Raw genomic sequence first — 57,671 nt, forward strand, 5'->3', positions numbered from 1 at the left:
CCTGAAAAGCATTACCAGCATGTGACACTTGAAACTTATCAGGCTACAGAAGATTGGAAAGAACGCTTAAGAATGTTGAAAGCTTTTCCAACACCAACAGAACAAGATTTCCCGTTATTAGGAGATGCTGTTAGTGAAGAAGAGAAAACACCTTTAAGACGTGAGGCTATCGTCTTACTTGGCATGGTAGAAGATACGGCTGTACTGCCATATCTATTCAAGGGTTTACACGATAAGAGCCCCGCAGTAAGACGAACTGCAGGTGACTGTTTAAGTGATTTAGGATTTAAACAAGCCTTACCCGAGATGGAAAAAGCATTAGACGACCCACAAAAAATTGTTAGATGGCGAGCAGCAATGTTCATCTTTGATGAAGGTGGCAAAGAGCAATTAGAATCTCTACATGCACATGTGAACGATCCAGCATATGAAGTAAAACTTCAAATCGAAATGGCGATTGAAAGAATTGAAAATGGGGATCAAGCTCTAGGCTCAGTTTGGAAGCAAATTGCTAACAGAAATAAAGTATAATTGTTAGAATATTTATTATAAGATTTTAAGGAGTGTTTGAAATGAATGCATATGAAGCATATATGAACGAACTGGCTACACAAATGCGTAGCGAATTAACTGGGCGTGATTTTGAAAGTTTAGAAACTTCAGATGATGTGACAAACTATATGAACAACGTTTCACCAGACGACACTACATTCGTTGTAATCAATTCAACGTGTGGATGTGCAGCTGGTTTAGCTAGACCAGCTGCTGTAACCGTTGTAGAGCAAAATGAACAAAAACCAACAAATAAAGTAACTGTTTTTGCTGGTCAAGATAAAGAAGCTACTGAGACGATGCGAAATTACATTCAACAAGTACCATCAAGCCCATCGTATGCATTGTTTAAAGGACAAGAACTGAAACACTTTATTCCTCGTGAACACATTGAAGGTAGAGATATTCAAGATATATGCATGGATATCAAAGATGCCTTTGATGAGCACTGTTAAAGTAGCCAAAATATATTTTATCTTAAGTAAGTTAACTAATATAAATGCGAAGCGGTAAAATAATTTTATACAGTTTCAAATAAACACTAATAAAACAAATTGAAATGCCAACTTACTACATATCTATTTTCAATCTTGAGATATGTCTAAGTTGGCATTTATTTTTAAAAAATAATGCGACTTTTATAACGTTTACACTGAAATGTTGTATAATTTACCTAACATGCAATATTTTTACACAATCTTTTTTACACAATCTATAGTAAATTCTTTTATTTGTTGCTAATATCCAATAAGATTAAATAAAAATATAATTGAAAGGAGTGTGCTATTATGCTAAATAGTTTTGATCAATCTTACCATAATATGTGCGAAGAAATTCTTGAGATAGGAAAGCAAAAAAATGATCGTACAAATACAGGTACAATTTCTAAATTTGGACATCAACTCAGATTTGATTTATCAAAAGGGTTTCCTTTACTAACAACAAAAAAAGTTTCATTCAAATTAATAGCTACTGAATTATTGTGGTTTATTAAAGGGGATACAAACATCAAATATTTACTTCAATACAACAATAATATTTGGAATGAATGGGCTTTCGAAAATTACGTGAATTCATCAGATTATCACGGACCAGACATGACCAATTTTGGCCATAAAGCACAAACTGACGAAGCTTTTAATGCAATTTATAAAGAAGAAATGCAGAAATTCAAGCAACAAATTTTAAATGATAATGATTTCGCCTCAAAATACGGGGATTTAGGTAATGTTTATGGTAAACAATGGCGTGATTGGGAAGATAAACAAGGTAATCATTTCGATCAGTTAAAAACAGTAATTGATCAAATTAAAAATAACCCTAATTCTCGTAGGCATATTATTTCTGCATGGAATCCGACTGAAATTGATACAATGGCTTTGCCGCCATGTCATACAATGTTCCAATTTTATGTTCAAGACGGAAAATTGAGTTGTCAATTATATCAGAGAAGTGCGGATATATTCTTAGGTGTGCCATTTAACATTGCTAGTTATAGTTTGTTAACTCACTTAATAGCTAAAGAATGTGGTTTAGAAGTGGGCGAATTTGTGCATACTTTTGGTGATGCCCATATTTACTCAAATCATATCGATGCAATAGAAACACAATTATCACGTGAAAGTTTCGATCCACCTAAACTTAAAATTAATTCTGACGCTTCAATTTTTGATATAGATTATGAAGATTTAGAAATTGTAGATTATGAATCTCACCCTGCTATTAAAGCACCGATTGCAGTTTAAAAATAAGCTATTATTTAAATTAATAAACCTTTTACTATATAATTAAAACCACGAAATTTATAGATGCTTATTTATAATTTCACTATTAGGAGGAAAATTATGACACTATCAATACTAGTAGCTCATGACCAACAGCGTGTCATCGGGGTAAATAATCAATTACCTTGGCACTTACCTAGTGATTTGAAACATGTAAAAGCTTTAACCACGGGCAATACGCTAGTCATGGGCCGTGCAACATTCGATTCTATTGGGAAGCCGCTTCCTAATAGACGTAATGTTGTTTTAACAAGGAATAAATCATTCCATCATGAAGGTGTAGATGTCATACATTCAATGGAAGATATTTATAACTTACCAGGGCATGTATTCATTTTTGGTGGTCAATCTCTTTTTGAAGAAATGATTGATAAAGTTGATGATATGTATATCACTGTGATAGAGGATAAATATAATGGCGATACATTTTTCCCGCCATATACTTTTAAAGATTGGGAAGTTGAATCATCTGTTAAGGGGAAAATTGATGAAAAGAACACAATTCCTCACACTTTTTTACACTTGACGCGTAAGGAAACTTCATAGGAGGAAATTATGATGAAAAAGAAAATTGTAACCGATTCAACATCTGATTTATCACACGCGTATTTGTCTGATAATGATATACATGTGATACCACTTAATTTAACAATCAATGGCGAAGCCTATGTAGACCAAGTAGATATTTCATCTGAAGCATATATTCAAAAAATGCAAGAAGATGCAGATGTTAAAACAAGCCAACCAGCAATTGGTAAATTTATTGAAATGTACGATGAACTAGGTGCAGATGGTTCAGAGATTATAAGTATTCACATGACTTCAGGTTTAAGTGGCACATACCAAACAGCGCTACAAGCAAGTCAAATGAGTGATAGTAAAGTAACAGTAATTGATTCTAAATCAATTTCTTTCGGGTTAGGCTATCAAGTACAGCATATTGTAGACTGGAGTAATGAGGGATACGACACTGCAGATATCGTCTCTAAAATTACTGAATTACAAAAAAATATAAAACTATATGTTGTAATTGGTCAATTGAACCAACTAATTAAAGGTGGACGTATTAGTAAAACTAAAGGTTTGATAGGTAATATGATGAAAATTAAACCAATTGGTACGCTTGAAGATGGCAAAATCGAATTAATACACAATTCGAGAACTCAAAATGCAAGTGTACAATTTTTAAAGAAAGAGATTAGCGCATTTATAGGCGATAGAAATATAAAATCTATAGGAATTGCGCATGCAAATATTATTGAATTTGTAGATAAAGTAAAAAAACATTTTTCAGAAGAATTCAACTTTACACAGTTCGACACAAACGTAACAACACCTGTAATTAGTACGCATACAGGTCAAGGTGCGATTGGTCTAGTCGTGTTAAGATCATAAGAACTGTTAAGAAGCCGCTATAAATATACTTAATGTAATATGTCTTAATTAATAAATAAACAATTTTATAGCGAATCTCTTAAAATAATGGTAACTTTATGACAAAATAGATTTAGGAGGTATATTATGGCTTTTGCAACATTAGCTGGAGGTTGTTTTTGGTGTTTAGTTAAACCATTCACTTCATACCCAGGCATCGAGAGTGTTGTTTCTGGATACAGTGGTGGTCATACTGATAATCCTACTTATGAAAGTGTAAGTACTAATCAAACGGGTCATGTAGAAGCAGTTCAAATCACCTATAATCCGGAAATTACTTCCTTCGAAAATATATTAGATGTTTATTTTAAAACTTTTGATCCAACAGACAATGGCGGTCAATTCTTTGATCGTGGCGAACATTATGAGCCGGCAATTTTTTATCATGATGAAACGCAAAAAAAAGCTGCTGAAGCAAAGATACAACAATTAAACGAACAAGCTATATTTGATAAGCCTGTTATCACGCCCATTAAACCATATAAAAACTTTTATCCTGCTGAATATTATCATCAAGATTATTACAAAAAGAACCCGCTTCATTATGAACAGTATCAACGTGGTTCAGGACGCAAAGGTTTTATAGAAAAGCATTGGGGGAAACAAAATGATTAAAAAGAATAAGAATGATTTAAACGAAATGGAGTACTTAGTTACACAAGAAAATGGTACAGAACCTCCATTTCAAAATGAATATTGGAATCACTTTGATAAAGGTATCTATGTTGATAAAATTTCTGGAAAGCCATTATTCACTTCAGAAGAAAAATTTGAGTCAGATTGTGGTTGGCCAAGTTTTTCAAAAGCAATTGATAATGAAGAAATTATTGAACTTGTAGATAAAACATTCGGTATGGTAAGAACAGAAGTACGTTCAGAAGATGCCAATAGCCATTTGGGCCATGTTTTTAACGACGGACCAAAAGAAAGTGGTGGTTTGAGATATTGCATTAACTCTGCTGCAGTACAATTCATACCATACGACAAGCTAGAAGAACTAGGTTATGCAGATTTAATACCACATTTTGAAAAATAAGGAGCGAACAAGATATGTTTAAAAAATTATTCGGTAAAGGTAAAGAAGTAAATAAAGATAGCGCTATTTATGCACCACTTTCTGGAGAATATGTAAAAATTGAAGACATACCAGATCCAGTCTTCGCCCAAAAAATGATGGGTGAAGGTTTTGGCATTAATCCGTCGATTGGTGAAGTCGTTTCACCAATCGACGGTAAGGTAGACAATGTTTTCCCGACAAAACATGCTATTGGCCTAAAAGCTGATAACGGCTTAGAATTACTTGTTCATATTGGTTTAGATACTGTTCAATTAGACGGTCAAGGTTTCGATATTCTTGTCGAAAGTGGCGATACTGTAAACGTTGGAGATCCACTCCTTAAATTTGACTTAGACTACATCAAAGAACATGCTAAGTCTGTAATTTCTCCAATCATTATTACAAATTCTGATAATACATCTTCAATTTCTGTTTCTGATGTAACTACAGTTACAAAAGGTGAAACTAAAATCGTTGATGTAACAATGAACTAATGAAAGACCATTCATTTTATCAATTTGCACTTACGGCACGAGGCCGTAGAGATGCAAAAGGCGAATTAGCAGAAGAAATTTTTGATGACTTATCTTTCCCAAGACAAGAAAAAGATTTTCATATACTTTCTGAATATATCGAAACTCGAGGAGACTATACAGTTTCACTAGCCGTATTCGATGATTTATATGAAGAATATACAGAGTGGCTAAAATTTTAATACTTAAATAATTGAGGAGATATAGTAAAATATATTAAAATATTTAAGTATCATTTACAGGGCTGGGATTAAACTAAATGGTTCAATCCCAGCTAATTTTATTTTTACATATGTATTGGAAGTGATTAAATGTCAGATCATAAAGACATGAACGAGCAAAATATTGACGCTAGCGGAGATAAAGAGCACCAATCTTATCCAAAAACCTTTAAATTCAAACGCAGTTATTTCATTTTACTATTATTAGCTACCATGATGATTACAGTAGTAATTACTGTTTTTGCTACAATAGGAATAAGTAATTGGAAAAGCGGCTTAACAAGTAACCAAAGGCAAGAAGTACAAAAAATAGAAGAAGTATATAAAACTTTAAACAATGAATACTACAAAGACACAAATCCAGAAAAACTCTCTTCTGCAGCAATTGATGGTATGGTAAAAGATTTAGGTGATCCTTATTCAGATTACATGACTAAAGATGAAACAAAATCCTTTAATGAAGATGTTTCTGGTGATTTTGTTGGTATAGGAGCAGAAATGCAAAAAAAAGGTGATAAAATTGAGATTACAAGTCCAATGAAACAATCACCAGCAGAAAAAGCAGGTATACAACCAAAAGACATCGTTAAAAAAGTTAATGGTAAATCTATAAAAGGACAGCCTTTAGAAGCTATTGTAAAAAAAGTGAGAGGTAAACAAGGTACAGAAGTTACTTTAACGATTGAACGAGCTAATCAAACTCATGATATTACAATTAAACGTGATAAAATCCATGTAAAAAGTGTTGAATATAAAAAACATAAAAATGTGGGCGTCTTTACAATTAATAAATTTCAAAATAGTACTTCTGGCGAACTCAAATCAGCATTGATTAAAGCACACGAAGATGGTGTACGTAAAATCGTTTTAGATTTACGTAATAATCCTGGTGGCCTTTTAGATGAAGCTGTAAAAATGGCTAATATTTTTATAGATAAAGGAAAACCTGTAGTTCAACTTGAGAAAGGTAAACACAAAGAAGAAATACAAACATCAAATGACGCATTAAAAGAAGCAAAAGATATGGATGTATCTATTTTAGTTAATAAAGGATCAGCAAGCGCATCAGAAGTTTTTACCGGGGCTATGAAAGACTATGGTAAGGCAAAAGTATATGGCTCTAAAACATTTGGTAAAGGCATTGTTCAAACAACACACGAATTTGATGACGGCTCTTTATTAAAATTCACTAATATGAAATGGTTAACACCAAAATCTCATTATATCCATGGCAAAGGGATTAAACCTGATACTAAAATAAGCGAACCAGCATATCAATCTTTAAATGTAATCCCTAATGATAAAACATATAAGTTGGGTGATAATGACAAAAATGTTAAAACAATAAAAATAGGTTTAACTGCATTAGGTCATAAGACGTCAAATGAATCCAAAGAATTTGATAGTTCATTAGAGACTGCCATTAAGTCATTCCAAAAAGAAAACGACTTAAAAGTAGATGGCACTTTTAATAAAGAAACAAATGCGAAGTTCACACAACAATTAGTAAATAAAGCTAATAAAGAAGACACTGTACTCAATAAACTTTTAAAAATAATAAATTAAAATTAGTGAGGTATAAGTTTCATGATTAGAATTGCTAACAAAAATGATTTGTTAAGTATATTAAATATTGTTGAAGAAGCTAAAGCGACGATGCAACAAGATAACAATAACCAATGGGATGAGCATTATCCATTAGGAGAACATTTCGAGAGAGATATAGAGAAAGAATCTCTCTTTGTACTAGAAGAAAATGATAAAATTTATGCGTTTATTGTTATCGACCAAGAACAAGCAGAGTGGTATGATAATTTAGAATGGCCTGTTAATAGACAAGGTGCATATGTCATTCATAGACTTGCCGGTTCAGCAAGCTATAAAGGGGCTGCAACACAATTATTTGATTTCGCAGTTAATCTTGCACTTGATCATGACATTCATGTGATATTGACAGATACTTTTGCACTAAATAAGCGTGCGCAAGCTCTATTTAGTAAGTTTGAATTTAATAAAGTAGGCGAAGTAGAGATTGATTATCATCCTTTTAATAAAGGGGAACCATTTTATGCCTATTATAAAAAATTAGAAGAATAGAGGTAATAATATGACGAAAATCGCATTTACCGGTGGAGGCACAGTTGGCCATGTATCAGTTAATTTAAGTTTAATTCCTACTGCACTCGAAGAAGGTTACGAAGCTTTTTACATCGGTTCAAAAAATGGTATTGAACGTGAAATGATCGAATCTCAATTACCTTCTATCAAATATCATTCAATATCTAGCGGTAAATTGAGACGGTATGTATCATGGGATAATATCAAAGACGTTTTTAAAGTTTTAAAAGGTATTTTAGATGCAAGACGTGTATTAAAAAAGGAAAAACCTGATTTATTATTTTCCAAAGGTGGTTTTGTTTCTGTACCTGTAGTTATGGCTGCTAAATCATTAAAGATTCCTACTATTATACATGAATCTGATTTAACACCAGGCCTAGCAAATAAAATTTCACTCAAATTTGCTAAAAAGATTTATACGACATTTGAGGATACCTTGCAATTTTTACCTAAAGAAAAAGCGGATTTTGTAGGGGCAACTGTCCGAGAAGATCTTAAAACTGGTGACAAAATGAGAGGTTATCAACTCACAGAGTTTAATGATAACAAAAAAGTGCTATTAGTCATGGGAGGCAGTTTAGGAAGTAAAAAGCTTAATAGTATCATCAGAGAAAATCTTGATGCATTGCAGACATCATATCAGATTATTCATTTAACAGGTAAAGGCCTAATCGATGAACAATATACGAATGAAAAAGATTATATTCAATTTGACTTTGTTAAAGATGATTTAACCGATTTACTTGCTATTACTGACACAGTAATTAGTCGTGCAGGTTCAAATGCAATTTATGAATTCTTAGCGCTTCGTATACCGATGCTTCTAATACCATTAGGACTCGACCAATCCCGAGGCGATCAAATTGATAACGCTAAGAACTTTGAAGCTAAAGGTTTTGGTAAAACGATCCCTGAAGATGCTTTAACAGAACAAAAATTAATAGATCAATTAAATGATATTGAAACGAATCGTGATACAATAATTAATCAAATGCAAACGTATAAAGAAAGCTTCACACGACAAGATTTATTTAGAAAAATAATTAAAGACGCATTAAATTAATAAGGAGGTTATGCAATGAGTCGTTGGAAAAGAATATCTTTACTCATCATTTTCACGTTAATATTTGGCATCATTGCATTCTTCCACGAATCTAGGCTAGGTAAGTGGATTGATAACGAAGTCTATGAGTTTATATATTCTTCCGAAAGTTTTATCACTACAACTATTTTCCTTGGGGTGACTAAAATTGGAGAAGTTTGGGCAATGGTTTGTTTATCGCTTTTATTAATAGCTTATTTAATGTTAAAGCGCTTAAATATTGAAGCACTATTTTTTGCAATTGCTATGGGATTATCAAGTACACTAAATCCACTATTAAAAAATATCTTTGATAGAGAACGTCCAACATTACTTAGACTCATAGATATCTCAGGTTTCAGCTTTCCAAGTGGTCATGCAATGGGCTCTGCAGCATTTTTTGGTAGCACCATGTACATTGCCAATCGAGCAATGAAAGGAAAATCAAAAGCATTCATGATTGGTTTATCTGCTTTATTTATTATTATGATTTCAACATCGCGCGTGTATCTTGGCGTGCATTATCCTACCGATATTATTGCAGGTATTATCGGAGGTGCATTCTGCGTAATTCTATCAACATTAATATTACGCCACAAGTTACAAATTTAATTCTTTTCAATTCAATGCTCTCCTAAAAGTTCATACTTTGCGAGAGCATTTTTGTATTAACTTAATAGAGCAACAACTTAAATGAAATTATAAACTGATAGATTATTAACATAAAAAAGGCAGCTAAATGATAATTAAATCATCTTACTGCCTTTTTATGTGTCAAAATTTATTATAAAAACCGATTTTACAAAGTAAAACCGGTTTTTATATTCACGTTGTCTCGCAACGTTAGTCTTTTACGGGCATATAAAAGGGGATATTTTTGAAAATGATCAATCCAATTAAGAACGAAATATGTGTGGGGGGGAATGTCTTAAGTTTGGAATTGATAATCATTTTCAATTACATTATACAACAATGAGAATGATTGTCAATTAAATTTTCTAAATTTTTTCATTTCATAAGAAAACTCTATAAACTTGCATTAATCACATTAATTCATCATGTCTTTTAATATATAATTATTTTTAGTAATGACTTTCTACAATGCGCTATTTCATTTAATATATAACTTGAGGTGTTACTTATGACAAAAATTTTAATAGTGGAAGATGAACAAAATCTTGCTCGTTTTATTGAACTTGAACTCGAGCATGAAAATTATGAGGTCGACATTGAATATGATGGACAACCTGGTCTAGATAAAGCGTTAACTAATGATTATGATTTAATCCTCTTAGACTTAATGCTACCAAATATAAACGGCCTAGAAATATGTAGACAAATTCGCCAACAACAAACTACGCCAATTATCATTATTACAGCAAAAAGCGATACATATGATAAAGTAGCTGGATTAGATTACGGTGCAGATGATTATATTGTAAAACCATTTGATATAGAAGAATTATTGGCTAGAATTCGCGCTATGTTACGACGCCAGCCACAAAAAAATGTGATTAATATTAAAGGTATTATCATTGATAAAGATGCATTTAAGGTAACTGTCGATGGACATCCTTTAGATTTAACTAAAACAGAGTATGATTTATTATATCTATTAGCAGATAATAAAAATCATGTATTACAAAGAGAACAAATTATCACGGATGTATGGGGATATGACACAGAAGTAGAAACAAACGTCGTTGATGTTTATATCCGCTATTTAAGAAATAAACTTAAACCATTTGGCAAAGATAAATGTATAGAAACTGTTCGTGGCGTTGGGTATGTGATTAGACAATGAAGCAACGTAAATTAAAAACTAAATGGATGATGATTACTACAACCATTACATTTTTAACTATATTCGTATTTAGTCTAATTATTATATTCTTTTTAAGTAGCTCTCTCAGACATAATGAATTAAGTGAAGCTAATCGTAGTTCTAAAGACATTGTCCAATTATTTGAATCTAAAAACATTGATCATATAACGCCATTGGACTTAAATGCTTCATTAGGAAATTTTCAAAAAGTGATTCTCTTTGATAATAATGAAAAAAAATTAATCGAAACCTCAAATGACAATTCAATTACATACTCACCTGAAGTAGTGCCTAAAGATAGGAATAATATCGTGATTAAAAAACATCACAACACTGATTATTTAATCATAACGGACTATATAGATTCACCAAAATTCAAAGGTTACAGTGTGATTATACATTCCTTAGAAGATTATAATGCACTCGTTAACTCTCTTTACTTTATCGCATTAATATTTGGGGTAATTGCAACGTTTATTACAGCAATTATTAGTTATTTCTTTTCATCACAAATTACAAAACCTTTAATATTAATGTCTAACAAAATGCAACAAATACGTCGAGATGGTTTCCAAGAAAAAGTTGAGCTCTCTACAAATTACGAAGAAACGGATAACTTAATCGCTACGTTCAATGAAATGATGTTTCAGTTAGAAGAATCTTTTAATCAACAAAGACAGTTCGTCGAAGATGCTTCACATGAACTTCGAACGCCTTTACAAATTATACAAGGCCATTTGAATTTGATTAATAGATGGGGCAAAAAAGATGCAGCTGTTTTAGAGGAATCTTTAGATATCTCGTTAGAGGAAATGTCTAGAATTACAAAATTGGTAGAAGAATTATTATTACTTACGAAAGAAAATAATAACAGTCGTGATGGAAATATTGAAAATGTAGAAATCAATGCAGAAATTACGTCACGAATTAAATCCTTAAAGCAACTTCACGAAGACTATACTTTTGAATTTGACGCGTTTCCTAAGCCACTAAATATAAAAATCGATCGCTATCAATTAGAACAAGTCTTGATTATTTTTATTGATAACGCTATGAAATATGACCAAGTTAACAAACATATTCGTATTCAGACAAAGTTAAGAAATAAACAAACATCTATAGAAATTACAGATCATGGTGTTGGCATTCCCAAGGAAGACATTGAATTCATCTTTGATAGATTCTACAGAGTAGATAAATCACGTTCACGTAAACTAGGCGGTAATGGACTGGGTCTATCAATCGCCAAAAAAATAATAGAGTTAAATCATGGTAAGATCCAAGTAGATAGTGTGGTAGGTCAATATACAACTTTTAAAATCACATTTTAATAATGCTTTAATTAACTTTCAAATCATAGTACGAGACAAAATCATCTGCATTATAATTTAAAAATATCTTCAGTGTGAGTTAATTTTAATCAATTGTTGTTCGAAAAATGTACAAGTGACACTCCTTATAGCAAATAAAGTACACTTAAAACGAACTTTTTCACCATTATAATTACTTACTGGCGGTGAGAAAGAAATCTTATTATTATAAATAGATTTCTTTCTCACCTCTTTTTTCGTATAAGTAAGTTATTGGTACTTTAATTTGTATATATTTAATGCTATTATTGATTTGTAAGCGTTTCAACTATTTTGTGGAGGGTGTAATATGAGCAACGAAAGTCAGGTTTCCGAGGCACCTGTAAATTTCGGAGCAAATCTTGGATATGTTTTAGATTTATATGATATATATCTAAATGATCCTAGTGCAGTTCCTGAAGATTTGCAAGTCCTTTTTAGTACAATTAAAAACGGTGAAGCAAACATCACAACAAATAATGAAGGTCAGAGCAACATAACTAAAGGGGATAGCACAATCAAACGTGTTATGCGCCTTATAGATAATATTCGTCAATATGGGCATTTATTGGCAGATATTTATCCAGTAAATAGACCAAAAAGAGAAAATGTTCCCAAGTTAACAATCGAAGATTTTAATTTGGATAAGGAAACACTTGAATCTATTTCAGCCGGTATTGTTTCTGACCATTTTAAAGACATTTATGATAATGCATACGAAGCAATTGTGCGTATGGAAAAACGTTACAAAGGTCCAATTGCCTTTGAATATACCCACATTAATAACAACAGAGAACGTGTGTGGTTAAAACGTAGAATTGAAACTCCATATAAAGCAACATTAAATGATAATCAAAAAATTGAACTATTTAAAAACTTAGCCCACGTTGAAGGTTTTGAAAAGTATTTACACAAAAATTTTGTTGGAGCTAAACGTTTCTCCATCGAAGGTGTTGATACTCTTGTACCTATGCTACAACAAACAATGAGAATTGCTAGCGACGAAGGCATCCAAAATATCCAAATAGGTATGGCTCATCGTGGTAGATTAAATGTTTTAACACATGTTTTAGAAAAACCATATGAAATGATGATTTCTGAATTTATGCACACAGATCCTATGAAATTCTTACCTGAAGATGGCAGCTTAGAATTAACATCGGGTTGGTCTGGTGACGTTAAGTATCATCTTGGTGGGGTGAAAACAACTCAATCATATGGTATTAAGCAAAAGATTTCCTTGGCTAACAATCCAAGTCATTTAGAAATCGTATCACCAGTAGTCCTTGGTAAAACACGTGCTAATCAAGATACAACAGATAAACCAGGCTCAGTAACTACCGAATTCATAAAATCTATGCCTATATTAATTCATGGTGACGCCGCTTATCCTGGGCAAGGTATTAATTTTGAAGCTATGAACTTAGGTAATTTAGATGGATATTCAACAGGTGGTTCACTTCACATTATTACAAATAACCGTATTGGCTTTACAACCGAACCGCAAGATGGACGTTCTACAACATATTCCTCAGATGTTGCAAAAGGATATGACGTTCCAATCATGCATGTAAATGCTGATAATGTTGAGGCGACAATTGAAGCAATTGAAATTGCTATGGCGTTCAGAAAAGAATTCCATAAAGATGTAGTCATCGATTTAGTTGGTTATCGTCGCTACGGACATAATGAAATGGATGAACCATCAATTACAAACCCACTACCATATCATGAAATACGTAAACATGAGTCAGTTGAAATCTTATATGGTAAACAACTTGTCAGTGATAATATCATTTCAGAAGATGAAATGAATAATATTATTGATGAAGTTCAAAAAACTTTAAGAGCTGCTCATGACAAAATTGATAAAAACGACAAAATGGACAACCCAGAAATGCAAAGACCTGAAAGTTTAGCAGAACCAATACAAAATGACAACTCGGAGTTAAGCTTTGAGCAATTAAAAGAAATTAATGATGCAATGCTTACTTATCCATCGAATTTCAATGTATTGAAAAAACTAAATAAAGTACTAGAGAAACGTAAAGAGCCATTTGAAAGTGAAGATGGATTAGTTGACTGGGCTCAAGCAGAACAATTAGCTTTTGCAACTATTACTCAAAATGGAACACCTATACGTTTAACTGGTCAAGATAGTGAACGTGGTACATTCAGTCACCGTCACGCTGTATTACACGATCCAGATACTGGCGAACAGTATGTGCCATTACACAACGTGCCTGATCAAAAAGCAACGTTTGAAGTGCATAACTCTCCATTGTCAGAAGCCGCTGTTGTAGGTTTTGAATATGGCTATAATGTACAAAACAAATCATGTATGACTATTTGGGAAGCACAATATGGGGACTTTTCAAACATGGCTCAAATGATTTTTGACAACTTCTTATTTAGTTCACGCGCTAAATGGGGAGAACGTTCAGGACTGACTTTATTCTTGCCACATTCATTTGAAGGACAAGGCCCAGAACACTCATCTGCACGTTTAGAAAGATTTTTACAATTAGCTGGTGAAAATAATTCAACTATCGTTAATTTATCTAGTTCAAGTAACTATTTCCATTTATTACGTGCTCAGGCGGCTAACCTTGGTACACAGTCTATGAGACCATTAGTAGTTATGTCACCGAAGAGTTTATTACGTAATAAGACTGTTGCAGATCCTATCAGTAAATTCACTTCCGGTAAATTCGAACCAATTTTACCAGAAGATCACGATAAAGCATCAGTGAAAAAAGTTATTTTAGCATCAGGTAAAATGTTCATTGATTTAAAAGAGTATTTGGCTAAAAATCCAAATGATTCAATTTTAATCGTAGCAGTAGAAAGACTTTATCCTTTCCCTGCTGATGAAATTAATGCATTATTAAACGAATTACCTAATTTAGAAAATGTAGCTTGGGTACAAGAAGAACCTAAGAACCAAGGTGCATGGTCATTCGTCTATCCTTATCTAAAAGAATTAACAACTGATAAATACGATTTAAGTTATCACGGTCGTATCCAACGTTCAGCTCCTGCTGAAGGTGATGGTGAAATTCACAAACTCGTACAAAATATGATAATCGAACAAAGTACAAACATTAACTAGGGGGAAGTTAAGCATGCCAGAGGTAAAAGTTCCAGAATTAGCAGAATCCATAACAGAAGGTACCATTGCAGAATGGTTAAAACAAGTAGGTGATAGCGTAGATAAAGGTGAAGCTATTGTTGAATTAGAGACAGATAAAGTTAACGTTGAAGTTGTTTCAGAAGAAGCAGGTGTGCTTCAAGAATTATTGGCTGACGAAGGCGACACAGTAGAAGTTGGTCAAGCCATTGCAGTAGTTGGAGAAGGCAGTGGTAATAATACTTCTGAGTCACCAGCGAAACAAGAAGATACAAAAGCAACTGACAATTCAAATAACGAACAACAATCTTCTGAATCAACAGAAAGCAAACCAGAAGCGTCATCACAAGATAACGGCCAACGAGTAAATGCTACACCATCTGCTCGTAAATACGCTCGTGAAAAAGGTATTGACTTATCTGAAGTATCACCATCTTCTAACGATGTAGTGAGAAAATCTCATGTTGATCAAAGTCAAAAACAATCAAGCACTCAACAATCACAACCAGCTGCTAAAGAAGAAACTAAAAAACCAGCACAACAAAACCCATCAAAACCAGTTATTAGAGAAAAAATGTCTCGTCGTAAGAAAACAGCTGCCAAAAAATTATTAGAAGTATCTAATAATACAGCTATGTTAACTACTTTCAACGAAATCGATATGACAAATGTTATGGACTTACGTAAACGTAAGAAAGAACAATTCATCAAGGATCATGATGGTACGAAACTTGGTTTCATGTCATTCTTTACAAAAGCAGCTGTAGCAGCATTGAAAAAATATCCAGAAGTAAATGCTGAAATTGATGGCGATGACATGATAACTAAACAATATTATGATATCGGTGTTGCAGTTTCTACAGAAGACGGTTTACTTGTACCTTTTGTTAGAGATTGCGATAAGAAAAACTTTGCTGAAATAGAAGACGAAATTGGTAATTTAGCTAAAAAAGCGCGTGACAAAAAACTTGGATTAGATGATATGGTTAACGGATCATTTACAATCACAAATGGCGGCATCTTTGGTTCAATGATGTCTACACCTATCATTAACGGTAGTCAAGCTGCGATTTTAGGTATGCACTCAATTATCACTCGTCCAATTGCTATCGATGCAGATACAATTGAAAACCGTCCAATGATGTACATCGCTTTAAGCTATGACCACAGAATCATTGATGGTAAAGAAGCTGTAGGTTTCTTAAAAACAATTAAAGAATTAATTGAAAATCCAGAAGACTTACTATTAGAATCTTAATCCACAACACAAAATAGTTTACTAACCCTTATACAACGGCGTTTAGCGTCGTTGTATTTTTATGTATTTATATATAATTTAAAAAGCACCTAATAAAAAACTATCAAAATTACATAGTGTCATGTATTAAAAAAGCATAGAAAACAAAAGGAAGTGTCATATAAGCATAATTTTCAAATTAATGGGGGACAAAGCCAGAATTTCTATTGTTAAGCTAAATACACCTTTAAAATGCAAATTTTAATTACATAACACTTAGGAATTTAAAAAACACACTTTCGCAATGATAAAATATGCACAATATAAAATTGTTATTATAAAGTGTGAAGTATAAATTTAAAAACATTAGTAAAAAGGAATGATTTTATGACTTTTAAAAACGCATTGAGATTCGGTATCATTATGTCATTAGTCATGTGCACAGCATTTTATATTATCTCACCACCTGAACACATATTAGGAAAAACAGTTTATTCTTTAATTACTACTTGCATCGGTTTATTACTAGCTTATTTTATACTAGGCAAAGAAAACATGAAAAGAAAATAAGGTTATAAACTTATGAATTTAATAAATAATATCTATAATGATATAGATATTAAACTATGTTGATGATACTCTGAATAAGTTAATAAATTAAATCCAACACCTATTAATAAAGCGTGAAATATTCAGGAATAGTTATAGTAATTATTCATATAAAACATTATTAATCAATACAAATCGCTATAGGAAAGTTGTATTATGCATTAAATTGTCAAACAGGAAAGAAGGGATAAAAACTATGTATCATCATCAAATCAATTATATAACACCTATAGAGCGTGATTTCACGCTAATTTTCAAACTAAATTCTGATTTAATTAATCAGCTAATGAAACGAGGAATACATCACTATGACGATATTAGCAGTTAGTATTTTCGTTATTACCTTAATTTTTGTTATTTGGCAACCAAGAGGTTTAGACATAGGTGTATCCGCATCTATTGGTGCAATTTTAGCAATAGTAACTGGTGTCGTTAGCTATGCTGATATATTAGAAGTTACAGGAATCGTTTGGAATGCAACCTTAACATTCGTCGCTATTATACTAATTTCACTAATTCTAGATGAAATAGGATTCTTTGAATGGTCTGCTATAAAAATGGTTAAAGCTTCTCATGGCAATGGATTAAAAATGTTCATCTATATCATGATATTAGGAGCAATTGTTGCAGCATTCTTCGCAAATGATGGAGCTGCACTTATATTAACTCCTATAGTTCTCGCTATGGTACGTCATTTAGGTTTCAACAAGAAAGTAATTTTTCCATTTGTTATTGCAAGTGGCTTCATTGCTGATACAACTTCTTTACCGCTTGTTGTGAGTAATTTGGTCAATATCGTTTCTGCTGACTTTTTCAACATCGGGTTTTTAGAGTATTTTTTAAGAATGTTTATCCCAAACATTTTCTCATTAGTGGCTAGCATAGCAGTACTATGGTTATATTTTAAAAGTTCTATACCAACTAAATTTAATTCCGATAATATAAAGGATCCATCTACAGTAATTAAGGATAGACGCCTTTTCAAACTTTCATGGATTGTCCTCGCTATTTTAGTTATAGGCTATTTAATCAGCGAATTTATCGCCATACCAGTATCGGTTATTGCTGGTCTTGTAGCATTGATATTTGTTATTCTTGCTCAAAAATCAAGTGCCGTACATACGAAAAAAGTAATAAAAGAAGCCCCTTGGAACATCGTCATATTCTCTATAGGAATGTATCTTGTTGTCTTTGGCTTAAAAAATGTAGGTATCACATTAATACTTGCTGACATTTTGACGCACATTTCAAATTATGGCTTGTTTAGTAGTATTATGGGAATGGGTTTTATAGCAGCTATACTATCTTCGATTATGAATAATTTGCCTACCGTTTTAATAGACGCAATTGCTATCAGTCAATCTAGTGCTACTAATATAATTCAAGAAGGTATGGTTTACGCTAATGTAATAGGCTCAGATTTAGGACCTAAAATAACACCAATTGGGTCGTTAGCTACATTATTATGGCTTCATGTACTCACAAACAAAGGTGTGAAAATATCATGGGGGACTTACTTTAAAACAGGTATTATAATTACTTTACCTGTACTATTCTTTACACTTGTAGGTTTGTACCTAACTTACCTTATATTCTAATAAAAAATAGCGCCTACGCAAATTTATGCGTAGGCGCTATTTTTAATAATGAATAATCATATTCATTCTCATCGTCGTCTCATGCTCGTTTAAATATTTATGAAACGTGTTCCCATTAAACTTTAGCGATTCATCTTTTTTCACAACAACGCGTTCGTCACCTAATATAAGCGTCAATGTACCATCAAATACAGTAATGTATTCACTTGCACTAGAGCCACGCGGTTCTCCATTCATGGTGCCTCCAGGCTCTATTACAACCATATGGCTTTCAAATTTTTTAGCAATATCAAATTTGAAGTAAGGATAAACGCTATATTTATGCTCAGATGATGATAAAGGTTGTATGTCTTGAATCGTAATTTTTTTAGCGAATTCCTCATTGTCTTGTGTCAATTCGGCAAAAGACACTTTTAAACCTTCAGCAATTTTCCACAATGTAGTAATAGATGGTACCGACTCTTTGCGTTCAATTTGTCCTAACATTGTTTTACTTACCTCTGTAAGAACCGATAAATACTCTAATGAATAACCATTTTGTTTTCTATATAATTTTAGATTTTCTGCAATAATATCATTAATTTCTTTCATCTAAAAACACCTCATTATACAATATAACGTACAAAAAGAACGATATAAAGTAATACGCTATAACGTTTTTATAAGCGTTATAGCGTATTACTAGGTGGGGTAGGGGGAGTGGATTGTGTATAAACCCCTTATCAACAACGTTCATAGGGTTCGTTAAATAAATTCATCTGATCATATATTCACTCTAACAACATTAAATCATAATAATATTTATTATTTATAGATTTCAACAATTACACATTCAAGCAAAATATATTATTATATTTAATTAACCATTAGCTAAATGTTGTTGATAATAACTTTTAGGACTACACCCGTATATTGTTTTAAAACGTCTATAAAAATTCGAGTAATCACTAAAACCACATAATACTGCTACTTGCTGTGGGCTTTCTCCTTTTTTTAACATTCTTTGTGCATTTTGTAGCCTTATTTGTAATAAATAGCGGTAAGGAGGATATCCTACTATTCTTGTAAAATGCTGTGTTATTTTATATCGACTAACATAGAATTTCTTTTCCAAATCTTCTAAAGATATTTGATCAGCATAGTGTAATTCCATATAATCTAGGACTTGTCTAACTAACTGCATTTGTGGATCGTCCTCTACCTTTACTTCAGCATTTTCTATGGAAACTCTGTTTAGTAGAATGAAAAATTGAGTCAACATAGATTCTTCAGCTAGTTTTTTGCCGTATTTATTATTTTCTTGCTCATTCAAAAGGCCTTGTAATAAATAATAAAGCTCACGTTTTTGTACCTCTGTTAGTTGTAGTGAGTGCTTAAAATTAGGTGATTTGGTATCAAAACATTGCATTAAATTACACTCAGGAGTGGAAAGCGACTCTAATAGCTGTCCATCAAATCTCAGACCAATTCTTTCAGCATGTCCATCCATTTGTTCATTTAGCTGATGAAATTCGTACGGCGTAATTACCAACATAGAACCCACGTCTAATTGAAATTGCTCTCCCTCAATTGTGTACAGCATATTTCCAGATAATGAAAAGAAAATTTCATAATGATCATGATAATGTAGCTCGTTACCAAAGTGGCCATCACTAATTTTATGCCATACTGCATATTCTCCCTCGAACGGTAGTGAAATAGTATCAAATTTCAGTTTAAATGTTTCATCGTCTAACATCGATATGCCTCCCACTCAAAATACAATCTTTTTATCTTTTTTTACAATGTTTAAAATTTTCTAATAATTTATACTCACATTATAGCACTTAAAGTTGATTATTATGAAAGGATGATTTATATGGTTAAACCACAAATTGGTGTACAAATGATGATGTTAAAGCAAAAAGTGGAAAAAGATGGAATCTACAATGTATTGCGAACGATTCATGATCTTGGGTACCAAGCTGTAGAAGTCTCACAAATTGAAATGACTCCTCATAACATTTCTGAAATGCAAAAAGCCATCAAAGATTTTGATATGAATATTGCTGCTATGTCATGTGGAGTAGAAGATATTTCAATTAATCAAAAATATCCTGGTGATACTTTACAAAATGATTTTGAAAAGATTGTTGCAGATTGTAAGGCTGTTGACTGCAATATATTAAGAATTGGTATGTTGCCGATGAATTACATGGGCTCAAAGGAGCGCACACTTAACTTTGCAAAAATTTGCGATGACTATGCACAACGATTAAAAGCAGAAGGCATTGATTTATATTACCACGCACACAATCTTGAATTTGTTCGCTATGATGGGCAATTTATGCTTGATTTAATGCGTGATAATACAGAAAATCTAGGGTTTGAATTAGATGTGCACTGGATATGGAGAGCCGGCCTTAACCCTATAGACGTTATACCAAATTATGCGCAACGTATTCGTGCAATTCATTTAAAAGATTTTCGTGTAGGCGAAATAGACATGGATCAATATCCTGGTGAAGGTCACGAGAAAATATACTATATGCTACATATGATTACGCAATTTGCAGAACTAGGTGAAGGCACTTTACCTTTAAAAGATATTATTGAGGTTGGGTTAGAAAGTGGTAGTGAATACTTCTTCGTCGAGCAAGATGAATTATATGGTGCCGATCCTTATGATTGTTTAGTTACAAGTCGAGATCATTTATTAGAATTAGGTTATAAACATTGGTTTTAATATCTGATTACAATTATAGACAAAGTGGATATTTCACAAATTCACGACCAAAAATATGTAAGCGATTACAATAATAAGTATTATTCTTTTAGAAATTGGAGGTAAATTCATGTTAAATAACATTGCTATATCAGGTTTTTCTGATGAAATATCATCAGATTTAGACACACAATTACAAAAGGTATCAGAATTAGGTATGCATTACATTTCATTACGTGGCATTGACGATGAAAATATAGGTGATTATACAGTCGAGAAAATAAAAAAAAATGTTATTCCAAAATTAAAAGAATGGAATATCTCAGTTTCTTCTATTGGCTCTCCGATTGGTAAAATATATATTCAAGATGAAGAAGCGTTTGAAAAACAATTAAAAGTCTTAAAAAACATGTGTCAAATCGCAAATGCATTGTCTTGTAAGTATATTAGAATTTTCAGTTTCTATATACCTAAAGAGCAAAATTTTGATGATTATCAGCATACAGTTATTAAGAAATTAAAAGCATTTGCAAAAATTGCAGAGCAATATAACGTCGTTTTACTGCATGAAAACGAAAAAGATATTTTTGGTGATATAGCTCGTCGTTGTAAATTCATCCTTGATGAAGTAGGGTCAGACCATTTTAAAGCGATTTTTGATTTTGCCAATTTTGTTCAATGTGGAGAAGACACACAAGCTTGTTATGAACTATTAGAATCTGACATTGAATACATCCACATCAAAGATGCGGTCTATAAAGACAGTATTAACGTTGTTTGTGGCACAGGCGATGGCCAAATTGAGTCTATTCTTAAACAAGCGATAACTAGTGGCTATAAAGGATTTTTAACTTTAGAACCTCATCTTGTTGTATTTGATGCAATTAAAGATTTAGAAATAGAGCATTCCACCGAAACAATTCAAAATACAGCTGCAAAAGATGGCGCTGAAGGATATCAAATTCAATACGAAGCGCTTTTAGAAATTTTAAAGAATATTGAAAATAAGGAGAATGTATAATGACAAATATTCGTTTAGGTATAATTGGATTAGGGGCACAAGGCAATACTTATGCTGACTTTATCAACGAAAACAAAGTAAAAAATGTAGTGATTGGTGCCATTTGTGATATCGATCCTGATAAAAAAGCACTAGCTACCGAAAAATACCCAAATACGCCTTTTTATAATGATTATATTGATTTATTAGAAAGCGGAGATGTCGATGCTGTTGTGACAACAGTACCACATTATTTGCACACTGAAATAGGTAAAGCCGCATTAAACAGAGACATACATGCGCTATTGGAGAAACCAGCTGATATCTATGCCGAAAAAGTAAAAGAAATTAGCGACTTAGCCGCTTCAAAACCTGAATTGACATTTGGTATTTTCTTTAATCAAAGAACTAATCCACTTTATCAAAAAGTTAAAGCCTTAATTGATGATGGTGAAATTGGACAAATTAGACGTACAAATTGGATTATTACTACTTGGTGGCGACCACAAGCATATTATGATCAAAGTTCATGGCGTGCAACTTGGAATGGAGAAGGCGGTGGTGTACTAGTTAACCAAGCACCACATCAAATTGATTTAATGCAATGGTTATGCGGACTACCAGAAAAAGTATATGCCAATGTAAAATACGGTTACCAGAGAAATTTAAATGTTGATGATGATGTGACGACCGTATTAGATTACGGTAATGGGGCGACAGGTGTTTTCATTACATGTACGCATGACATCATTGGCACGGATCGACTAGAAATTACAGGAGATAAAGGAAAAATTCTAGTAGAAGATAGTAAGAAAATAACAATCAAACGTTTAAAACAATCTGAAAACGAAATGAATGAAACTATGACTTGGGCAGATGTAGCAGAAATATTCAAAGGTGATGGTATGGGAGATATCTATGAAACAGACACCTTTGAATTTGATAGTGTGTGGGGAGAGCAACACATCAATGTACTCGAAAACTTCGCTGCAAATATCATTGATGATACACCGCTTATAGCACCTGGTAGTGATGGAATTAATGGTGTTAACTTTGTAAATGCAATTTATCTTTCTAGTTGGTTAGGTAAAGAAGTAACACTCCCTGTAGACCCAACAGAATTCAAAAATGCGTTACAACATAAAATTAATTCAGAAGATCAATAAATCCAGCTATAACAGGAGATGGTAAAATGTTGAAAGTTGGTGTAGTCGGTTTAGGCGATATCTCACAAATTCATATACATGCAATACAACAAAATCCTAAAGCTCAATTAATCGCAGTATGCGATGAAGATATGACATTAAAAAACAAGGTGCCTCATAGCAATTTTTACAATGATTTAAATAGCATGTTAGATTCAGAGACATTAGATTGCGTTCATATTTGTTTACCTCACCATTTACATGTATCTGCAACTACAACATGTGTTGAAAGAGGTGTTCATGTATTACAAGAAAAGCCCTTAGCTGTAAATGCAAAAGAAGGACTCGAATTAGTCACACTACAACGTCAATTTCCAGAAATTAAGATAGGTATATGCTTTCAGAATAGATATAATGATACCTTCCAAACATTAAATCGCATTGTTAGAAGCGGACAATACGGTGAGGTCATTGGAGTAAAAGGTCTAGTAACATGGTTTAGACCTGAATCCTACTACACAGAGAAACCTTGGCGTGGACAAATGGATTATGCAGGTGGAGGTGTTCTAATCAATCAATCCATTCATACATTAGATTTAATGCAACTACTTTGTGGCAATATAGCTTCGATTAAAGGAACTGTATCTCAGTTATTAGATTATGATATCGAAGTAGAAGATACCGCATCCGCACATATTAAATTTGAAAATAATGCAAACGGTATGTTCTTTGCTACTAATGCTAATTTCGGAAATTCCAGCGTAGAGTTACAGGTTATATTTGAAAACGAAAAATTAACAATTAAAGATAATATACTTACACGCATGAATAAACAGGGTTATAAGATTCAAATTAAAGAAGATGAAAAACTAGATGGTGATAAATCATATTACGGACCTAGCCATGGTAAACTGATTAACCAATTCTACGATTGCATTATTAATGATGAAAATGATTATATACAACCTAAAGATGCATTAGCATCTATCGCCATGATTGATGCTATACAAAAATCTTCCAAATCAAATAGTGCGGTCTATTTTACAAGTAATTAAATAAATTTATTATCATTCGAAATTATTGCACATCGATTTTTATCGTTGTGCATTTTTAATTCGAATTTATTTATATTAAAATTATTATCAATTGAAATCATTCATATATTTCCATATACTAAATATAAAATCGATAATGGCAGGTGTTAAAGTGAACAATCAATCGAAGGTTATTTTAGATCTCGCCGTAAGTCTAGATGGCTATATAGAAGGACCTAACGGAGAAGTTGACTGGTGTATTATGGACTCCGAAATGAATTTCAACACTTTTTTAAAACAGATTAGCGCTATCATATATGGCAGAAAAAGTTATGATTTATGGGGAACTTATACCCCTCCACTCGGTAATGCAGAAAATGGGGACGACACTATGTGGCAAGAGATCCATAGTAAACAGAAATATGTATTTACTCACCAAAAAAGTCTTGTTTCTGCTAATGCTGAATATATACATTCAGAAGATATGGTAGTAAGTTTAGACGAAATCAAAGCACAACAGACTAAAGATATTTGGTTATATGGCGGTTCAAGTATTATAACTTCTTTTATAAATAATAACTTAATAGATGAATATCGCTTATCTATACACCCAGTTGTGTTAGGTTCTGGAAAACCTTTATTTGAACATTTAACAAATAGAGTTAACCTGATACATGTAGAAACTAATACATATCAAAGCGGTGTCGTGCAACTTATATATAATAAAAACAATTCATTATAGCTAAGCATTGTATAAAGGAGTATATTTATGGCTGAAATAGCAGTAGCAATGGACCAGGTTACATTAAAGCTCAACAACAAAACAATCATCAATAATTTATCATTTCAAATACCTAAAGGCTCAATCACCTTGTTAAAAGGGAAGAATGGCGTTGGTAAAAGTTTAACACTCAAATTGATGACACAGTTAATAACACCTAACGCTGGTAATATTACTGTCTCGGGCCATACAAGTTACGCGCCTGATAGTTTTCCTGAAAATATAAAACTAACAACAAAATCATTTCTAACAACTATTCAAAATTTGAATATGAAGCGGAAATCTGACAGCCAAACCGTCGATGACTATTTAGCACTATTAAGCCTATCTTCACTTCAAAACACTAAATTACATCATCTTTCAAAGGGCTCTTTACAAAAAGTGAACATTATCCAAAGCTTATTAACGGATGCTGATATATTAGTATTTGATGAACCTTTTTCAGGTTTAGATAAAACGTCAGAAGCACAATTTTTAACCCGATTACAACAATTATCGAAAACTAAAACAATAATTATTACAGATCATGATGCAAATATTGAACATACAATTGCGACTCATATATTAAGTTTAGATGATTATACATTCATCCCACAATCTAAGCATCAAGAGTTGAAGACTATCACGATTAGCAACCAACAATCTGTTGGTGATGTCATTGAACATGATTTAGCGTCATGGGTACACGTTAAAGCAACTTCTAACCATCAATATGTAACCTTGCAAGTTGACAAAGAAAATGTAAATATCGTTTTACAACATTTGCTAAAGCACAATTGCGAAATCATCGAAGTAAAGGATCTTTAAAATGATATATTCTTTTTTAAAATACGAACATCTAAAATTTTTAACATCATATCAATTCATTGCACCAGTATTCACATATTTACTGTGGATCATTGGCATTTATATCTATCGAGATATGCCTGTGCTATCAAGCTATGGTTCTACAGCGATTGGTTTATTTATAGTGATGACGTGGATAACTATTATTAATTTCGGTCGTGACACTTTAAATGAACGTCATATCTTCTATATGCAATTACAATCAAAAACTACTTATTTGTTAATAAAGATACTTTATATATTTTTATTTAGTACATTATTGGTTATTGTTTCATTGATTTATCCTCTTTTACTTAATGTATTTGATAAACCTGTTTCATTGAATTTCGTCTTAATTGGCATAGTTACCCATCTATTGTTAAGTATGTTTGGTATTATGTTAGGCGCTTTTATTACAAATACGCACATTGCCACTAAATCTTACAGATGGTTATTAACAATATTTATTATGCTCATCATTTTCACTAAAGAGGTAATTATAACAACTGTACCTTTTACAAAATGGTTACTCTGGTTATTACCACCAATTAGTAATCTTTTAAACCAATTGAATAGCGATAATTTGTCAATTCTGAATAGCCATTTTCTCCTGATATGTTTATTTGCTGTGATTTATATTCTGATAGCACTTAAATTGCTTATTGTACTATTTAAAAAGGCCTGACTAATTCGTAAAAAAAAGACATCCCTACAAGTTAGAATGTACAACAAACTTGTAGGGATGTCTTTTTATTGATTTAAAGAGTCAAAATATAACTAAAATTACAATTAAGCAATATAAACAAACAGCTCAATAATAGCAATAATTAAAAATACTAAAAATACAACGCCGTAAATATTATTCTTTTTAGCGCTTTGCTCATTTTGAGATTTTTGTTTTGCTTTATTGTTTATGTTAGTGAAGAAGGTAATACCAGAATAAACTGCAATAAGTACGGTTATACCAAACACAAACCACATACCACCCATTATGACAAACCTCCTTTAAAAATAATCAATATGCTACTAATCTTTTTTTAAGATTAAAATCATGATATATACCTATATTAATACATTTTTGGGGTTCATCCAATGTATATTCTAAAAATTTAATTAATATACATATTTACCTTAAACTTCATCGTATAAATAACGCATGAAATAAGTTATAATGATTGAAAAGCTATGAATAAAGGAGTTAATATAATGAATGGTCTTAGAAGTGTAACCACAGGGACAGATAATTTAGAAAAAACTAAAACTTTATTTAAAGATGTATTAGGTCTAAATGTTGCAGATAAGGGGCAAGCTCTCCGTTTCGGCGATGCAGAACTCAACTCTGGCACACGTATCCATTTTGTAGAAATACCAAATTATACGAATCAAGACAATCATATTGAAAATATTGGTTTACGTTTACCAAGTGACGAAGGTTTAGATGAATACCGAGCTATCTTAGATGACCATCAAATTGATCATAGTGAAATTACTGATTTAAATGGGCATAAGTATTTTGAATTTAATGACCATAATCATCAGACATTCAATATATATTCAAACGAGCATAATACGGGTGCCCCTCTAGGGATGCCCACATTTGATAGTACTGTTAATCCACTGCATCAAATTCAAGGATTAGGGCCAGTCTTACTTAAAGTAAATGAATTACTACTTACTCAATCTATTTTGACAAAAGTGTTTGGACTTACGCATTTTGCAGAATACACACCACATCCTGAATCGGACTATAAAGTACAAGTATTCCGAATCGGAGAAGGCGGTTTAGGTGGAGAATTGCATTTATACGCTGCTGATGAAGATTTGAAGATGCCGAAACATGGTATTGTAGAACAAATTGAGTTTGCAACTGAATCCAAGGCACAATTCCAAAATGCATTACAACAACTTGAATCTATAGGTATCCCTTATCAATCATTAGATCAAGAAGGTGAAAAATCCTTAAGAATTAGTGAAAAAAGTGGTATCACTTTTATATTGACTTTAGAAATTAAATCATAGAAAGAGGAATGTTTATTTATGTTACATGAAACATGGAAAGAAAATACACCAGTGAAAAAAGTTGAAGTTATCCATACAAATGCTAAGAAATTTACAGTTTCTGATATGCTAACTGTTGGGCAACAATATAATGTTATAAATGAAACTGAAGAATATTACCAAATCATTGATAACTCTGGCCTTGTTGGTGGTTATTACAAAGAATATTTCAAAGAAGTATAGAATTAATTTGAATTAGTTGATAAATATTGCGCTCATATTGTGTTGCGCGTTTAAATAATTTCTTAACAAATAAGGCTAGGGCGAAATCTGATGATGTATTCATGCCCCAGTCTATTTTTAATGATTTCTTATTAAACAAATAAGCCATATTTTATATAGAGGAGACAATTCACGATGACAAGTACAAACTATATTAATAGAGATGAAACAGTCTTTAACGACGCAGAAGCTTTGATGCAATTAAACAAAAATATCTTACTAAAAGGGCCTACAGGATCTGGTAAGACAAAATTAGCAGAAACATTAAGTGAAACAACAAATCGCCCAATGCATCAAATCAACTGTTCAGTCGATTTAGACGCGGAAAGCTTACTCGGTTTCAAAACTATACAAACCAATGACAATGGGACACAAGAAATTGTTTTTATAGATGGACCAGTAATTAAAGCCATGAAAGAAGGCCATATATTGTATATAGATGAAATTAATATGGCTAAACCTGAAACGTTACCTATTTTAAATGGCGTACTAGACTACCGTAGAAAACTAACGAATCCATTTACAGGGGAAGTAGTCAATGCAGCACCCGGATTCAATGTAATTGCGGCAATCAACGTTGGCTACATAGGAACCTTGCCAATGAACGAAGCATTGAAAAATCGTTTTGTTGTCATTCAAGTAGACTACATCGATGGTGATATTTTAAGTGATGTCATTAAACAACAAAGTCAGTTAAATGACGATGCGTTAATTCAAAAAATCATTAAATTTAATGAAGATTTACGTACAATGACTAAACAGGGTCAAATTTCAGAAGAAGCGGCTAGTATTCGTGCACTTATAGATTTAAGTGATTTAGCTACTATTATGCCAATCAGACGTGCTATTCAACGAACAATAATAGATAAGTTAGAAGATGAGCGAGAACAGCAAGCTATTTTAAATGCAGTAGAATTAAACTTTTAGTGAGGGATAAACATGAGTAATCGTTTTATAAAATTTAATGACGAACAGCTAGATGCTAAACAAGTGATGATGCTTCAGGATTTAGCACGTCTTTTACTGAAAAATGAGCAAACACAAGTTAAGATTCAAAAGTTCCCTTATTACGATCCAATTAATAACACTTTAATCACTAGTTCTTTTTGGTCACATAGAGATGCTAATGTTGAAACTACGGGATTAAAAACTGACGTCATGCTCGCTGCTTATGGTTATCAGATGATGGACGAAAAGATTGTGAATCATGTTATACAGAACCAGGAGTTCAAACATCCCAAATTTTATCAACAACTTTTCAAATTACTTGAAGATCAACGTATCTTAGGCGCAATAGCAAAAGAACGTCCATCGACGAAATCAGCTATTCAGATGCGTAATGAAGTTAGACTCAACTACACTAAGACACAAATCAATGTATATAGAACCAAAACTACTTTTACAGATTTATTATTTTTATATTTAGAAGCTTCTTTTATAACAGAAAACTTTTACGATATACCACAAATACATCCACAAATTGATGATGTGTTAAATAATATGTATATGTACTTACCAAACTTTTTCTATAACAAGTCTTCCGAAGATAATATGTATTTAGTTGAGCGCATTATGTTCCAAATTGACGATATATTAAAAGAGGATATGCTAAACGAGTATTATCATTTACCAAAAAAAGTTTATGAATCTATACAAGCACTTCAATTTGAGGATTTAACTAGAACAGATGCGAGCAATACGGACGGTACTTCAAAAGAAGACAAAGACGAAGATTCAGTAAGTGAAGAGATGGAATCAAATAACCAAGATAGTGCCTCACAAGGTGGCGCGTACTTAGAAATGGAATTACACGAAGGCGAAAATAGTGACGTTATGGGAGATAATGATAATGCGCGTGAAGGCGATGCCGGCGATGATATGACTGATATGCAAACTAAAAAGGGTAAAGGTTCATCTAACAATATAGAAGACGATCAAGGTGGTTCAGTTGGACTTAATCAAGCGTTTGCCTTAAAAGGAATTAATGAAAATGTCGAAATCAAATGGAACATCCCTGAAATCAAACCCCAATTTATTCATGAATACCACGAGGTTGAATCTGATGTCCAGTTTGAAACCAAAGATTTAATTCAAATCATACAAAAAACCATTGATAGAGAATATCAAGATGAACGACATAATTTAACAAAAGGTAGATTACAGAAGAATCTACTCAATTGGTTTATAGATGATCAATATAAGTTATTTTATAAGAAAAAAGACTTAAGTCAGTCATTCGATGCTACGTTCACGTTATTAGTAGATGCTTCAGCCAGTATGCAAGATAAAATGGAAGAAACAATAAAAGGCGTCGTGCTATTTCACGAAACATTAAAGAGTCTCAATGTAAAACATGAAATATTGGCATTCAATGAAGATGCTTTCGATGCCGATGAAGCAAACCAACCTAATATTATTGATGAGATCATCACATATAATCGTTCTATGATGGATAAAGAAGGTCCAAGAATAATGGCGTTAGAGCCTCAAGATGATAATAGAGATGGTGTTGCTATTAGAATTGGTAGCGAAAGACTCATGCGTCGCTCTCATAATCAACGTTTTTTAATTGTCTTTTCAGATGGAGAACCTTCTGCATATAATTATAGCCAAGATGGTATATTAGATACGTATGAAGCGGTTGAGACAGCTCGTAAAATGGGCATCGAAGTCTTCAATGTATTTTTGAGTCAGGAGCCTATCACAGAAGATATTGAGCAAACGATTCACAATATATATGGACAATATGCTTTATTTGTAGAAGGTGTTGAAAATCTTCCATCCCAATTATCACCATTATTGAAAAAACTATTATTAAAGTCATTTTAAATAGGCTATTTTTGATAAATAATAAACGATATATTTAAATATTCTGAAATTTATATAGACGATATCTAATTAACCATGATAGAATAGGTAATATTATTTTATTGGTTAGAAGGAGCAAGTCATATGAATAAAAATACATGGATTATAGGTTTTACATTGTTCGCAATGTTTTTTGGGGCAGGTAATCTTATTTTCCCACCAAATTTAGGCTTAGATAGTGGACAGTATTTCTGGCCATCAATCTTAGCATTTGCTTTAACTGGTATCGGACTACCACTATTAGGCGTTGTCGTAGGCGCGTTAGATAAACAAGGTTATATAGGATCGTTAAATAAAATTTCACCTAAATTCTCTATCATATTCCTAGTCATCATCTATCTTACAATTGGACCACTGTTCGCGATTCCTCGTACAGCATCGACATCGTTTGAAATGACAGTAACACCTATTGCACACACAAATAGTAGTTTAGCATTACTTATCTTTACGGTTTTATTTTTCTTGATAGTCTTATATTTATGTATTAACCCAACTAAAATGGTAGATCGCATTGGTTCTCTATTAACACCACTGTTATTGATCACTATTTTAGCAATGATTATCAAAGGATTTGTTGATTATGGCAGTAATTCGCATAGTCAAGCTGCTGAAACATTCACATCGAACTTTGCAGGTTTCTCACAAGGATTTACAAATGGTTATCTTACTATGGATGCCATCGCAGCTATAGCTTTCTCGATGATTGTCGTTAATGCAGTAAAATCAACAGGTATTACACATGCCAACCAAATCTTCAAGCAAACGTTAATGGCAGGTATTATCGCAGCTGTAGCTTTAATGTTTATTTATATCTCATTAGGATTTATAGGTAATCATATGGCTGTTCCTCAAGAAAAAATAGCTAGCTTGAATGCAAATGACCAAAATATTGGTACATATTTATTAACGACTATGGCCAGTGTTGGCTTTGGGACATTTGGTAAATATTTATTAGGTATTATTGTGGCACTTGCTTGTCTCACAACAGCTTGCGGATTAGTCGTAGCTGTATCAGAATATTTCCATAGAATTTTCCCAAGAATTTCTTACAGAATATATGTAATTGTGTTTACACTAATTAGTTTTATTTTAGCAAACCAAGGACTTAACTCAGTCATTACTATGTCTGTGCCAGTATTAAGTATTGTGTACCCTGTAGCAATTACATCGGTATTACTTATTTTATTAGCACGTTTTGTACCTACAAAACCAATTGCACAACAAATTCCTGTTGCAATCGTTACGATTGTATCTATTTTAAGTGTCATTCATACACAAGGCTGGCTAAAATTGAGTTTCATTGAAAGCTTGCCACTAAAAGACTATTCACTTGAATGGTTCCCAATTGCTGTTGTGACAACAATCATAGGTTATATTGTAGCTGCAATGGTTAAAAATCAAAAACCAATTGTTTACGAAAAAGAATAATAATAATAAAGGCAAATTAGCGCTTAAGCTGGCGTTGATTTGCTTTTTTATGTAATTAATCGATAAATAGATACTTCTATCTTATTCAAACTTCTTGTTAACTGAATATGTAAACTTGAAGAAAATAAATTTGAAAAATCGATTTGATTAGTTTTTAAAAATAGGCTATACTCTTTACTTCAAGTGTTTCGTCAAAGAACAATATAAGAGTATTACAGTGATAGTCAATTGGTATTTACATAAGTGCGTAATAGTGTATTTTTTACGGAATGTGATTTTTTAATATAGATAAAACAGCTTACATAAAGTATTTGTGGTTGCCACACAAACGCTCAAACCTCTCATATTATAGATTCACCTTTACTATTTAATGTACCAATAAGTATCTTATTCAAATTATTAAAAGCGACATCATAAACTCAATAATTATATTGTTCAGAACACGTATAATAGAGGGGTCGAATAATATTAAATATTCACAATGGAAAGATAAATTAGATTGGCCAGTATTTTTGATTAGTGGGGGCATCCTTGTTTTATTTGTATTGATGTCATCCATTTTTACACAGACAACTTCGAATTTCGTACAAAAAGGTTTTCAAATTTCAATTACTTATTTTGGAGCTTTTTGGCAAGTATTACTTTTAGCAACATTTGCAGTAGGTGCATTTTTGGCATTTTCAAAATATGGTCGTGTTCGACTAGGAAATGCTTCTAAACCAGAAATGGGTTATTTTAGATGGGCTGCTATCGTAATCACATCGGGCTTAGGCGCTGGTGCTATTTTTTGGGCTGCAGCAGAACCGATGTATTATTTTATAGATGTGCCTCCAACGATGGATCCTGACATTAAAAATGGCAGTACTCAAGCCATACCAGCTGCTATGGCACAAAGTTTTACTTCTTGGGGCTTTACAGCGTGGGCAGTTTATGGCGCTGTTAGCGGTATTATTATTATGTATGCACACTATAATAAACATTTAAAAATGCGTCCTCGTACACTACTATATCCAATTTTTGGTAGTAAAATAGAAAAAAATAAAATTGGATGGATTATAGATGTGTTTTGTATTTTAGGTGCTGTCGCTGGTACTATTGGAACAATTGGATTCTTCGGTTTTCAATTTAGTTACTGGTTACATAGCATTTTTGGTATACCCGATAATATAATCACTCAAATATTGTCTGTTACAGGCTTAATGGTTGTTGTAACTATCTCTGCTACTACCGGCATTGAGAAAGGTATTCAATTTTTAAGTAAATTAAATGTATGGTTAGCACTAGCACTTGCAGCATTTATATTATTATTAGGTCCTGGGCACTTTATTATAGATACATTTATATCTTCATATGGTGTTTATATCACTCATTTTCTAGAAATAAGTACATTTAGAGGAAATGATAAATGGGCTGGCGCATGGATGCTATTTTTCTTTGGTTGGTTTATAGGATATGGGCCATTAATGGGAATGTTAGTTGCTCGTGTATCTAGAGGTCGTACAATTAGAGAAATATTTTTACTTGTATCAATAGTAGCTGCAGTAGTTTCTCATATATGGTTTTCTATTCTTGGCGGTAGCGGACTTTTTTATGAAATCAAAAACAGTGGTGCAATCAGTGGGCCATTAACAGATAACGGCTTACCTGCAGCAGTCATTTCAATTGCGTCTCATTTACCATTAGGCACTGTTATTGTCATTGTTTTATTACTATTGACGTTAATATTTGTCATCACCACTGCCGATACGATGTCGTATTCAATTTCGATGTCTGTTACAGGAGAAGGTGACCCACCTAAAATGATAAGACTCTTTTGGGTTGTTATTATGGGCGTTATTTCAATTGTTCTAATTAATATAGGGGAAGGTAGTATCAATGCTATTCAATCTTTTATTATTATTACGGCCGTTCCTATATCAATCATTATGCTGCCAGCAGTTTGGACAGCACCAAAAATTGCACATAAATTAGCTGTAGAACAAAACATAGTAGCTAATAAAGATGCAGATACTTCAAAAGACGATATTTTAGCTAAAAAAACTTCTAATAACGATTAAACTAATTGTAATTTCAAAACATATAATAGAAATGTTTCAGTTTAACACTAAAATTAAATTGAAAGTAAACTTATATTAGATTCAAAAAGGGCGTATCCATTATGAAAATGGGTACGCTTTTTACTATAATATTTTACTATAATAAATTTTTTGGCGTATACGCCCCTAAGAGAAAATAGACTTATAACAAGTTTTCACGACTTAATGTACTATCAACAAAAACTCCGAGACATCTATTTATGTCCCGGAGTCACTGCTCAAAGTAAATATTTAATTAACCATCAAGAATTATTTATTTTGTTTCATATCTAAAAGTTGATTTTGTAATTCGGTTTCAAGTTGATTCAATTCGGACTCAGCTTGTTTACGTTTATTACGACCTTGTTCTTGAATCTGTAATGTCTGTTCTATTGTTTCAATAATGTCATTTTGCGTTGTTTTAAGAGTCTCAATATCAACGACACCACGCTCATTTTCAGTAGCAGTTGCTAGAGCATTTTGTTTCAATAGTTCAGAGTTCTTTAATAATAAATCATTTGTCGTATCAGTAACGGCTTTTTGAGCAGTTACTGCATTTCGTTGTCTCATTAAAGTTAATGCAATTGACATTTGATTTTTCCACAATGGTATACTTGTCAGAATAGAACTTTGAATTTTTTCTGCTAATGCTTGGTTAACATTTTGAATCATTCGTATCTGTGGCGCTGTTTGTATCGCAATTTGTCTAGATAATTGTAAATCATAAATACGTTTGTCTAAGCGATCGATAAATTGCTCCATATCAGATGCAGCTTGCACATCCATTTGATTACCTGTTGATTTTGCTTGCGCTCTTAATTTAGGCACATCCTCTTGTTGCAAATCATGCTGCTTCTTTTTGGCAGCTTCAATATACAGTGATAATTCATCAAAATAGTCTTTATTCATATTATATAATTCATCTAGCATATCTACATCTTTAACTAAGTTGTTTTTATGCTTATCTAACTCAATAGATATGCGATCTATCTGTGAGCCAACCGACTGCATCTTTGAAAATATTTCATTTACAGAGGCTTTTGTTCTTCTAAAAATACGCTTTAATTTCGATTGGTTTTCTGGATTCAATTCATCAGGATTTACTGATTTTAATTTGCTCATCAGTCCATTTAACGATTCACCAACTGGTCCAACGTCAGTTGTTTTGACCTCATTTAATATACGGTGTGAGAATTGTGACATATGTGATTGTGCTTCCGTACCATAATTTAGTAAGCCATCATGATCCATAGGTTTTATTTTTTCGCTCAACTCATTAATCTTTTGTTGCTCTTTTTCAGTATATTGGGTAGAGTTGACCACTTCAGACTTACTTGTAGAATTTTCTTCTATATATTTATCTAATGGATGCGAATTTATATAGTCTTGTTCTCTTGCCATAAAATCTCTCTCCATTCTTATTTTAATTTGCTACTTCTTATTTCGACTTTGTTCAATTTTGTTTAATTCCATCTCTATATCTAACTTGCTATAATCTTCATCATTAATTCTTCTTAAATCAGCTACCAATGTTCTTTTAACTTCATCCAAAGTAATTCTTGTTTGTTCTAATTTTTGTTTTTCTTCTTTAGTTTTCTTAGGTGACTTAGACAATCTTGTATATGCTTCAATTAAATTCAATGCATTATCAATATGGGAGTAGAAGAAACTTTCGACTTTAAAAAATGAACTTGGTTGTTGTTTTACTGCATAAAATATAGCCCGAGATATTCTATAGATTTCATTTACTTGTCTAAAGTCTTTAATAGATCTAACATTTACAAATGATTTGAATATGCGTCTAATTTTATCCTGTGTATTGTTTAATTGACCGTTTACAAAGTGATAATCTCGACGAGTTAAACCAATTTCTTTTAAATATTTTCTAGAAGTTAAACGTTGAATAGGGAAGTAAAACGTTATAAATGTTGCTACGGAAATCAATAAATCAAAAATAAAATAAATATCTAAGGCAAATATACTAACAAACCATGCGATAACTGCTGCTGGCAAAGCAATAATTGACCCGAAAATACGAGAAATATTATATCTCAAACTTCATCTTCCTTTATATAGTTTTAAAATCTTTCAATGATTGCTCAATTTCTATCTCTTCAGTAGTAAAGTCCTCAACATGGGATGCGGGCGAAGCGCCATCTGTAACTGCGTTAATAAACTGTGTTAAAGATGGTTCATCACCTTGAGCATATATATCAACGTAATTATCTACATTTTCAACGGTACCAACAATATGATATTTTCGTGCTATTTTTTGGGTATAATAACGAAAACCTACACCTTGTACCATCCCAAATACTTTAATGTGTTTACGTTTCATAAAATCACCTCTTAATTAACATTATACGAAATTTAACGCTACAAAACTAATATTTAAGTTTATAAATTGATAGTCTATCGGTCTAAAGTATGAATCAGATAACTTGATTTTGTATATTAACTCTTTAAAATATTACACATAGACAAAAAAATTGTACGTCTCTAAATCAAAATAAAAACGTCTATATTTAGTTTTATTTTATTTCTATTTATAAACATGGGGGATTTAATTTAGAGTATATGTGTGATCGAAATACATACATAAGTATAAGCACTTTGTTCTATAAGTCTAAATAGCGAGGTGCGATCTCAGTTACACCAAAAAATGATTTAGACTATATATGAAAGGGTGAAGATTTATAATGTGGACAGTTGCAAAAATTCGAGCTGATTATGAAGGCTGGTGGTTATTTAGTGACTGGACTGATCATATCGTAGAACAGTATGACTTCGAGACTTACGATGAAATGTTAAATTTCTACAAATCATTAATTTTAAAAAGCAAAAATTCATTTGATAACTATTTAGTTGGAAAGCACAATATTCATGCATTTTATAACAATTGCGAATTAGGATTTTGTGAGGATTGCGATGAAGATTTACAAATATTCTATAGTTTTATAGTTTTAAATAAAAATGAAGTTTATTTTAATTTGCCTATAATTGAATAAACTATAAATTAACGTTTGCCTTGCAATTCAACTGAAAATATCCTATAATGTTAGTCAAGCAATTGTTTTATTCCATATTGCAAAGAATATTGTACTTACAGACTCGTACTGTCTTATTGTATTTTTTGTAATATGCGAATAACGCATATTGAATGAATATTAGTCTTGGAGGTTTCACATTTATGAAACAAGGTACAGTAAAATGGTTTAACGCTGAAAAAGGATTTGGTTTTATCGAAGTTGAAGGAGAAAACGATGTATTCGTACACTTCTCAGCAATTAACCAAGAGGGTTACAAATCATTAGAAGAAGGTCAATCAGTTGAATTTGAAGTAGTTGAAGGCGACCGCGGTCCTCAAGCTGCAAACGTTGTAAAACTATAATATAGATTGCAATATTGACTATTTAAAGAACCTTGTTAAAGGTTCTTTTTTTTATAGAACCCCTTGCTTATTTGATAAACAAGGGGTTCTTAATGCATGCGTTCTCGCATGTATTCCTATTTAATGCTTATTTATAGAACTAGATATTTTAAATAAAAAGTGGTTCCATCAACCTTAAAGGAGATGGAACCACTTTTTTAAATTTATTTCGTATCATTAATGATTAATTGACGTAATGATTGACGTTTAATAACTTCTCTAGCTTTACCGTCTTTTAAGAAGAATACTGAAGGCTTCTGCATTTGATTATAGTTTGAAGCCATTGAATAATGATAAGCTCCTGTAGATAAAACTGCTAAATAATCGCCACGTTTTACTGTGCTAGGTAATTTTGCATCTTTGATAATAACATCGCCAGACTCGCATAATTTCCCTGCAATTGTAACCGTTTCATCTTTAGGGTCATTTCTATTAACAAGTAGTGCTTCATATTGCGCATCGTATAATGACGTTCTAATATGATCGCTCATACCTCCATCAATAGAAACGTATTTATTAACATTAGGGATTTCTTTAATTGTCCCAACTTCATATAAAGTGATACCAGCTTCACCTACAATTGAACGTCCAGGTTCAATACCGATTTCAGGAATAGGGTAATTAACTTCTTCTACAATCGATCTAACCGCAGTAGTAATTTCCTCAATCCCTTCTTCGATAGGAAAACTTACATCTCCTTCAACATATTTAATGCTGAAGCCACCACCAAGATTTATTAACTCTACTTCAATATTATTTTCTTTCAACCAGTGAACTACAAGTTTTGTAGTCTCAATCATTGCTTCAGTACCCTCAATTTGAGAACCTACATGAAAATGAACACCTTTAAGGTTTAAATGTTTTGAAGTTCTAACTTTCTGTACACCTTGAATAGCTAAACCATGCTTAATAGATAAACCGAATTTACTATCTTCTTGTCCTGTTTGAATAAATTCATGCGTATGTGCTTCAACACCTGGGTTTAATCTAATGACTACATTGACTTCTTCACTTGCGTAACGATCAATAAGATCAATTTCTTCCAATGAATCTATAACGATATAACCAACTTTACTTTCTAAAGCATATCGAATTTCATGTTTTGTCTTATTATTCCCGTGAAAGTGAATATGTTGTGGGTCAAACCCAGCTTCTAAAGCTGTGTATAGTTCACCTTCAGAGACAACATCTAACTCAAGATTTTCTTCTTGTACCAACTTAATCATTTGTAAACAAGTAAATGCTTTAGATGCATATGAAACATTGTAATTTAATCCACTTTTTTTAAAAGATTCATGAAAACGTCTCATTTGATTTCTAATTTGCACTTCATCATATACAATCGTAGGCGTCCCAAAACTTTGCGCTATAGTTTTAAGACTTGTACCTCCCATTGTAAGTTCGCCACTATCATTATATTCTACTACCATAATTTATCTATACTCCTTTATTAGTGAGTCGTGATTCATTGCACTCAGTTGTTCAGAATTGGCACCGACACCTTTAAACGTATATTCATCAACACGTATATCATTATTATATAATATAACTTCATCTCGTGCATTCACGCTATCATCGACTTCTACAAACATATGACTCATCATCAACGCACGAATAGGGAAACGTTTGCCGTTTATCATCGCTTCATGCTTCGCTCTTGATTTAAGAATGCCGTCACCATAACCAATATCAACCACTGCTAGTTTAGTTTGATCTCTTGTAGCTTCAAACGCAAAACTATAACCGCAGTAATCACCTTTATTTACTTCTCTTACTTGAATGATATTGCCTTTAACGGTTAATGATTGTTGAATGACCGTTTCGTCTATCTTACTATATGGTCTAGATCCATACAAAGCAATACCTACACGCGCATGTGTATGATTAGGGAATATACCTTCTTCTCTATAATAACTTGCGCTATTTTGAGCATGAATCATATCAAATTGGTAGTTTTCAGCTAATAATGCTTCTACAATATCTAACCATGCCTCACGTTCAATCTTATAATCAGTCACATCAAATTCATCTGCATAACCAAAATGGGTCCACAATCCAACAATGCTCATTTTATTAGTATTTTGGTTTTGCTCATGGTGTGAAAGTAGTTCTTTAATTTCAGCTATCGTTTTCATTCCTGAACGATGTAATAAATTCTCATATTCTACATGTACTTGTATATCATATAGTTCATTTAAATTCTCATAATAAAATGATAGGGAAGGTAACGTCATTTGTATGTTATAAGCACGCACTTTATCAAATTCATAGACAGCATTCATTAAAAAAATAGTAGCATCTGGAGCTAGTTTACGAATCCGTATAGCTTCCCTTAATGAAGTCGTGCTAAATGTATTAATGCCTATTGCCAAAAATTGTGTAACAGCAAACTCTAATCCATAATGATATGCATTGTTTTTGACGACAGCCATCAATTGGTTGTCTTGTTTTACATTTTCAGCGTTTTTTCTAAATGTTGCTGTATCCACAGACCAAATAGCTGTCATTTTGCGCGCACCTCACTGTAAGAATTTAATATTTGTTCATAATAATCAGCAATTCTAATAAGCATATGTTCATTAAAGTTCAAATGAGAGGTATGTAATCCCGTCACAAATCCTTTGGCTTCATCGCGTACACCTACGAAAACAAAATAACTTGGAGCTAGTTGGCTATAAAAACTAAAATCTTCTCCAAATAAATATGGCGTAGGTTTATCAATCACTTCAAATTTCGCATTTTTCAAGCCATTTTCTACATGTTTACGTAAATTCGGATCATTATAAGTAGGGGGATAACCTTCTTCAAACTTCACTTCACAGTCTACATTGAATAATAATTTGACACTTTCTGCAATTTTAGCCATTTGTTGCTTAACTATTTCTAAATCATTAGTATCATAAGTACGAATAGTACCCTCCAAATATCCATGGCTAGGTACCGTATTAATAGCTTCTCCAGCTTCAAAATGACCCATATGGACTATATTTCGTTTTAAACCATTTAAATGATATTGTTGAATTTGACCAACTTGACTCAGTACATGTTGTAATGCCTCTCCACAAGAATATCCTTGTTCTTTATCCGCTACATGACTTGATAGACCATTCAAGAAGAATCTATATTCTGTAGCACTCGCAGTAATCTCTTCATCTCTGATGACAACACGACCTTCATTTTCAAATGGCATCACATGGACTCCAAACACTGCTTCAATAGGGTATTGATTAAATGCTCCGGCTCTAATTAGTCGATTTGCACCACCACCTGTTTCTTCAGCAGGTTGAAAGATAAAGACAATATTTTGAGGAAGCTCACCACGATCAGCTATGACTTTACAACGTTTAACAAAGAGCATTAACGCCGTTGTATGTCCATCATGCCCACATGCGTGCATCACATTATCCGTTTTACTTCTAAAATCTATATCATTTTCTTCGAATATTGGTAACGCATCGATATCTGCGCGATAAGCAATTGTGTGTTCACCATTACCAGGTATGTATGCAATAATCCCTGTATCAAGTGGTTTTTGATATGCGACTCCCAATTCATCTAAAAAGTTAGCAATATATTCAGTTGTTTCATATTCGTGTAGGCTCAATTCTGGATGTTGATGTAAGTAACGTCTATGTGTTGTAACAAATTCTAACTCATTCATTAAAATCAAATCCTTTTAGTTAAAGTTATATTTAGACTCTAGTTCATTCGCACAAGCCTATTATGTATCATTAAATATTATAAAAATGAGGAGGTAAGACGACCTTTTAATATATGAAATCACTATCACATATTAAAAGTTGAGACATTATAATAAATTTTATGCAGTCTCGTCTATACCTCCCATTTGGCTATTTCAATATTCATTTAAATGAATATCTTTGTTTTAATTAAGTATTAGTCATTTAATTTTCTTAATGCTGAAACAATCTCGCGTTTAGAATCTTCAACTTCACTTGTTTGCTTAATGACTTTTGCAGGAGTACCAGCCACTACAGAACCTTCTGGTACATCTTGGGTAACGATTGCGCCAGCCGCAACAATAGAACCTTTACCAACACGAACACCTTCAAGAATTACTGCATTGGCACCAATTAACACATCATCTTCGATGACTACTGGCGATGCACTTGGTGGTTCAATTACACCTGCTAATACTGCACCAGCTCCAACATGAACATTTTTACCAGTAGTAGCGCGTCCACCAAGCGTTGCATTCATATCTACCATAGTACCTTCGCCAACTACAGCTCCAATATTAATTGTAGCACCCATCATGATTACTGCACCATCTTCAATAATCGCTTGTTCACGAATAAAAGCACCAGGTTCAATTCGTGCATTTGTATTTGTTAAGTCTTTCAATGGAATTGCAGAGTTACGACGATCCATTTCAATTTCTAATTCATCAATACTTGATTGATTGCTTTCGTAAAATTGTTTCCATTCATCAGCTTCACAAAAGATTACTTTTGAATCAGCTGAACCAAATACTTTAAAGCTTTCAGGGAAACTCACATTTTCAAAATTTCCGTTTGCATAAACTTTTAGTGGTGTAGATTTTTTTGCATCACTTATAAATTGAATAATTTCTTCTGCCGTTAAATGTTGTACCATAATTAAATACGCTCCTTAGGGTTTATAGGTTGTCAAATGTATAATAATCATTTGCTTTATTGATTAATTTTTCTGCTGCGCCAATTGCACCATTGGCAAAAATATCTTTAGACTGTGCACGATGCGTTATTTCAATCGTTTCATCTGTACCAGCAAAGAGCACGTCATGTTGTCCTACAATTGTACCTCCACGAATTGAATGAACTCCAATTTCATCTTGAGTACGTTTTTCATTGTTTTCATGTCTATCATAAACTGGTGTAGATTGTGAACGTAAGGATTCAATAACATCGTAAAGTTTAACTAACGTACCACTTGGTGCGTCAACTTTTTTATTATGGTGAGCTTCTGTAAGCTCAATATCAAAGTCTTCGAGTAAGGGCACAGCAGCTTCTAAAATTTTAGTTAACGCATGAACACCATAACTCATATTTGCACTGAAAAATACAGGCATGCGATTACTTAGTTCTTTTAGTTTATCAATAATTGTATCTTTTTCACCAGTGGTCGCAATAACCAATGGCAAAGTGAAATCCTCCTCTAATAGAGGTAATAATAATTCAGGATTTGAAAAATCAATAGCCACGTCTGCGTCTTTGACATCCGCAATATGTTGAAAAGTAGGGTAAGGGTAGTCTTTAGTTTCATCCCTTACAATTAACCCTACAATTTCATGTCCTTTTTCTTCAGCTAGTCTAGCAACACGTTGATTCATTGCTCCATAGCCAATAAGTACTACTCTCATGCTTTTTCACCTGCTTTAAAATTTTCATAAGCTTGTTCTAATGTTTCACGTTCACCGTCTTCAAGTGGAACTAGTGGTAAACGTACTTCATAATTTCCAAATCCTTCCAATGCTGTTAATACTTTCACTGGAATAGGGTTTACATCTACTGATAGGGCATCAAGCAATGTTTGAATTGGTTGAAATTGCGTCTCAATATTTTGCCCATTTTGTTTAGCATCGTATAACGCTTGGAATGACTTCGGAATCACATTTGCAACAACTGAAATTACACCGTGACCACCTTTATTAAAATATTCAACCACATTATCGTCATTTCCACTATATAAAGCGAACTCATCTAGTTTTAGACGTTTTTTTAAATCATCTAAATAATCAAAATCATTTGTTGCATCTTTTAGTGCGACGATATACTCATTTTGACTTAATGTTTCGACAGTTTCTGCTTCAATTGTCATATTGGTACGAGAAGGCACATTATATAAAACGACTGGTAATTTAACTGCATCAGCAATTGTCGTAAAATGCGCAATTAAACCACGTTGATTTGTTTTATTATAGTAGGGCGTAATCAACATGATTGCATCTGCGCCTAATTCTCTAGCACGTATCGAAGCTTGAATAGATTTTTGTGTATTGTTAGTGCCTGTGCCTGCAATTACCGGTACTCGGCCATCTACATGGTTAATAACAATCTCTAATATTTTATCTTTTTCATCGTCAGTAAGTGTAGGATTTTCTGCAGTAGTACCATTGACTACGATAGATTTTGTATCGTTTTCTATCAAATAATCAATATGTCTTCTAATGGCTTCATAGTCTACTTCATTGTGTGTGAATGGTGTTGCTAAAGCTACACCAACGCCTTCAAAAATGTGTCCCATCTTATTTAACTCCTTTCAAGCTCATTACTTGTTCAAGAATTTGCACTGCATTTAATGCTGCACCTTTCAATAAGTTATCAGAAGTACACCATACGTGGAATGTATTGTCTAAACTATCATCACGACGAATACGTCCTACAAAAATTTCATCTTTATCAGTAGAATGTATCGCTAACGGGTATTCGTTATTCTGTGGATTGTCTACAAGAACAACGCGATCATCATTTTCAAATAATGCTTGTATTGCTTCAACCGTAGCTTCTTTTTCTAATGTTACGCTCATGTGTACACTGTGGCTATCTTGCACTGGTACACGAACACAAGTCGCTGTAACTTTTAAATCATCTGCATTTAGGATTTTACGTGTTTCATCAATCATTTTTTGTTCTTCTTTTGTATAGCCATCTTCAAGAAAACTATCTATATGTGGTAACACATTATTATAAATTGGATGTGGGTATGCTTCTGGCGCTTTGCCATTTGCACCTTCTGCTAAATCTGCTTTACCTTTAACACCAGATCCAGACACTGCTTGGTAAGTTGTGTATGCGACACGTTTCAAACCATATGTTTCTTGTAATGGTTTAAGTGGCACAACTGATTGAATCGTAGAGCAGTTAGGATTTGCAATGATTTTTCTATCTAGTTTAGGTTCATTGACTTCCGGTACAATTAAATCAATACCTTCAGTCATTCTCCATTGGCTAGAATTATCAATGACGATAGCTCCTGATTCTTCAAAGATAGGTGAGAAGTGTTCACTTGTACTTCCACCAGCGCTCATCAATACATAATCAAATGGTTCTTTAGCCGCATCTTCAGTTAATTCTCTAACAGTATATGTTTGACCTTGGAATTCTACTTGTTGTCCAGCTGAACGTGCTGATGAAAATAGCACCAATTCATCAAAAGGGATTTCTTTTCTATCAATAGTTTCTAACATTTTTCTTCCTACTAAACCGGTTGCACCTGCGATCGCTAATCTTGTCATATACAATACACTCCAATATTATTTTTTAATAGTACTATAATTTTGAAAATTCAGATATCAAAAGTTTGATAAAGGGTTTGAACAGCACGTTCGCCATTCACAGCATCAATAACACATGAAATACTAATTTCTGAAGTTGTTGTTTGATAAAATGAAATATTATTTTCAATTAATGTTTTGAATGCTTTTGAAGCTACGCCCGACATGTCTCTCATGCCAGAACCAATTAAAGAGAGTTTAACGTAATCTTCATTTATCTTAAAGTCTAACGCACTAAACGATTCTTTTAAAGACTCTAAAATCGTAGAAATTTGAATGACATCTGTATCTTTAATCGTAAAGGACATTTGTAATCCTTCCAAATTGATGATTTGTGATATCATATCAACATTAACAGAACCATCTTCTAAATGATTGAATAATGCAGTTAATAATTCATTATCGGGTAGGGGATAACTAATTGTAACGTGCATCATATGCGTATCTAACGCAACGCCTGTAACGGCTTTTCTTTCCAATATTTCAGTTTGGGGCATAATCCATGTTCCTTTCACATTTGATAAAGTTCTTCCTAAGTATAGTGGAATACTATAATTGTTTGCCAATTCTACACTTCTTGTTTCGAGCACACCTGCGCCTAAAGCACTCATCTCCATCATTTCTTCATAAGAGACATAGTCTAAACGCTTAGCATCCTTGTACAGTCTCGGATCTGTTGCATAAACACCATCAACATCAGTATATATTTCACATGATGTGTTATTGCTTGCTGCTAATGCGACTGCCGTAGTATCGGATCCACCACGACCTAATGTAGTTACTTCAAAGTTATCATTAATACCTTGAAAACCTGCTATGACTAAAATGTCATTTTCAGTAAATGCTTGTTCGAATGTATCAGGGTCAATTTCTGCTATACGACTCTTCAAATGATGGCCAACAGTCTTAATACCTGCTTGATAGCCAGTCATAGCTTTGGCGTTAATACCGATATCATTTAAAACCATCGATAAATAAGAAACTGTTTGTTGCTCTCCAGTGGTAAGCAAGAGGGCAAGTTCTTGATCTTTAGGGCTACTAGTTAAAGTCGAAACATTGGCCATTAATTCATCTGTTGTTTTACCCATAGCACTTACAACCACAATTAATTGTTCACCTTGCTCAACTCGTAATCTAAGCATTTCGGCAATATTTTTAATTTTAGTAAAATCACTTACTGAAGAACCTCCAAATTTTAAAACACTTCTTTCCAATTTCTATATCCTCCTCAACGAATAGGGGAGAATCACAGTATTATAAAAAAAGAACAAGTTCGGAATGCGAACCTGTTCTATAATATATATACAAGTGATGCACTCCATTATTTTAAAATAATGACAGACTCTTAGCTCTTAACCATAAAGTCCAACGTGTTATAAGCTGCTATTATAACTGTTTCGGCATCTCACCCTTTTAAAATTAGCTGCTAGCAGGCAGGTTCTTCTAATAATTACTAATGATTGATGCGCCTCATCAAAACCATATTTAATTTTTTGTTTATGATTCATATTATACATAGGCATACATGTACTGTAAACCGCTTTTACAAAGTTTTTTTAATTTACTGAAAAATATAATGTTCTATAAATTATTTTTGCAACTTATGTGTAAAAAGTATCGAAAAGTGCCTTGTATTTTTATTTTTTTAATTTTAATACTTCGGAGAGTGGACTAAAATTCTTCATAAACTGCCGGATCTTGTCCTTTTAATCTACCATCTTTTTGAGTTAATGTATTTATTTTTTCTATATCCTCATGCTCTAAAGTAAAATCAAAAACTTCTTTATTTTGAATTTGTCTAGCAACAGAAGTTGCTTTTGGAATAGGGACCACACCTTTTTGAATATGCCATCTCAAAATAACTTGAGGAATAGTTTTATCATATTTTGTTGCTATTGCCTCAATATCTTTATCATTTATAACTTCTGAAGCACGACCAAGAGGACTCCATGCTTGTGTGATGATTCCTTTGTCATTGTGATAACTAATCATATCTTCTTGATTAAAATAAGGGTGTAATTCTATTTGGTTTACTGAAGGCAGAACGCCTGTTTCTTGTTCTAACGTTTCAATGTGTTCAGGTAAGAAATTACATACGCCGATAGATTTAATTAATCCAGCACTTTGTGCATCAATCATCGCTCGCCAAGCCTCTACAAATTTACCTTGTCTTGGATTCGGCCAATGTATTAAGTATAAATCGATATATTCCACATTCAAACGATAAATCGATTCTTGAATAGCAATCATTGTCGCATTATAGTCTTGATAACGTCCAGGAAGTTTAGAAGTTACAATAATTTGATCTCTTGAGACATGACTCTGTTCAATCGCTTTACCAACGGCGCCTTCATTCTCATAATTGTACGCAGTATCTAATAAACGATAACCTTGATTTAGCGCGCTAACAATCGCATGCACCCCTGATGCGCCATTTAACTTATATGTACCAAAGCCTATTTGGGGTATTATCTTTCCATCAATCATATTTAAATTTTGCATTTTCAAATTCCTCCTAGCTTAAACTTATAATTATTATATAATTCTAGAAAAGCTTTTCAAAGTAATCGGCCCATTCAACGTTTCTTTTATAAACATCAAAAGGGGAGTAATAAAAAAAGTCTGTCAGATTATAATCTGACAGACAAACATATTTCCACTCTTTTTATTTAGTTATAATTTAACAATCAATAATTATTTCGTTAATACGCCAGTTTCTTCTAAATAAGCTTGGTATGAAATCTCTTTAGATACAGATCCAGCTGGATTTAAGTCGATTACACGATTTGCGATTGTATTGATGAATTCAAAGTCATATGAAGTGAAAATAAGAGAACCTTTAAAGTTCTTCAAGCCATCATTTACAGCAGTGATACTTTCTAGGTCTAAGTGGTTCGTAGGCTCATCTAGCAATAGTACGTTTGCACTTGATAACATCATTTTACTTAGCATACAACGCACTTTTTCTCCACCTGATAGCACGCTTGCTTTTTTCTTAACTTCTTCACCACTAAATAACATACGACCTAAGAAACCACGTAAGAACGTTTCAGTTTGCTCATCCTCAGGCGCGTATTGGCGTAACCAATCGACAAGATTCGTGTCAACACCTTCAAAGAATTCTGAGTTATCTTTAGGGAAGTAGCTACGAGATGTAGTAACACCCCATCTTACTGTACCTTCATCAGGCTCCATTTCTCCGGCTAGTATTTTTAGTAATGTTGATTTAGCAAATTCACTATCTCCAATTAATACAGCTTTATCGTTTGGATCCATTGTAAATGAAATGTTATCAAGAACTTTAACACCATCTATTGATTTCGATAGGTTTTCTACAAATAATAAGTCATTACCAATTTCACGTTCTGGTGTGAATTTTACAAATGGATAACGTCTAGAAGAAGGTTGAATATCATCTAGTTCAATTTTCTCTAATTGTTTTTTACGGCTTGTAGCTTGTTTAGATTTAGATGCGTTTGCAGAGAAACGCGCAACGAAATCTTGTAACTCTTTAATTTTTTCTTCTTTTTTCTTGTTTTGATCTTGAGCCATTTTCATAGCTAATTCACTTGATTGATACCAGAAATCATAGTTACCTACATAAATTTTAATCTTACCATAATCTAAATCAGCAATATGTGTACACACATTATTTAAAAAGTGTCTATCATGTGATACTACGATAACTGTATTATCAAAATTGATAAGGAAATCTTCTAACCAACTTATAGCTGGAATATCTAGTCCGTTGGTCGGCTCATCTAGTAATAGTACGTCTGGTTTACCGAATAGACTTTGTGCTAATAACACTTTAATCTTTTGGTTATTTTCTAATTCTGACATAGTTTTGTCTTGCAAGTCAGCTTTAATACCAAGACCAGAAAGTAGGGAACCAGCATCTGCTTCTGCATTCCAACCGTCCATTTCTGCGAATTCACCTTCAAGTTCAGCAGCTCTAATACCATCTTCATCACTGAAATCTGGTTTCATATAAATTTCATCTTTTTCTTTCATTACTTCATATAAACGTTCGTGACCTTTAATAACAACGTCTAAAACACGTTCATCTTCAAAGGCGAAGTGATCTTGTTTTAATACTGCTAAACGCTCATTTTTCCCCATTGAAACATGGCCAGTTTGAGCATCTAATTCACCCGATAAAATCTTCAAGAACGTTGACTTACCAGCTCCATTTGCCCCAATCAAACCATAGCAATTGCCATCTGTAAACTTAATATTTACATCTTCGAATAATTTACGATCGCCAAATCGTAAACTTACATCAGTAACTTGTAACATGCATTTACTCCTTTTCGTTAATCTACCGGACAAATTATAACACACTTAGCTCGTACTTTCGACCATTCTCGCTATACTGATGCTTGTTTCCTTATAGCATGTTATAATGAATAAGAATAAATTTATGTACGAAGGAGAAAAGTATGGCCCAAGATGAAAAAGATATAGTAGGTTCAATAGAATTTCTTGAAGTTGTTGGCATAGAAGGCTCAACATACCAATTAAAAGGACCAAACGGTGAAGACGTAAAACTAAACCAATCCGAAATTAACGAAGAAGATGAATTACAAATAGGAGAAGAATATAGTTTCTTCATCTATCCAAACAGATCAGGCGCATTATTTGCTACACAAAATATGCCTGATATCACAACAGATAAGTATGCTTTTGTTAAAGTAATCAAAACAGACCGAGATGGTGCACACGTTGATGTCGGTTTACCAAGAGAAGTATTGATCCCTTGGGTAGATTTACCAAAAGTAAAAGAAGTGTGGCCAATACAAGGTGACGAATTATTCGTTACTTTACGTGTCGACAGAGACAACAACATGTTTGCGCGTTTAGCAACTGAAACTATCGTCGAACAAATGTATACCCCATCATTTGAAAATGAAAAGCAAAATCAAGTTATCGAAGCTAGACCATACCGTCTATTAAGAATTGGTAGTTTCTTACTATCTAAAGATGGCTATAAAATATTTGTCCATGAATCTGAACGAAAAGCAGAACCACGTCTTGGTGAAAATGTACAAGTGCGCATTATTGGTCAAAATGAAAAAGGTGAATTAAACGGTTCATTTTTACCATTAGCCCATGAAAGATTAGATGATGATGGACAACATATTTTCGATTTACTCGTAGAATATAATGGCGAGCTACCATTTTCAGACAAATCAAGCCCTGAAGCCATTAAAGAAATTTTTAATATGAGCAAAGGATCATTTAAAAGAGCAATTGGCCATCTTTACAAAAACAAAATCATTAACATTGAAAGTGGTAAAATAGCATTAACTCAAAAGGGCTGGGATCGAGTAGAAAAATAGTCCACAGTGTTGTACCTTAAAAAGTTATATTTAATAGATTGCTTGATAATACAGAACATAAAATATGGTTTGTCAAATTATTCCTCAACAAACCCTTCTATATTATATATTTATAAAAAATTTTAAAGCATCACATAGCAGGGGACGTTACAACCTGAAAACACTACGGGACAGTAGTTGTTTTCAGGTTTTTTTAGTTTTTATATTACAAATTATCAATTTTTGTAATATATCATCTATGCTAAGAACACTGTTACTAAAGTATTTTTAGCACTAATGCACTTTATAACATGACAAATATAAACATTGTAAACGACGGAAATTTTTTCTTAACGAAACATTTACACTAACTATATTTCTATTTAATAAACAGAGTGTAGTATAGGAACTGTAATAAATACATATAACTTTTGGGTTATTCACTTATTAGGAGGATGTTTCAATGAAAAAATGGCAATTATTTGGTACTACAGCAATCGGTGCTTCACTTTTATTGGGTGCTTGTGGCGGCGGTAACGCAAACTCAGGTAAAAGCGAAGGAGAAGTTAAGGGCGATGGCTCTTCCACAGTAGGTCCAATCATTGAAAAACTAAACGAAAAATTTGCTAAAGATAATTCAGATGTAACAGTTTCTTCTGGTACTTCAGGTACAGGTGGTGGTTTTGAGAAATTTATAGCAGGGAACACAGATTTTTCAAATGCCTCTAGACCAATCAAAGATGAAGAAAAGAAAAAACTAGATGATAAAGGTATTAAATACGATGAATTCAAAATTGCCCAAGATGGTGTAACTGTAACAGTCAATAAAGATAACGATTTTGTTGATGAACTTACAAAAGAACAGCTCAAAAAAATCTATTCTGGCGAAGCAAAAACTTGGAAAGATGTTAATTCAGAATGGCCATCAAAAGAAATCAAAGCTTTCTCACCTGACCAATCACATGGTACTTACGACTTCTTTACTGAGGAAGTGATGGATAAAGGGGATATCAAGGCTGAGAAAAATGCTGATACAAACGTAATCGTGCAATCAGTTCAAAACAATGAAAATGGTGTTGGTTACTTTGGTTACAACTTCTATGAACAAAACAAAGATAAATTAAAAGAAGTTAAAGTTAAAGACGACGAAGGTAAAACAACTGAACCAACTAAGAAAACAATCCAAGATGGCTCTTATGCTTTAAGTAGACCATTATACATTTATACAAACGAGAAAAAATTAAAAGATAATAAAGGATTCCAAGACTTCATGAAATTTGTACTTGAAGACAAAGGTAAATCAGCTGAAGATGCAGGCTTCGTAGCATTACCTGAAAAAGATTACAAAGAACAACAAGATAAATTAAAAGATATTATTGGGAAAGATAGCAAAAAAGAAGAAAAATAATTTTTAATTAGATCGTTAAGGGTTGGGGTTCTGGAATGGACACAAAGTAAACTTTGTACACTACTTTGTCATCACACTTCCAGTCCCAACTTTTTTAAATAATTGGGAGTTTACAAGAAGGAAGGAATTCACATGGCGAATAATAACCTCTCCGTAAGTGAAATGATAGCAAAAAATAATGCTAAAAAGAATGGCAAGAGCGATAAAATCGCGCCAATCATTTTAGGCATTATTGCAGTTTTCTCTATTTTAGCAACAATTGGCATTATCGTAACACTGCTCACAGAAACAATCACATTTTTCACACGCGTTTCATTAGCAGACTTTTTCCTTACAATGGAATGGAATCCATTTTCATCAACACCTAAATATGGTATCTGGGCTTTGATTTTAGGAACATTAAAAATCACTGCCATTGCTACCGTTGTTGCAGTGCCACTTGGTTTAGGCGCAGCATTATATTTAAGTGAATATGCTTCAAACAGAGCAAGAAGCATTATTAAACCAATATTAGAAATACTTTCTGGTATTCCGACAATCGTATTTGGTTTCTTTGCCTTAACTTTTGTTACACCATTATTACGTTCTATATTCCCGGAATTAGGTAGTTTCAACTCTATCAGTCCAGGACTAGTCGTAGGGGTCATGATTATACCGTTAATCTCAAGTATGAGCGAAGATGCAATGTCTTCTGTTCCAAACAAAATGCGTGAAGGTGCATTAGGCCTTGGCGCAACAAAATTCGAAGTTGCAACTAAAGTAGTCTTGCCAGCAGCTACATCAGGTATCATGGCATCAATTGTTTTAGCTATATCACGCGCTATAGGTGAAACAATGATTGTATCTCTTGCGGCCGGTAGTACACCAACAGCTTCATTGGATTTAACTGGTTCTATTCAAACGATGACTGGTTATATCGTACAAGTAGCAACAGGGGATGCAACTTTTGGATCAGATATTTATTACAGTATATATGCTGTAGGCTTTACATTATTTATTTTCACTTTAATCATGAACTTAATATCACATTGGATTACAAAACGTTTCAGAGAGGAGTATTAATATGGCTGAAACAAACAATAGTAAAGTACTTGTCGATCAAAACACCGTTGAGAAAAAACTCTCTGGACGCTTATTCGTTAATAAAATTAATAAATGGGCATTTTTTGCTTGTACGATGATTGGTTTACTTGTCTTAGCAGCATTAATCATAGATACACTCTTCAAAGGTGTAGGTCATCTGACACCATCATTTTTCACAAGTTTCTCATCTTCGACGCCGTCTATGGCTGGTATTAAAGGCGCCTTAATCGGAACAGTATGGTTGATGATTACAATTATTCCAATTTCAATTATTTTAGGTGTGGGAACAGCAATTTATTTAGAAGAATATGCTAAAGATAATGCATTTACTAATTTCATTAAAGTTAGTATTTCAAACTTAGCAGGTGTTCCATCAGTAGTATTCGGTTTACTGGGTTTAACTATTTTCGTTCGAGGTATGGGCATCGAACCTTTAGCATTAAGCAACTCTATCTTAGCCGCTGCGCTGACAATGTCGTTACTAATTCTACCAGTAATTATTGTAGCCAGCCAAGAAGCTATAAGAGCAGTACCTAATTCAATTAGAGAAGCTTCATACGGGCTAGGAGGTAATAAATGGCAAACTATTCGACGCGTCGTATTACCAGCAGCAATACCTGGTATATTAACGGGTTTTATCCTTGCACTATCTAGAGCATTAGGTGAAACTGCACCATTAATTCTTATCGGTATACCAACTGTATTACTACAACTTCCGTCAAGCGTATTCGATCAATTCCAAGCTTTACCAATGGCAATTTACAACTGGGCTAAATTACCTCAGGCAGAATTCCAAAACGTGGCTTCAGCAGGAATAATCATCTTACTAGTAATCTTATTGTTGATGAACGCTATCGCAATATTCTTAAGAAATAAATACAGCAAAAAATATTAATCTAGTAATAGAGGGCAAGATATTATCTAACTAAGCTATGAAATGGGAATAAGCTAACACGCTCGAAAACGTTAGCACATAGCCTTAAAAAAGGAGTTTTAATTATGACTAATAAACAAATTAAAGATATAAATGATGATTTACAGTCACATACGAATCGTAATGACACACCTATAGCAACAATAGACCCAAATGAATCAGAAAATAAAATACCTGATACGCAAAAAAATATTGTGTATTCTACTAAAAATTTAGATTTATGGTATGGTGAAAATCACGCTTTAAAAAACATTAACCTCGATATTCTAGAAAATAATGTAACAGCTATTATCGGACCTTCTGGTTGCGGTAAATCAACATATATTAAAGCATTAAACCGTATGGTAGAACTTGTACCATCTGTTAAAACGGCAGGAAAAATTTTATATCGTGATAATAATATTTTCGATGATAAATATTCTGTTGAAAAATTAAGAACAAATGTTGGAATGGTATTCCAACAACCAAACCCATTTCCAAAATCAATTTATGATAACATCACATACGGCCCGAAAATTCATGGCATTAAAAACAAAAAAGTTTTAGATGAAATTGTAGAAAAATCATTACGCGGCGCAGCAATATGGGATGAATTAAAAGATCGTTTAGATACTAATGCATACAGTTTATCAGGTGGACAGCAACAACGTGTATGTATCGCTCGTACTCTAGCTATTGAACCAGATGTCATCTTGATGGATGAGCCAACTTCTGCTTTAGATCCAATTTCTACATTAAAAGTTGAAGAACTTGTTCAAGAATTAAAAGAAAAATACTCGATTATTATTGTGACACACAATATGCAACAAGCAGCTCGTGTTTCTGATAAAACTGCTTTCTTCCTTAATGGCTATGTAAATGAATACGATGATACCGATAAGATCTTCTCGAATCCTTCTGACAAACAAACAGAAGATTATATATCTGGTAGATTCGGATAATTTAAATATGGCGATTATTAGACGCAAATATGAAGGCCAACTCGATGATTTAATCAAAGATTTACGTCGACTTGGTCTTCATGTATATCGTAATATTGAATACGCATTAACGTCATTAAGTGAAGAAGATCGTAACTATGCTAGACAAACTATAGCCAAAGATAAAGATATCAATGAGATTGAAACTGAAATTAACGAAAAAGTTATCATGCTTATAACTAAACAGCAACCTATCGCCAGCGATTTGCGTTTAATGATGGCAGCAATGAAAATTGCTTCTGACTTCGAACGTATTGGAGATAACTCAGCTAACATTGCTGAAATTAGACTTAGAGCTAAAATTATTGATAATTACGTCCTTACAAGGCTCAATACAATGGGGAAACTCGCACTTTTAATGTTAAAAGATTTAAACGATGCTGTAAGAGACAATGATATTACCTTAATTAAAGAGATCATCGAAAGAGATGTAGATATCGATGATTTATATAGAAACATAGTCAATACGACTTATTTAATAGATAACGATCCTTTTGTAGCTGGCCAAGCACATTTAGCTGCGAGATATCTAGAACGTATAGGAGACCACATTACAAATATCGCTGAAAATATCTACTTTTTCATCACAGGTGATCGCTACGAATCTTATAATAAATAAAAGGCCCAATAGTCGCATAGGAATTTAACGCCTTGCGATTATTGAGCCTTTTTATATTATTCTACAAGCTTTATGCTTGCTCAATTTCATCTGTAAGCTTTTCTAATTCATCAACTAGACTCCCTATATAACCAATCGTTGATTTTAAAGGAGCATCTGTACGAATATCAATATTAGCGATATCTGCAAGTGCTACCGGCGATTTACTGCCACCAGCTTTCAACGTTTCTAACCAAGCATCGACTGCAGGTTGTCCTTCGTTTTGAATACGTTGAGACATAACTGTACCAATTGTTAAACCAGCAGAATACGTATAGGAATATAATCCCATGTAATAGTGAGGCTGTCTCATCCATGTTAATTCTGTACCTTCAGTTAATTTAACACTATCACCAAAGAATTGGCCATATACATCTAACATAATTTGATTGAGTACAGGAGCAGTTAATGATTCTCCATTATCTACTTTATTATAAACTTCGCGCTGATATGCTGCTTCTAATAAATGCGTAACCATATTATGATAATATGTTCTTGAAACAATTGAACCAATTACCCAACGCTTAAACTTAGAGTTATCACTATTTTTAAATAGATAATTAGACATTAGCATTTCATTCATTGTTGACGGTGCTTCAACAAAATACATAGAAGCTTCTGATTCCAAATAATTTTGATAATTCTGCGCTAAAGTAAAGTGACCAGCATGACCAAGCTCATGTGCTAGAACAAACGTCTCTGTCATTTTACCAGTCCAAGAGATAAAGATATATGAATGTGATGCATAAGGACTTGCACAGTATGCACCAGTATCCTTACCTTTATTTTGAGCAAAATCTATCCATCTGTCATCGTAGGCTGATTCAACCATTTTTAAGTAATCTTCACCTAAAACTTCTAAAGCACCATAAATATATTGTTTAGATTCTTCAATTGAAATTTCTGGTTCATAATCCGGATCAATAGACACTTTCAAATCTTCGAAGCCCATAACTTCTAAACCGTGAACGCGTTTGATGAGCTTAGCGTATTTTTGCATAATTGGCGCCAAATCACTCATAATCACATCAATTTGGCGATTAAACATATCACGTGTGACTTCTTGATCTTGTAATAAATAATCAATAACTGAATCATAGCCCCTTAAATCTGCTTCTATTTTCTCTTGCTGAACTTGCATATTATATGTAGCAGCAGTAGTATGTTGGTATTTACGTAATGCATCACTGAAATATTTGAAGCCTGTTTTTCTAAACGTTGTGTCAGGGTTATCTTCATATTCATTTTCAAATGTTGCATAATCTAAAGGATAGAGTTGATTGTTATGTTTAAAAGATTCAAAGTTTATGTCTAACATTTTAGTAGTGCCATATAATTCATACGCGCTATCAAAAGTAGGGGACAAGCTTGCTAATACTTTTTCAACTTCTGGTGATAATTCATATGCTTTTTTAGATTTAACCTTAGTAAGAAAATGAGGGTATTTCGATATATTAATTAGTTCATCTAAATCTGATTCGGATAATGATGTAATCTCTGATACGACAAAGGATAACTCACTTGCAATTTTGCCGTAAGATATTGATAATTTTGCACTTAGCGTCTGTGAATGTTCGTTGGCTGTATCTACACTTAAGCGTAATTCTGCGTAATTAGCCATTCTATCTAATTGAATTAATATTTCAGAATAGTCATCCAAAGCTTGTTCAATTATCTGTACATCATTCAACTGATTAACATATTGAGCATTAAATGCCTTAGCCGATCTAATAGTTTCTGTTAAAGTTTGATAAAATTCATCATCTGAGGTGAATAAACCTGAAATGTCCCACGTTTCTTCTAATGGAACTTCTTTTCTGAACGGTAATGTTTTAGTCATTGAATCACTCCTAAAATTTATTTTAGTATTCACAGTTAATTATACATGAAAGCCGTATAAGAAATACAACTGT

Annotated in this window: 57 protein-coding genes and 1 riboswitch (1 of these 58 only partly in view); of the genes, 40 read left to right on the forward strand and 17 right to left on the reverse strand. The window is 32.8% G+C overall.

Translation table 11 applies throughout. The features are described from left to right. The 19 genes from BTM19_RS02025 to arsB form a co-directional block, all read left to right on the forward strand. Positions 1-531, forward strand: partial view of a conserved virulence factor C family protein gene (locus BTM19_RS02025; RefSeq protein ID WP_029377285.1) — the 3' portion only. The gene continues 588 nt to the left of window position 1, outside the view; the window shows 531 of its 1,119 coding nt (coding positions 589-1,119); the start codon falls outside the window, past its left edge; the stop codon is at positions 529-531. 41 nt (positions 532-572) lie between these two features. Continuing rightward, positions 573-1,007: a bacilliredoxin BrxA gene (gene brxA, locus BTM19_RS02030; protein ID WP_029377286.1), complete on the forward strand. Its 435-nt coding sequence runs from the start codon at positions 573-575 to the stop codon at positions 1,005-1,007. Between the two features lie 333 nt (positions 1,008-1,340). After that, positions 1,341-2,297 (forward strand): thymidylate synthase, encoded by a 957-nt coding sequence (locus tag BTM19_RS02035; RefSeq protein ID WP_029377287.1) that lies wholly within the window; start codon positions 1,341-1,343, stop codon positions 2,295-2,297. 99 nt (positions 2,298-2,396) lie between these two features. Continuing rightward, positions 2,397-2,882 carry a dihydrofolate reductase gene (locus BTM19_RS02040; RefSeq protein WP_029377288.1) on the forward strand — a complete coding sequence of 162 codons (486 nt, stop codon included), beginning with the start codon at positions 2,397-2,399 and terminating at the stop codon, positions 2,880-2,882. Between the two features lie 9 nt (positions 2,883-2,891). Further along, complete coding sequence (locus tag BTM19_RS02045) at positions 2,892-3,731, forward strand: DegV family protein (RefSeq protein WP_029377289.1); 840 nt, start codon at positions 2,892-2,894, stop codon at positions 3,729-3,731. Between the two features lie 126 nt (positions 3,732-3,857). After that, entirely contained in the window at positions 3,858-4,385 is a 528-nt protein-coding gene (gene msrA / locus BTM19_RS02050) for a peptide-methionine (S)-S-oxide reductase MsrA (RefSeq protein WP_029377290.1), read from the forward strand. Then, complete coding sequence (msrB, locus tag BTM19_RS02055) at positions 4,378-4,806, forward strand: peptide-methionine (R)-S-oxide reductase MsrB (protein WP_029377291.1); 429 nt, start codon at positions 4,378-4,380, stop codon at positions 4,804-4,806. The genes msrA and msrB overlap by 8 nt, the downstream gene beginning before the upstream one ends. A gap of 14 nt (positions 4,807-4,820) precedes the next feature. Next, positions 4,821-5,321, forward strand: coding sequence for a PTS sugar transporter subunit IIA (locus BTM19_RS02060; RefSeq protein ID WP_029377292.1), 501 nt, complete (start codon positions 4,821-4,823; stop codon positions 5,319-5,321). Then, complete coding sequence (locus BTM19_RS02065; RefSeq protein WP_029377293.1) at positions 5,321-5,542, forward strand: YozE family protein; 222 nt, start codon at positions 5,321-5,323, stop codon at positions 5,540-5,542. Before BTM19_RS02060 ends, BTM19_RS02065 begins: the two co-directional genes overlap by 1 nt. Before the next feature lie 129 nt (positions 5,543-5,671). Continuing rightward, positions 5,672-7,147 (forward strand): S41 family peptidase, encoded by a 1,476-nt coding sequence (locus tag BTM19_RS02070; protein ID WP_099265711.1) that lies wholly within the window; start codon positions 5,672-5,674, stop codon positions 7,145-7,147. Positions 7,148-7,168: 21 nt separating this feature from the next. Continuing rightward, positions 7,169-7,678, forward strand: a complete 510-nt coding sequence (locus tag BTM19_RS02075) for a GNAT family N-acetyltransferase (protein ID WP_029377295.1) — start codon at positions 7,169-7,171, stop codon at positions 7,676-7,678. Positions 7,679-7,688: 10 nt separating this feature from the next. Next, positions 7,689-8,762, forward strand: a complete 1,074-nt coding sequence (locus tag BTM19_RS02080) for an undecaprenyldiphospho-muramoylpentapeptide beta-N-acetylglucosaminyltransferase (protein WP_029377296.1) — start codon at positions 7,689-7,691, stop codon at positions 8,760-8,762. A 15-nt stretch (positions 8,763-8,777) separates the two neighbouring features. Then, positions 8,778-9,392 (forward strand): phosphatase PAP2 family protein, encoded by a 615-nt coding sequence (locus tag BTM19_RS02085; RefSeq protein ID WP_029377297.1) that lies wholly within the window; start codon positions 8,778-8,780, stop codon positions 9,390-9,392. A gap of 529 nt (positions 9,393-9,921) precedes the next feature. Continuing rightward, entirely contained in the window at positions 9,922-10,584 is a 663-nt protein-coding gene (locus tag BTM19_RS02095; RefSeq protein WP_058625594.1) for a response regulator transcription factor, read from the forward strand. Further along, positions 10,581-11,936, forward strand: a complete 1,356-nt coding sequence (locus tag BTM19_RS02100) for a HAMP domain-containing sensor histidine kinase (RefSeq protein WP_029377299.1) — start codon at positions 10,581-10,583, stop codon at positions 11,934-11,936. Before BTM19_RS02095 ends, BTM19_RS02100 begins: the two co-directional genes overlap by 4 nt. 328 nt (positions 11,937-12,264) lie before the next feature. Then, on the forward strand, positions 12,265-15,066 hold the full coding sequence (locus BTM19_RS02105; protein ID WP_058625593.1) for a 2-oxoglutarate dehydrogenase E1 component: 2,802 nt from the start codon (positions 12,265-12,267) through the stop codon (positions 15,064-15,066). A gap of 13 nt (positions 15,067-15,079) precedes the next feature. Further along, complete coding sequence (gene sucB / locus BTM19_RS02110; RefSeq protein ID WP_029377301.1) at positions 15,080-16,342, forward strand: dihydrolipoyllysine-residue succinyltransferase; 1,263 nt, start codon at positions 15,080-15,082, stop codon at positions 16,340-16,342. A gap of 366 nt (positions 16,343-16,708) precedes the next feature. Then, a complete protein-coding gene (locus BTM19_RS02115; RefSeq protein ID WP_029377302.1) occupies positions 16,709-16,891 on the forward strand; it encodes a hypothetical protein in 183 nt (60 codons plus the stop codon). Between the two features lie 347 nt (positions 16,892-17,238). Then, a complete protein-coding gene (gene arsB / locus BTM19_RS02120) occupies positions 17,239-18,528 on the forward strand; it encodes an arsenite efflux transporter membrane subunit ArsB (RefSeq protein ID WP_058625591.1) in 1,290 nt (429 codons plus the stop codon). A 42-nt stretch (positions 18,529-18,570) separates the two neighbouring features. Here arsB and BTM19_RS02125 read toward each other — a convergent pair whose 3' ends face one another. Both BTM19_RS02125 and BTM19_RS02130 read right to left on the reverse strand, forming a co-directional pair. After that, complete coding sequence (locus tag BTM19_RS02125; protein ID WP_029377304.1) at positions 18,571-19,119, reverse strand: helix-turn-helix domain-containing protein; 549 nt, start codon at positions 19,117-19,119, stop codon at positions 18,571-18,573. A 268-nt stretch (positions 19,120-19,387) separates the two neighbouring features. Beyond that, positions 19,388-20,266, reverse strand: coding sequence for an AraC family transcriptional regulator (locus BTM19_RS02130; RefSeq protein WP_038678488.1), 879 nt, complete (start codon positions 20,264-20,266; stop codon positions 19,388-19,390). 120 nt (positions 20,267-20,386) lie between these two features. Here BTM19_RS02130 and BTM19_RS02135 point away from each other — a divergent pair, with 120 nt between their 5' ends. The 7 genes from BTM19_RS02135 (at position 20,387) to BTM19_RS02165 (ending at position 26,702) form a co-directional block, all read left to right on the forward strand. Then, complete coding sequence (locus BTM19_RS02135) at positions 20,387-21,253, forward strand: sugar phosphate isomerase/epimerase family protein (protein WP_029377306.1); 867 nt, start codon at positions 20,387-20,389, stop codon at positions 21,251-21,253. A 109-nt stretch (positions 21,254-21,362) separates the two neighbouring features. After that, the gene (locus BTM19_RS02140; RefSeq protein WP_058625590.1) at positions 21,363-22,253 is read left to right on the forward strand and encodes a sugar phosphate isomerase/epimerase family protein; all 891 of its coding nucleotides are present in this window, start codon (positions 21,363-21,365) and stop codon (positions 22,251-22,253) included. Next, positions 22,253-23,398: a Gfo/Idh/MocA family protein gene (locus tag BTM19_RS02145; protein ID WP_029377308.1), complete on the forward strand. Its 1,146-nt coding sequence runs from the start codon at positions 22,253-22,255 to the stop codon at positions 23,396-23,398. The genes BTM19_RS02140 and BTM19_RS02145 overlap by 1 nt, the downstream gene beginning before the upstream one ends. 26 nt (positions 23,399-23,424) lie before the next feature. Next, positions 23,425-24,432 (forward strand): Gfo/Idh/MocA family protein, encoded by a 1,008-nt coding sequence (locus BTM19_RS02150; RefSeq protein ID WP_029377310.1) that lies wholly within the window; start codon positions 23,425-23,427, stop codon positions 24,430-24,432. Positions 24,433-24,583: 151 nt separating this feature from the next. Continuing rightward, positions 24,584-25,153, forward strand: a complete 570-nt coding sequence (locus BTM19_RS02155) for a dihydrofolate reductase family protein (protein WP_197035595.1) — start codon at positions 24,584-24,586, stop codon at positions 25,151-25,153. Positions 25,154-25,180: 27 nt separating this feature from the next. Then, positions 25,181-25,999: an ATP-binding cassette domain-containing protein gene (locus BTM19_RS02160; RefSeq protein ID WP_069796569.1), complete on the forward strand. Its 819-nt coding sequence runs from the start codon at positions 25,181-25,183 to the stop codon at positions 25,997-25,999. 1 nt (position 26,000) lies between these two features. Further along, positions 26,001-26,702 carry a hypothetical protein gene (locus BTM19_RS02165; protein WP_029377314.1) on the forward strand — a complete coding sequence of 234 codons (702 nt, stop codon included), beginning with the start codon at positions 26,001-26,003 and terminating at the stop codon, positions 26,700-26,702. Between the two features lie 104 nt (positions 26,703-26,806). On the opposite strand, the gene BTM19_RS02170 is transcribed toward BTM19_RS02165, so the two are convergent. After that, positions 26,807-27,007, reverse strand: coding sequence for a hypothetical protein (locus BTM19_RS02170; RefSeq protein ID WP_017724452.1), 201 nt, complete (start codon positions 27,005-27,007; stop codon positions 26,807-26,809). A 216-nt stretch (positions 27,008-27,223) separates the two neighbouring features. Here BTM19_RS02170 and BTM19_RS02175 point away from each other — a divergent pair, with 216 nt between their 5' ends. The 6 genes from BTM19_RS02175 to BTM19_RS02200 all read left to right on the forward strand — a co-directional run bounded on the left by BTM19_RS02175 (position 27,224) and on the right by BTM19_RS02200 (position 34,650). Further along, complete coding sequence (locus BTM19_RS02175) at positions 27,224-28,036, forward strand: VOC family protein (protein ID WP_029377315.1); 813 nt, start codon at positions 27,224-27,226, stop codon at positions 28,034-28,036. Positions 28,037-28,054: 18 nt separating this feature from the next. After that, complete coding sequence (locus tag BTM19_RS02180; protein ID WP_029377316.1) at positions 28,055-28,258, forward strand: DUF6501 family protein; 204 nt, start codon at positions 28,055-28,057, stop codon at positions 28,256-28,258. Positions 28,259-28,432: 174 nt separating this feature from the next. Beyond that, a complete protein-coding gene (locus tag BTM19_RS02185) occupies positions 28,433-29,224 on the forward strand; it encodes an ATP-binding protein (RefSeq protein WP_029377317.1) in 792 nt (263 codons plus the stop codon). 12 nt (positions 29,225-29,236) lie between these two features. After that, positions 29,237-31,126, forward strand: coding sequence for a vWA domain-containing protein (locus BTM19_RS02190; RefSeq protein WP_099265713.1), 1,890 nt, complete (start codon positions 29,237-29,239; stop codon positions 31,124-31,126). Between the two features lie 123 nt (positions 31,127-31,249). After that, on the forward strand, positions 31,250-32,593 hold the full coding sequence (gene brnQ3 / locus BTM19_RS02195) for a branched-chain amino acid-like transporter carrier protein BrnQ3 (RefSeq protein ID WP_029377319.1): 1,344 nt from the start codon (positions 31,250-31,252) through the stop codon (positions 32,591-32,593). Between the two features lie 467 nt (positions 32,594-33,060). Continuing rightward, positions 33,061-34,650 carry a BCCT family transporter gene (locus BTM19_RS02200; RefSeq protein ID WP_069796615.1) on the forward strand — a complete coding sequence of 530 codons (1,590 nt, stop codon included), beginning with the start codon at positions 33,061-33,063 and terminating at the stop codon, positions 34,648-34,650. Between the two features lie 288 nt (positions 34,651-34,938). On the opposite strand, the gene BTM19_RS02205 is transcribed toward BTM19_RS02200, so the two are convergent. From BTM19_RS02205 to BTM19_RS02215, 3 genes are read right to left on the reverse strand one after another with little or no spacing between them, the layout of a single operon-like run. Next, a complete protein-coding gene (locus BTM19_RS02205; protein WP_029377321.1) occupies positions 34,939-36,069 on the reverse strand; it encodes a toxic anion resistance protein in 1,131 nt (376 codons plus the stop codon). 30 nt (positions 36,070-36,099) lie between these two features. Beyond that, positions 36,100-36,723: a 5-bromo-4-chloroindolyl phosphate hydrolysis family protein gene (locus BTM19_RS02210; RefSeq protein ID WP_029377322.1), complete on the reverse strand. Its 624-nt coding sequence runs from the start codon at positions 36,721-36,723 to the stop codon at positions 36,100-36,102. Between the two features lie 13 nt (positions 36,724-36,736). Further along, positions 36,737-37,006: an acylphosphatase gene (locus BTM19_RS02215; RefSeq protein ID WP_029377323.1), complete on the reverse strand. Its 270-nt coding sequence runs from the start codon at positions 37,004-37,006 to the stop codon at positions 36,737-36,739. A gap of 361 nt (positions 37,007-37,367) precedes the next feature. Here BTM19_RS02215 and msaA point away from each other — a divergent pair, with 361 nt between their 5' ends. Beyond that, a complete protein-coding gene (gene msaA / locus BTM19_RS02220) occupies positions 37,368-37,676 on the forward strand; it encodes a regulatory protein MsaA (protein WP_029377324.1) in 309 nt (102 codons plus the stop codon). Between the two features lie 182 nt (positions 37,677-37,858). Beyond that, entirely contained in the window at positions 37,859-38,059 is a 201-nt protein-coding gene (gene cspA, locus BTM19_RS02225; protein ID WP_001831260.1) for a cold shock protein CspA, read from the forward strand. A 203-nt stretch (positions 38,060-38,262) separates the two neighbouring features. Here cspA and lysA read toward each other — a convergent pair whose 3' ends face one another. The 10 genes from lysA to BTM19_RS02275 all read right to left on the reverse strand — a co-directional run bounded on the left by lysA (position 38,263) and on the right by BTM19_RS02275 (position 49,673). After that, entirely contained in the window at positions 38,263-39,528 is a 1,266-nt protein-coding gene (lysA, locus tag BTM19_RS02230; RefSeq protein WP_029377325.1) for a diaminopimelate decarboxylase, read from the reverse strand. Between the two features lie 3 nt (positions 39,529-39,531). Then, positions 39,532-40,605: an alanine racemase gene (locus tag BTM19_RS02235; protein WP_029377326.1), complete on the reverse strand. Its 1,074-nt coding sequence runs from the start codon at positions 40,603-40,605 to the stop codon at positions 39,532-39,534. Next, positions 40,602-41,759 (reverse strand): amidohydrolase, encoded by a 1,158-nt coding sequence (locus BTM19_RS02240; protein ID WP_029377327.1) that lies wholly within the window; start codon positions 41,757-41,759, stop codon positions 40,602-40,604. Before BTM19_RS02240 ends, BTM19_RS02235 begins: the two co-directional genes overlap by 4 nt. 236 nt (positions 41,760-41,995) lie before the next feature. Beyond that, a complete protein-coding gene (dapD, locus tag BTM19_RS02245) occupies positions 41,996-42,715 on the reverse strand; it encodes a 2,3,4,5-tetrahydropyridine-2,6-dicarboxylate N-acetyltransferase (protein WP_038678473.1) in 720 nt (239 codons plus the stop codon). Positions 42,716-42,737: 22 nt separating this feature from the next. Further along, positions 42,738-43,460 carry a 4-hydroxy-tetrahydrodipicolinate reductase gene (dapB, locus tag BTM19_RS02250; protein ID WP_029377329.1) on the reverse strand — a complete coding sequence of 241 codons (723 nt, stop codon included), beginning with the start codon at positions 43,458-43,460 and terminating at the stop codon, positions 42,738-42,740. Beyond that, the gene (dapA, locus tag BTM19_RS02255) at positions 43,457-44,344 is read right to left on the reverse strand and encodes a 4-hydroxy-tetrahydrodipicolinate synthase (RefSeq protein ID WP_029377330.1); all 888 of its coding nucleotides are present in this window, start codon (positions 44,342-44,344) and stop codon (positions 43,457-43,459) included. The genes dapB and dapA overlap by 4 nt, the downstream gene beginning before the upstream one ends. 1 nt (position 44,345) lies before the next feature. Then, complete coding sequence (locus BTM19_RS02260) at positions 44,346-45,335, reverse strand: aspartate-semialdehyde dehydrogenase (protein ID WP_058625586.1); 990 nt, start codon at positions 45,333-45,335, stop codon at positions 44,346-44,348. Between the two features lie 50 nt (positions 45,336-45,385). After that, entirely contained in the window at positions 45,386-46,588 is a 1,203-nt protein-coding gene (locus BTM19_RS02265; protein ID WP_029377332.1) for an aspartate kinase, read from the reverse strand. Between the two features lie 89 nt (positions 46,589-46,677). Further along, a riboswitch (Lysine riboswitch) is annotated at positions 46,678-46,856 on the reverse strand. A 189-nt stretch (positions 46,857-47,045) separates the two neighbouring features. Further along, the gene (locus BTM19_RS02270) at positions 47,046-47,876 is read right to left on the reverse strand and encodes an aldo/keto reductase (RefSeq protein ID WP_029377333.1); all 831 of its coding nucleotides are present in this window, start codon (positions 47,874-47,876) and stop codon (positions 47,046-47,048) included. Positions 47,877-48,068: 192 nt separating this feature from the next. Beyond that, positions 48,069-49,673 carry an ABC-F family ATP-binding cassette domain-containing protein gene (locus BTM19_RS02275; protein WP_029377334.1) on the reverse strand — a complete coding sequence of 535 codons (1,605 nt, stop codon included), beginning with the start codon at positions 49,671-49,673 and terminating at the stop codon, positions 48,069-48,071. 143 nt (positions 49,674-49,816) lie between these two features. Here BTM19_RS02275 and BTM19_RS02280 point away from each other — a divergent pair, with 143 nt between their 5' ends. The 6 genes from BTM19_RS02280 (at position 49,817) to phoU (ending at position 55,719) form a co-directional block, all read left to right on the forward strand. Further along, positions 49,817-50,716: a CvfB family protein gene (locus BTM19_RS02280; RefSeq protein WP_029377335.1), complete on the forward strand. Its 900-nt coding sequence runs from the start codon at positions 49,817-49,819 to the stop codon at positions 50,714-50,716. Between the two features lie 442 nt (positions 50,717-51,158). Beyond that, on the forward strand, positions 51,159-52,103 hold the full coding sequence (locus BTM19_RS02285; RefSeq protein WP_029377336.1) for a PstS family phosphate ABC transporter substrate-binding protein: 945 nt from the start codon (positions 51,159-51,161) through the stop codon (positions 52,101-52,103). Between the two features lie 132 nt (positions 52,104-52,235). Further along, positions 52,236-53,165: a phosphate ABC transporter permease subunit PstC gene (gene pstC, locus BTM19_RS02290; protein ID WP_029377337.1), complete on the forward strand. Its 930-nt coding sequence runs from the start codon at positions 52,236-52,238 to the stop codon at positions 53,163-53,165. A gap of 1 nt (position 53,166) precedes the next feature. After that, positions 53,167-54,081: a phosphate ABC transporter permease PstA gene (pstA, locus tag BTM19_RS02295; RefSeq protein WP_058625585.1), complete on the forward strand. Its 915-nt coding sequence runs from the start codon at positions 53,167-53,169 to the stop codon at positions 54,079-54,081. A 104-nt stretch (positions 54,082-54,185) separates the two neighbouring features. Continuing rightward, positions 54,186-55,061 carry a phosphate ABC transporter ATP-binding protein PstB gene (gene pstB / locus BTM19_RS02300; RefSeq protein ID WP_029377339.1) on the forward strand — a complete coding sequence of 292 codons (876 nt, stop codon included), beginning with the start codon at positions 54,186-54,188 and terminating at the stop codon, positions 55,059-55,061. Between the two features lie 7 nt (positions 55,062-55,068). Next, on the forward strand, positions 55,069-55,719 hold the full coding sequence (phoU, locus tag BTM19_RS02305; RefSeq protein ID WP_029377340.1) for a phosphate signaling complex protein PhoU: 651 nt from the start codon (positions 55,069-55,071) through the stop codon (positions 55,717-55,719). Between the two features lie 70 nt (positions 55,720-55,789). Here the strand turns inward: phoU and pepF are convergent, their stop codons facing one another. After that, positions 55,790-57,598: an oligoendopeptidase F gene (gene pepF, locus BTM19_RS02310; RefSeq protein ID WP_099265715.1), complete on the reverse strand. Its 1,809-nt coding sequence runs from the start codon at positions 57,596-57,598 to the stop codon at positions 55,790-55,792. Positions 57,599-57,671 lie beyond the last annotated feature (73 nt).

It is taken from the genome of Staphylococcus xylosus (assembly GCF_002732165.1).
GTDB classification, from domain to species: Bacteria; Bacillota; Bacilli; order Staphylococcales; family Staphylococcaceae; genus Staphylococcus; species Staphylococcus xylosus.

Bases quoted from the DNA above. Each gene is read 5' to 3' on its own strand.
- lysA (WP_029377325.1), bottom strand. From the start codon at position 39,528: ATGGTAGTAGAATATAATGATAGTGGCGAACTTACAATGGGAGGTACA.
- BTM19_RS02080 (WP_029377296.1), top strand. From the start codon at position 7,689: ATGACGAAAATCGCATTTACCGGTGGAGGCACAGTTGGCCATGTATCA.
- BTM19_RS02160 (WP_069796569.1), top strand. From the start codon at position 25,181: ATGGCTGAAATAGCAGTAGCAATGGACCAGGTTACATTAAAGCTCAAC.
- BTM19_RS02165 (WP_029377314.1), top strand. From the start codon at position 26,001: ATGATATATTCTTTTTTAAAATACGAACATCTAAAATTTTTAACATCA.
- brxA (WP_029377286.1), top strand. From the start codon at position 573: ATGAATGCATATGAAGCATATATGAACGAACTGGCTACACAAATGCGT.
- BTM19_RS02175 (WP_029377315.1), top strand. From the start codon at position 27,224: ATGAATGGTCTTAGAAGTGTAACCACAGGGACAGATAATTTAGAAAAA.
- sucB (WP_029377301.1), top strand. From the start codon at position 15,080: ATGCCAGAGGTAAAAGTTCCAGAATTAGCAGAATCCATAACAGAAGGT.
- BTM19_RS02140 (WP_058625590.1), top strand. From the start codon at position 21,363: ATGTTAAATAACATTGCTATATCAGGTTTTTCTGATGAAATATCATCA.
- brnQ3 (WP_029377319.1), top strand. From the start codon at position 31,250: ATGAATAAAAATACATGGATTATAGGTTTTACATTGTTCGCAATGTTT.
- BTM19_RS02275 (WP_029377334.1), bottom strand. From the start codon at position 49,673: ATGTTACAAGTTACTGATGTAAGTTTACGATTTGGCGATCGTAAATTA.
- BTM19_RS02190 (WP_099265713.1), top strand. From the start codon at position 29,237: ATGAGTAATCGTTTTATAAAATTTAATGACGAACAGCTAGATGCTAAA.
- msaA (WP_029377324.1), top strand. From the start codon at position 37,368: ATGTGGACAGTTGCAAAAATTCGAGCTGATTATGAAGGCTGGTGGTTA.
- BTM19_RS02085 (WP_029377297.1), top strand. From the start codon at position 8,778: ATGAGTCGTTGGAAAAGAATATCTTTACTCATCATTTTCACGTTAATA.
- BTM19_RS02185 (WP_029377317.1), top strand. From the start codon at position 28,433: ATGACAAGTACAAACTATATTAATAGAGATGAAACAGTCTTTAACGAC.
- BTM19_RS02065 (WP_029377293.1), top strand. From the start codon at position 5,321: ATGAAAGACCATTCATTTTATCAATTTGCACTTACGGCACGAGGCCGT.
- BTM19_RS02235 (WP_029377326.1), bottom strand. From the start codon at position 40,605: ATGACAGCTATTTGGTCTGTGGATACAGCAACATTTAGAAAAAACGCT.
- BTM19_RS02215 (WP_029377323.1), bottom strand. From the start codon at position 37,006: ATGAAACGTAAACACATTAAAGTATTTGGGATGGTACAAGGTGTAGGT.
- BTM19_RS02205 (WP_029377321.1), bottom strand. From the start codon at position 36,069: ATGGCAAGAGAACAAGACTATATAAATTCGCATCCATTAGATAAATAT.
- pstC (WP_029377337.1), top strand. From the start codon at position 52,236: ATGGCGAATAATAACCTCTCCGTAAGTGAAATGATAGCAAAAAATAAT.
- dapA (WP_029377330.1), bottom strand. From the start codon at position 44,344: ATGGGACACATTTTTGAAGGCGTTGGTGTAGCTTTAGCAACACCATTC.
- msrB (WP_029377291.1), top strand. From the start codon at position 4,378: ATGATTAAAAAGAATAAGAATGATTTAAACGAAATGGAGTACTTAGTT.
- dapD (WP_038678473.1), bottom strand. From the start codon at position 42,715: ATGGTACAACATTTAACGGCAGAAGAAATTATTCAATTTATAAGTGAT.
- BTM19_RS02035 (WP_029377287.1), top strand. From the start codon at position 1,341: ATGCTAAATAGTTTTGATCAATCTTACCATAATATGTGCGAAGAAATT.
- pstA (WP_058625585.1), top strand. From the start codon at position 53,167: ATGGCTGAAACAAACAATAGTAAAGTACTTGTCGATCAAAACACCGTT.
- BTM19_RS02075 (WP_029377295.1), top strand. From the start codon at position 7,169: ATGATTAGAATTGCTAACAAAAATGATTTGTTAAGTATATTAAATATT.
- dapB (WP_029377329.1), bottom strand. From the start codon at position 43,460: ATGAGAGTAGTACTTATTGGCTATGGAGCAATGAATCAACGTGTTGCT.
- cspA (WP_001831260.1), top strand. From the start codon at position 37,859: ATGAAACAAGGTACAGTAAAATGGTTTAACGCTGAAAAAGGATTTGGT.
- BTM19_RS02105 (WP_058625593.1), top strand. From the start codon at position 12,265: ATGAGCAACGAAAGTCAGGTTTCCGAGGCACCTGTAAATTTCGGAGCA.
- BTM19_RS02045 (WP_029377289.1), top strand. From the start codon at position 2,892: ATGATGAAAAAGAAAATTGTAACCGATTCAACATCTGATTTATCACAC.
- BTM19_RS02130 (WP_038678488.1), bottom strand. From the start codon at position 20,266: ATGTTAGACGATGAAACATTTAAACTGAAATTTGATACTATTTCACTA.
- BTM19_RS02125 (WP_029377304.1), bottom strand. From the start codon at position 19,119: ATGAAAGAAATTAATGATATTATTGCAGAAAATCTAAAATTATATAGA.
- BTM19_RS02095 (WP_058625594.1), top strand. From the start codon at position 9,922: ATGACAAAAATTTTAATAGTGGAAGATGAACAAAATCTTGCTCGTTTT.
- BTM19_RS02260 (WP_058625586.1), bottom strand. From the start codon at position 45,335: ATGACAAGATTAGCGATCGCAGGTGCAACCGGTTTAGTAGGAAGAAAA.
- BTM19_RS02270 (WP_029377333.1), bottom strand. From the start codon at position 47,876: ATGCAAAATTTAAATATGATTGATGGAAAGATAATACCCCAAATAGGC.
- BTM19_RS02115 (WP_029377302.1), top strand. From the start codon at position 16,709: ATGACTTTTAAAAACGCATTGAGATTCGGTATCATTATGTCATTAGTC.
- BTM19_RS02060 (WP_029377292.1), top strand. From the start codon at position 4,821: ATGTTTAAAAAATTATTCGGTAAAGGTAAAGAAGTAAATAAAGATAGC.
- BTM19_RS02135 (WP_029377306.1), top strand. From the start codon at position 20,387: ATGGTTAAACCACAAATTGGTGTACAAATGATGATGTTAAAGCAAAAA.
- pepF (WP_099265715.1), bottom strand. From the start codon at position 57,598: ATGACTAAAACATTACCGTTCAGAAAAGAAGTTCCATTAGAAGAAACG.
- pstB (WP_029377339.1), top strand. From the start codon at position 54,186: ATGACTAATAAACAAATTAAAGATATAAATGATGATTTACAGTCACAT.
- BTM19_RS02280 (WP_029377335.1), top strand. From the start codon at position 49,817: ATGGCCCAAGATGAAAAAGATATAGTAGGTTCAATAGAATTTCTTGAA.
- BTM19_RS02070 (WP_099265711.1), top strand. From the start codon at position 5,672: ATGTCAGATCATAAAGACATGAACGAGCAAAATATTGACGCTAGCGGA.
- BTM19_RS02100 (WP_029377299.1), top strand. From the start codon at position 10,581: ATGAAGCAACGTAAATTAAAAACTAAATGGATGATGATTACTACAACC.
- BTM19_RS02145 (WP_029377308.1), top strand. From the start codon at position 22,253: ATGACAAATATTCGTTTAGGTATAATTGGATTAGGGGCACAAGGCAAT.
- BTM19_RS02240 (WP_029377327.1), bottom strand. From the start codon at position 41,759: ATGAATGAGTTAGAATTTGTTACAACACATAGACGTTACTTACATCAA.
- BTM19_RS02170 (WP_017724452.1), bottom strand. From the start codon at position 27,007: ATGGGTGGTATGTGGTTTGTGTTTGGTATAACCGTACTTATTGCAGTT.
- phoU (WP_029377340.1), top strand. From the start codon at position 55,069: ATGGCGATTATTAGACGCAAATATGAAGGCCAACTCGATGATTTAATC.
- BTM19_RS02180 (WP_029377316.1), top strand. From the start codon at position 28,055: ATGTTACATGAAACATGGAAAGAAAATACACCAGTGAAAAAAGTTGAA.
- BTM19_RS02040 (WP_029377288.1), top strand. From the start codon at position 2,397: ATGACACTATCAATACTAGTAGCTCATGACCAACAGCGTGTCATCGGG.
- msrA (WP_029377290.1), top strand. From the start codon at position 3,858: ATGGCTTTTGCAACATTAGCTGGAGGTTGTTTTTGGTGTTTAGTTAAA.
- BTM19_RS02150 (WP_029377310.1), top strand. From the start codon at position 23,425: ATGTTGAAAGTTGGTGTAGTCGGTTTAGGCGATATCTCACAAATTCAT.
- BTM19_RS02285 (WP_029377336.1), top strand. From the start codon at position 51,159: ATGAAAAAATGGCAATTATTTGGTACTACAGCAATCGGTGCTTCACTT.
- arsB (WP_058625591.1), top strand. From the start codon at position 17,239: ATGACGATATTAGCAGTTAGTATTTTCGTTATTACCTTAATTTTTGTT.